Raw genomic sequence first — 57,671 nt, 5'->3', positions numbered from 1 at the left:
TGGAAATGTATCCACAAACTTGAAATGACGGGGCGTTTTGAAATGCGCGATACGTGACTTGCACCAGGTTTGCAACTCAAGCTCATTGGTGCTGTGGCCAGGATGAAACTTGATCCAGGCGACAATTTCTTCGCCATATTTTTCGTCGGGAATCCCCACGATCTGCACATCGGCCACCGCCGGATGGGTAAAAAAGAACTCCTCTAACTCACGCGGGTAAATATTTTCGCCGCCGCGAATAATCATGTCTTTGTTACGCCCGACGATGCGCACATACCCCTGTTCATTCATCTGGGCCAAGTCCCCGGTATGCATCCAGCCTTCACTGTCGATGGCCTCGCGGGTCGCCTGCGGGTTGTTCCAGTAGCCGAGCATCACGCTGTAACCACGGGTGCAGAGTTCACCCACTTCACCCCGCGCAACAAGGTTGCCTTGAGCGTCGATCAGCTTGTTCTCTAGCTGAGGCTGAGTGCGCCCTACAGTCGTTACGCGTAATTCAAGGTCATCATCAGGGCCGGTCTGCATTGAGACAGGGCTGGTTTCGGTCATGCCATAGGCAATTTGCACCTCGCCCATGTGCATCTCGCTGATAACGCGGCGCATCACTTCTATCGGGCACGTTGCGCCAGCCATGATCCCGGTGCGCAGGCTCGATAAATCAAACCCGGCGCGCTGTGGGTGGTCGAGCATGGCGATAAACATGGTTGGCACGCCGTAAAGTCCCGTAGCCCGCTCTTGAGCGACCGCTTGCAGAGTCAGGCCAGGGTCAAAGGCTTCACTCGGATAAATCATAGTGGTGCCGTGTGTCACGCACCCCAGGTTACCCATCACCATGCCAAAGCAGTGATACAGCGGCACCGGAATGACCAGCCGATCCCTGGCCGTAAGCCCCAGGCTTTCGCCGACCATATAGCCATTGTTGAGTATGTTGCGATGGCTGAGGGTTGCGCCCTTGGGAAAGCCTGTGGTGCCAGAGGTGTATTGAATATTCACCGGCTGGTCAAAATGAAGACTGACTTGTCGTGCGTCGAGTTGTCCAGACTCAACCTCATTGCCTAATACAGTCAGTTGCGACCATGGCAAGAACCCTGCGGGCGGCTGCGCATCCAGGCTGATAATCCCGCGCAAGGCATCAAAACGTTCACTCTTGAGTTGACCAACCGGCTGCTCGCTCAGTTGCGGAAGCAATTCCTGGAGCATGGCGTGATAGTTCGAGGTTTTGAACAGACTCGCGCTCACCAACCACTGACACGCGGACTGTTTGAGGACGTACTCAAGCTCGGACAAACGGTAAGCAGGGTTGATATTGACCAGGATCACACCAATTTTCGCGCTGGCAAACTGACAGATAAACCACTCGACACAGTTAGGCGCCCAGACCCCCAGTCGATCACCGGTTTGCAGCCCCAGCGCCAACAGCGCCTTGGCGTGCAGATCAACCGCCTGGGCCAATTGCGCCCAGGTGTACCGCTGGTGTTGATGACACACCACCAACGCTTCGCCTTCGGGGTAGCGGGCAGCCGTTTGATCAAAAGCCTGACCGATGGTCATCGCCAGTAACGGCTTGTCTAGCGCGCCCTGGCTGTAACTGGGGACGGATTGCGGCTTCATGACAACTCCTCTTGTGATTGTTTTGGGAGCATGAGGAATTCGCGCAACTGCGCCCTCACTTTGAAGAACAGCAATTACTCTGAACGAAGTTGACGTTAACGTAAAGGTCATTGACAGCTTTCGCGACCAAGCTTACGTTAACGTAAAGCTTACCCATGGCGATGCTGTAAACGCCTCCTAATAAGAACAACGATCAAGGTGCCTCATGAGCTACCCGACTTTGAACTTCGCCCTGGGCGAAACCATCGACATGCTGCGCGATCAGGTGCAAGCCTTCGTCGCCGCTGAACTCGCGCCACGCGCGGCGCAAATCGACAAAGACAACCTGTTTCCAGCCGATATGTGGCGCAAGTTGGGCGAAATGGGGTTGCTCGGCATTACCGTGCCAGAAGAATACGGCGGTACCGGCCTGAGCTATCTGGCCCATGTGGTGGCGATGGAAGAAATCAGTCGAGGCTCGGCCTCGGTCGCCCTTTCGTATGGCGCGCACTCCAACTTGTGCGTCAACCAGATCAACCGCAACGGCACCCACGCGCAAAAACTCAAATACCTGCCCAAGCTGATCAGCGGCGAACACGTCGGCGCCCTGGCCATGAGCGAACCGAACGCAGGTTCGGATGTGGTCTCGATGAAGCTGCGCGCCGACAAGCGCGGGGACCATTTTGTACTCAACGGCAGTAAAACCTGGATCACCAACGGCCCCGACGCCAGCACCTATGTGATCTACGCCAAGACGGATCTGGAAAAAGGCGCACACGGCATCAGCGCATTCATCGTCGAGCGGGACTGGAAAGGTTTCAGCCGCAGCACTCACTTCGACAAGCTCGGCATGCGCGGCTCAAACACCTGCGAGCTGTTTTTCGACGACGTTGAAGTGCCGGAAGAAAACTTGCTGGGCACTCTTGATGCGGGCGTGAAAGTCTTGATGAGCGGCCTCGATTACGAACGCGTGGTGCTCTCGGGCGGCCCGACCGGAATCATGCAAGCGTGCATGGACCTGGTGGTGCCGTATATCCATGACCGCAAACAGTTCGGCCAAAGCATCGGCGAGTTTCAGCTGATTCAGGGCAAGGTCGCGGACATGTACACCCAGCTCAACGCCAGCCGTGCCTACCTGTACGCCGTTGCGGCCGCCTGCGAGCGTGGCGAAACCACCCGCAAAGATGCCGCCGGGGTGATTTTGTACAGCGCCGAACGTGCTACGCAAATGGCACTCGACGCCATCCAGATTCTGGGCGGTAACGGTTACATCAATGAATTCCCTGCCGGACGACTGCTGCGTGACGCCAAGCTCTATGAAATCGGCGCAGGCACCAGCGAAATCCGCCGCATGCTGATCGGTCGCGAACTATTTAACGAAACCCGCTGAGGAGCGCACGTATGTCCATCTTGCATACGACCATCAACCCGCGCTCAGTGGAGTTCGCCACCAACCGCGACGCCATGCTCAAACAGGTCGATGCCCTGCATACCCTGCTTGAACAAGTGCAGCAAGGCGGCGGCGCCAAAGCGCAGGAGCGCCACACCTCGCGCGGCAAGTTACTGCCGCGCGAACGGATTGATCGCCTGCTCGACATCGGTTCGCCATTCCTGGAGCTCAGTCAGCTGGCAGCGTATGGCGTGTACGGGGAAGACGTTCCGGCAGCCGGAATCATCGCTGGCATTGGTCGGGTGGAGGGCGTGGAATGCATGATTGTGGCCAACGACGCCACAGTCAAAGGCGGCTCTTACTACCCGCTAACGGTCAAAAAACACCTGCGTGCACAGACCATTGCCGAGCAAAACCGCTTGCCGTGCATTTATCTGGTGGACTCGGGCGGCGCCAACCTGCCACGTCAGGATGAGGTGTTTCCGGACCGCGAACACTTCGGTCGGATCTTCTTCAACCAGGCCAACATGAGTGCTGCCGCAATTCCGCAAATCGCCGTAGTGATGGGCTCGTGCACCGCAGGCGGCGCCTATGTGCCGGCCATGGCCGATGAAGCGATCATGGTGCGTCAGCAAGCAACGATTTTCCTGGCCGGTCCGCCGCTGGTAAAAGCTGCCACCGGTGAAGTAGTCAGCGCCGAGGACTTGGGCGGTGCCGATGTGCACTGCAAGATCTCCGGGGTCGCCGACCATTACGCGGACAGTGACGAGCATGCTTTGGCGCTGGCCCGGCGCAGCGTGGCCAACCTCAACTGGCGCAAGCTGGGTCAGTTGCAACACCGCACGCCATTGCCGCCGCTCTACGCCAAGGACGAGTTGTACGGCATCGTCCCGGCTGATGCCAAACAGCCATTTGATGTCCGAGAAGTCATCGCGCGACTGGTGGACGGATCGGTATTCGATGAGTTCAAAGCCTTATTCGGCACCACGCTGGTCTGTGGTTTTGCGCATTTGCAGGGCTACCCGGTGGCGATTCTGGCCAACAACGGCATTTTGTTTGCCGAAGCCGCCCAAAAAGGGGCGCACTTTATCGAACTGGCCTGCCAACGCGGGATTCCGTTGGTGTTTTTGCAGAACATTACCGGTTTTATGGTCGGGCAAAAATACGAAGCGGGCGGCATCGCCAAGCATGGCGCCAAACTGGTGACCGCCGTGGCTTGCGCCAAAGTGCCTAAATTCACCGTGATCATTGGCGGCAGCTTTGGCGCAGGCAACTACGGTATGTGTGGCCGCGCCTACGACCCGCGTTTTCTGTGGATGTGGCCAAACGCCCGAATCGGTGTAATGGGCGCCGAACAGGCCGCCGGGGTGCTGGTGCAGGTCAAGCGCGAGCAGGCTGAGCGTAACGGTCTGGTGTTCAGCCATGAAGAAGAGGCGCACATCAAACAACCGATCCTCGATCAATACGAGCATCAGGGCCACCCCTACTACTCCAGCGCCCGCTTGTGGGATGACGGCGTGATTGATCCGGCGCAAACCCGCGAGATGTTGGCGCTAGGCTTGTCGGCGGCGTTGAACGCGCCCATCGAAGCCACGCGCTTCGGCGTGTATCGCATGTAAACGCGCTTTTGTAGCCGATTGCGAAGGCTGCGAACAGGGCCGCGAGACCTGCAACAACGGGGTCGCTACGCGATCCTTTGGCCTGCACAAACGGCTACAAACCTTCTACATGTACAGCCATTAAGGACTGACGCACATGAACGATTTCAACACCCTTGAACTGCATACCGACCCCCGGGGTTTTGCCACCCTGTGGTTGAGTCGCGAGCAGAAGAACAATGCCTTTAATGCCCAGATGATCCGCGAACTGATCCTTGCACTGGATGCGGTACAGAGCAATAGCAACCTGCGCTTTTTACTCGTGCGCGGGCGCGGCAAGCATTTCAGCGCCGGTGCAGACCTGGGCTGGATGCAGCAATCGGCCGAGCTCGACTACAACACCAATCTGGATGACGCGCGGCACTTGGCCGAGTTGATGTACAACCTGGCCAAGCTGAAAATCCCGACGCTGGCCGTGGTGCAAGGTGCCGCCTACGGCGGTGCACTGGGCCTGATCAGCGCTTGCGACATGGCAATCGGGGCCAAAGAGGCGCAGTTCTGTTTATCTGAAGTGCGCATTGGCCTGACCCCTGCCGTGATCAGCCCCTTTGTGGTTCAAGCCATCGGCGAGCGCGCCGCGCGCCGCTTTGCCTTGACCGCCGAACGTTTCAGCGGTGAACGCGCTCGCGAACTGGGGCTGCTGTCGGAGTGTTACCCCCTCGCCGAGCTTGAGCAGCAGATCGACCACTGGGTCGATAACCTGCTGCTCAACAGCCCGCAGGCCATGCGTGCCTGCAAGGACTTGCTGCGCGAAGTCAGCCACGGTGCACCGACTCCGGCCATTCGCCGCTATTGCGAAAATGCGATCGCCCGGATTCGGGTCAGTCCCGAAGGCCAGGAAGGCTTGCGGGCCTTTCTGCAAAAACGCGCCCCTAGCTGGCAAACAGAAACTTCGACCCAGGAGCCGCGTTCATGAACGCCCCACTCATTACGTCCGTATTGGTGGCCAATCGCGGCGAAATTGCCTGCCGGATAATGCGCACTGCCAAGGTTCTGGGCCTTACCACCGTTGCCGTACACAGCAGCACTGACCGCGATGCACGGCATTGCCGTGAAGCTGACATCTGCGTTGATCTGGGGGGCAGCAAAGCCGCCGACAGCTACCTGAAAATCGACAAGATTATCGCTGCCGCCCACGCCAGCGGCGCGCAGGCGATCCATCCGGGTTATGGCTTTTTGTCAGAAAATGCAGGCTTTGCGCGAGCCATTGACGCCGCCGGACTGATTTTTATCGGACCGCCCGCCTCCGCCATCGATGCCATGGGCAGCAAGTCTGCCGCCAAAGCGTTGATGGAAACCGCGGGCGTGCCATTGGTGCCGGGCTACCACGGCGAAGCGCAAGATGTAGAAACCTTTCGTGTCGCGGCTGAGCGTATCGGCTACCCGGTGTTGCTCAAGGCCACCGCGGGCGGCGGCGGCAAGGGCATGAAAGTGGTCGAGGATGTCAGCCAATTGGCCGAAGCCCTGGCGTCGGCTCAGCGTGAGGCGCTGTCATCGTTTGGCGATGCGCGGATGCTGGTTGAAAAATACGTGCTCAAGCCTCGGCATGTTGAAATCCAGGTATTTGCCGACCAGCACGGCAATTGCCTGTACCTCAATGAACGCGACTGCTCGATTCAACGGCGCCACCAGAAAGTCGTGGAAGAAGCCCCAGCGCCGGGTCTGAGCGCCGAGCAACGCCGAGCAATGGGCGAATCAGCCGTTCGCGCGGCACAAGCTATCGGCTATGTCGGTGCGGGCACCGTGGAATTCTTGCTCGATGCCCGGGGCGACTTCTTCTTTATGGAGATGAACACCCGCCTGCAAGTCGAACACCCGGTAACCGAAGCCATCACTGGACTGGACTTGGTAGATTGGCAAATCCGCGTCGCACGAGGCGAAGCCCTGCCGATCACTCAAGCGCAAGTACCACTGCGCGGCCACGCGATTGAAGTGCGCCTGTATGCCGAAGACCCGAGCAACGATTTTCTGCCACAAACCGGGACGCTCGAGGTGTACCGCGAGTCGGCGGCCGGGCCAGGGCGCCGGGTCGACAGTGGGGTCAGTGAGGGCGATAAGGTGTCACCGTTTTACGACCCGATGCTGGGCAAGCTGATTGCCTGGGGCGAAGACCGCGAGCAAGCTCGCCTGCGGTTGCTGGCCATGCTTGATGAGTTCGCCATTGGCGGTTTGAAGACCAACCTGAGCTTTGTTCGGCGAATTATCGGACACCCTGCCTTCGCATCAGCCGAGCTGGATACCGGATTCATTCCACGCTATCAGGCGCAGTTGCTTGCACCCGCTCAGCCGTTACCACCCGCATTTTGGGATGCAGCCGCTCAAGCGTTCCACCAAAGCCTGACACCAAAACAACGCATCGACGACCCGACATCGCCCTGGGCAACCCCCTCGGGTTTTCGCAGTGGCTTGCCAGCCAAGACCCTGGTCGTGCTGAACGCTAACGGCGAGCAGCACGCAGTCAGTCTCGCAGTGTCAGGAGCGACCTTGCACAACGAACAGCTGGTGATCGAAGACCACGGTGTTCGCCGTCAGCATCTGGCCATTCGTCGCGCTGACACCCTGTATCTGCGCTGGGACGGCGACCTGCACAGCGTCAGCCTCCACGACCCGATTGCCGCCGTTGGCGCCAGCCACGGACAACAGGGCGGCTTGACTGCGCCAATGAATGGCAGTGTTGTACGGGTGCTGGTGGCGGTCGGCCAGAACGTCGATGCCGGCACTCAATTGGTGGTACTCGAAGCCATGAAGATGGAACACAGCCTGCGAGCGCCCCACGCGGGTGTGGTCAAAGCCTTGTTCTGCGAAGAAGGTGAAATGGTCAGTGAGGGGACCGCCCTGATCGAAATGGAATAAAAAAGGCGGGTACCAATATCGGTACCCGCCTTTTTAGGAGTGTGTGCAGCGTTTTACTCAGAACTTTGTCGTGGCCTGCACCACCACACCAATAATCGAGCAGCGCTCATCAAACAGGATTTTCGGATAGGTCGGGTTCAATGGCTTGAGGTAAAGCTGCCCGCTCTCTTCGCTCAACTGCCTGAATGTCGCCTCGGCAGATTCAGGCGTACGGGCAATCACCATTTTGCCCGGCTCGGGTTCAATGTCCGGGTCTACCAAAATCATCATCCCTTGCGGAACACTTGCACCCACCGGCGACGTCATTGCATCGCCTGTTACTTGCAACCAGAACGCTGCGCCCTTGGCGTAATGATCACTGACCTCGAACACGGTGCCGGTCTCATAGCCTGCGAGCATTCTCTCGTTAACCTGACCCGCCATCGCCCAGTCACTGACCGGATAGCGAAAGGCTGACGTGATGTCGTAAGTGCAGTCGTCAATATCTGCATCATTCGCCGCGGCATTGCGTTCGCGTATCACCAAGGCAACTTCCAGGTGCTCAAGCCCCAAGGCATGCAGCACTTTGTTCATTGTTGGCAAGTCGGGCTGGCGGCGTTTATTGAGCCAATGCCCAACACCCCCCTGGGAAGCTCCAACGCGCTCGGCGAGTTTTTCCTGGGTGAGTTTTAGCTCACGCAATTTGGTTCTGACTAAAGCGATCCATTTATCCATCTGCGGAACAATACGGATTGAAATCGAGGCAACAATACACATTCCGTATTATTTATATCCTTACCTCAAATACCTATTGTACTAATCTGAGTGCGGCAGATCCGACTAATCTCAGAAACGCAGGTAAATCATGACTCCTATAACAAAAATTCCTCTCAGCACTGACCTCGACATTGAGCTTGAAGCCCTCAAAGACGACGCCGCCACCCAGCGCGCACTGGACTATTATTTGAAACCAGCTGTTTCCCAGCCCTCTCGCGAGAAGAAGTTGTTCCTGGTCAGTGATGACTTGAGCGAGGAAGAGGCGTTGGTCAATGCATCCGATTACCTGCGATGCGGCTTGTCCACGACACAAAATGCAGCCGAGAGCCATCAGGGTCAGCATCGAGATCAGTTTCTGGCAGTGGCGATCTTTATCGAGTCCGCCAAGCAACTGCTGGACAAGGCTCTGGATATGCGGCAGTTGCCTGCACGCAAAGATGCAAATAAGCATGATTGAGCACATTGCGACGCACGTGCAAAACCAGCGGGCTAGAGCTTTAGCGGGAGAAATGGAAAATAAATTTCCCAAACGGGGAGAAAATCATTTGACTTGCAAATGAGAATGATTAGTATTGCTTGCAGCTGGTCGCGAGATCAGCCGATAACTCAAAGGACCTTAGGTCGGTCTTTCGAATTATCTCCTCATCAGGCTAATCACGGTTATTTGACCCGGCTACTCGCCGGGTCTTTTTTTTGTGGCCAGTTTTCTGGCTCAGCGTGCTTCAGGCTAATGAAGTCTGGTGTGCGGCCGTTTTTTTTCAGTGGCCGCTACGATGCGGGCGATGATAGCAAAAGAACATCGACGAACGGAAGCCTGAAGCCCGGATCTATGGACGTAATGGCAATTTAGCACTTGGGAATCACTCTCAAATACGCTATTCTCGCCCAGCGTCAGGGATGACGCCCCCCCTCGCGCCCCCCTCCTTGTTTCACCCAGACATTCCTCCAAAATTCCGTATTGGCGCGTCGCAATTGCGATGTAAAGTAGCGACCACAATTATCTGATCGCAGGATTTGGACGATGACCGTGGCGCCCTCCGCACTTCATATCAGCAGCGACTTTGACAGTGGCAACATCCAAGTACTGGATGCCAGCAACCCACTGCACGTGCGACTGGCAATCAAACCAGACACCAAGAGCCCACATTTCCAGTGGTTCCACTTCAAGGTCGATGGCTTGAGCCCTGGCCAGACTCACCGCTTTGAATTGAGTAACGCCGGCCAGTCCTCGTACAACAAAGCCTGGGATGGCTACCAGGCTGTTGCGTCTTACGATCACGAAAACTGGTTTCGCGTGCCCACGCAATTCGACGGTACCGCACTGACCTTCAGCCTTGACCCCGAGCAACCGCAGGTCTGGTTTGCTTACTTCGAGCCTTACAGCCGCGAGCGCCACGATCGACTGATCAAGAACGCACTTCAGTGGTCCGGCTGCGAAGTGCTGGCGGTTGGTAAAAGCGTCGAGGGCCGCGACATCCCGTTGCTGCGCAAAGGCAACGGCGGCAGTCGCAAACACAAAATCTGGATCATTGCTCAACAGCATCCTGGCGAGCACATGGCCGAATGGTTTATGCAGGGCGTCCTGGAGCGCCTGGAGCAAGGCAGCGACCCGCACCTGCGTAAGTTGCTCGACTATGCAGACCTGTACCTGATCCCCAACATGAACCCGGATGGCGCCTTTCACGGGCATTTACGCACCAACGCCAACGGCCAGGATTTGAACCGTGCCTGGCAAAACACCGACCCGCAGGTCAGCCCCGAGGTGTTCTTCGCCCTGGAGCACATGCACACATACGGCGTCGACCTGTTTCTGGACATACACGGCGACGAAGAAATCCCCTATGTGTTCACCGCCGGCTGTGAAGGCAACCCTGGCTACACCGAACGCCTGGCCGCACTGGAAGAGCGCTTTCGCAGCCATCTGCGCAACCTGACCCGCGATTTCCAGACCGAGCATGGCTACACCCGCGACGAGCCCGGTCAAGCCAACATGACCTTGGCCTGCAACAGCGTCGGCCAACGTTTTGATTGCCTGGCGCTGACCCTTGAGATGCCTTTCAAGGACAACAACAATGCCCCCGACGCGATCACCGGCTGGTCGGGAAAACGTTCCATGCAGTTGGGTAAAGATGTGTTGAGCACGCTGTCGCACATGGTGCGCGAGCTGCGTTGACACCCATTCACCTGTGCACTTTCTACTACGGACACGAGTACTCAAAGCCTGCTTATGGATACCCTCGCTAAACTGCGCGCCGGTCAATTGATCGGCCACAAACGTCTGGATCTGTCATGCGGGCTGACTGAATTCCCACAAGAGATTTTCCAACTGGCTGACACCCTGGAAATCCTCAACCTGAGCGGTAACGCGCTCAGCCGTTTACCCGACGACCTGCATCGACTGACGCATTTGCGCATTCTGTTTTGCTCGGACAATCAGTTCACGGAGTTGCCCGCCTGTCTGGGGCAATGCGCGAAATTGAGCATGATCGGCTTCAAAGCCAATCAGATTGAAAGCGTGCCCGCAGCAGCGCTGCCGCCGTTGTTGCGCTGGTTAATCCTGACTGACAACCGCATCCAGCAACTGCCCGAAGAACTCGGCCAGCGGCCATTGCTGCAAAAACTGATGCTCGCGGGCAACCGTCTGCAACAGTTACCTGCAAGCATGGCCAACTGCGAGCGGCTGGAGCTGATCCGGCTGGCCGCCAATCAGTTCACCGAACTGCCTGAGGTCGTGCTGGCAATGCCTGCGCTGAGCTGGCTGGCTTACGCCGGGAATCCGTTGCGTGAAGACGCCAGTGCCCTGCGCGAAGCCGACAACACACCAGACATCGACTGGTCGCAGCTTGTGCTGGAGCAAAAACTGGGCGAAGGCGCTTCTGGGATCATTTATCAAGCACAGTGGAACGCTCCCGGCCAGCCTGCCCGGGCCGTGGCGGTCAAACTGTACAAAGGCGACATCACCAGCGATGGCTCGCCGCTCAATGAGATGAGCGCCTGCATCGCGGCTGGCCAGCATCCAAACCTGATCAGTGTGTTGGGCCGTGTGGCGGGCCATCCCGAACACCAGGCCGGGCTGGTCATGGAATTGATCGCCCCCTCGTTCATGAACCTTGCCGCCTTGCCCAGCTTCGCCACCTGCAGCCGTGATGTGTATACCGACAGCACGCGCTTTACCCGCGACAGCGCCTTGCGCATCGCCCGCGGCATTGCCTCGGCGGCTGGCCACTTGCATGCCCAAGGCATCTGCCACGCAGACTTGTACGCGCACAATATTTTGTTCAACGCCGAAGGTGACTGCCTACTCGGTGACTTTGGTGCAGCGTGCTTCCATGCCCTGAACGACAGCCCGCAGAGTCGTGCGCTACAGCGCATCGAAGTGCGTGCATTCGGGATTTTGCTGGGGGAGTTGCTGGAGCGGATCGACTCAGGCTTGAGTGATCAACAGAGAGCCTCGTGGGTGGACTTGCAGCAGCGCTGCACTCAACCGGACGTGTTGGCGCGGCCCGATTTTGCGCAGATAGCCCAGTTGCTGGGATAAACCCTTGATCGTGTAGCCGCTGGCGCAGGCTGCGATGGGCTGCGTAGCAGCCCCTTACCTCTAGAAGCGAAGGTCCTGTAGACCTTATCGCAGCCTTTGGCGACTACCCGTTTTAGATCGGAATCAAGCCAGCGCCACGAACATTTCCTGAACGTCATCCTGGTTGTCCAGGTTTTCAAGAAACGCTTCAACTTCGGCCATCTGCTCGTCAGTCAAGCCGCTGACCGGGTTTTTTGGCTGGTAGCCCAACTTGGCCGAGAGCACGATAAAACCCTGCTCTGGCAAGGCCTTTTGCACGGCGTCCAGATCGGTGGTTTCAGTGATGAACAGGGTGGTGCCTTCTTCTTCGCCCGGTTCAAAATCCTGGGCACCTGCTTCGATAGCGGCCATCTCCGGATCAGCGTCCAGCGTCTCAGGCTTGGCTTCGATCATGCCGACGTGGTTGAAGTCCCATGCCACCGAACCCGAAGCGCCCAATTGGCCCTTGCGGAACGCTACACGGATCTCGGCAACGGTACGGTTGACGTTGTCGGTCAGGCACTCAACGATCAACGGCACCTGATGCGGGGCAAAACCTTCGTAGGTTACGCGGTGGTATTGCACCGCTTCAGTGCCAATACCGGCACCTTTGTTGATCGCACGCTTAATGGTGTCTGCTGGCATCGAAGCTTTTTTGGCTTGCTCATAAACCAGGCGCAAATGCGAGTTCATGTCCGGGTCAGCGCCGTTACGTGCCGCTACTGTCAGCTCCTTGGCCAACTTGCCGAAAATTTTGCCGCGTGCATTGGCGGCGTCCGCTTTGTGTTTAACCTTCCACTGTGCGCCCATTACTCACTCTCTCAATCGGGTGTGTCGCGGCATTGATTGGCCGTCGAATGGGCGCAAGTTTATACGGCTGAAAGTCGTCAATCGACCAAAAAATCCAAATTACGCGGCCAAGTCCATAAACGCCTTGATCAACCGCAGCGGCGCGCGGCGCTCAATACAGCCCAGCATATGGCGGTTGGTCAAGCCCAAGCCGTTGATCGGCACCGCACCTACCCGCGGGTCGTGACTGACTTCAGCCGACGACACAATACCGATACCCAACTGCGCTGCCACCGCTTCGATGACGGCTTCGCGGCTATCCAGCTCCAGCAGCACCCGCGGACTGACCCCGGCGGTGTCACAGGCATGGTTAAAGGTGCGGCGGGTAATCGAACCAGGCTCGCGCAGCACCATGATCACAGCGTCGAGTTGCCTAATATCGACGCCATCCGCCAGCGCCAGCCACGGATGACCCGCGGGCACCAAGGCGCAAATCCGCGACTCACTCAATGGGCGCAGGGTCAGGCCTTTACGCGGCTCAACCTCGGTCAGCACAGCCACATCGACATGCTCGGCGAGCAGCGCGGCCAAGGTTTCCTGAGCATTGCCCAAACGCAAATTGACGGTAATGCCGGGATAGCGCTCGCGCAGGCTCGCCAGCATCGGCATCACCAGGTGCGGCCCGTCTGCGGCCACCTCAAGCCGGCCGCTGAGGAGTTGCCGATTGGCCTCCAGCAGCACCTGCGCCTCATCCACCAGGCCAAATATTGCGCGGGTAATGGCCGCCAGCTTGGTGCCCTCCTCAGTCAACTCAACACGCCGCGCGGTACGCCGCAGCAAGGTGATTTGGTAATGCTCCTCAAGGGCCTTGATATGCCCGGTAACCGCTGGCTGGCTGATGAACAGGCGCGCAGCTGCCCGCGTAAAGCTGCCTTCGCGGGCCACGGCATCAAACGCGCGCAGCTGAAATAAATTCATATGTATAAGTCTCACCGATGACTGGCATAACGACAAACAATTTGATTGATATAAGCCCGCCCTGCAACTTATGCCGGGTATTGAGTCGCCACCAACGCGTGTGAGGAACCCTAAATGCCCCCTGTAGTACCGATCCTGCTGACGCCGGGCCCACTGACTACCTCGCCACGCACCCGCCAGGCAATGATGGTCGATTGGGGTTCATGGGATGAACGCTTCAACCAACTGACCGCCAGCCTCTGCGAGCAACTGCTGGCGGTTATCAAGGGTGGCGACACACACCACTGCGTGCCACTGCAAGGCAGCGGCACCTTTGCGGTCGAGGCAGCGATTGGCACGCTGGTTCCACGAGACGGCCATGTACTGGTGCTGATCAACGGCGCCTACGGGAAACGCCTGGCGAAAATGTGTGAAGTCCTCGGTCGTCGCTTCACTCCCTTTGAAACCGCCGAAGACCAACCGAGCACCGCAGCCGACATCGACCGCCTGCTGCATGCCGACCCGAGCATCAGCCACGTGGCATTGATTCACTGCGAAACCAGTACCGGGATTCTGAATCCGCTGCCAGAGATAGCTGCAGTCGTTGCCCAACATGGCAAACGTCTGATCATCGACGCCATGAGCTCTTTCGGCGCGCTGCCTGTTGACGCACAAAAAGTGCCGTTCGATGCGCTGATCGCTGCGTCTGGCAAATGCCTGGAAGGTGTACCCGGCATGGGGTTTGTGTTTGCCCGCAAGCAGTCGCTGGCCAATGCCGCGGGCAACTCGCATTCGCTGGCGATGGACCTGCAAGACCAGCAGGCCTATATGGCCAAGACCGGCCAGTGGCGCTTCACTCCGCCGACCCATGTGGTCGCGGCACTGCATGAAGCGCTGCTGCAATACAACGAAGAAGGCGGTTTGCCTGCACGCCATCAGCGCTATGCCAACAACTGCCGGACATTGATCGATGGGATGGCAAAACTGGGGCTGCGCAGCTTCCTGCCCGACGCGATACAGGCGCCGATTATCGTCACCTTTCATGCCCCGAACGACCCGCGCTATGCGTTCAAAACATTCTATGAACGGGTTAAAGCCAAAGGTTTCATCCTGTATCCCGGCAAGTTGACCCAAGTCGAAACATTCCGCGTGGGCTGCATCGGACACGTCAATTCGCTCGACATGGAAGCTGCCGTGAATGCCGTCGCCGAGGCGTTGCGCGAAATGGAAGTGACCGACATCTGATTTCGCCATGCCTTCAAAACACTCCAAATTCTATCGTGCGGCCAAGACCGCTCACACAGGAATCACAGACATGAACTACACCACCCCAAGCAAACTTCAGGCGGCCATTCTCGACTGGGCAGGTACCGTGGTCGACTTCGGTTCGTTCGCCCCGACCCAGATTTTTGTCGAGGCGTTTGCCGAGTTCGGCGTGCAAGTGTCTATCGAAGAAGCCCGCGGCCCGATGGGTATGGGCAAGTGGGACCACATCCGCACCCTGTGCGACCAACCGCAGATCACCGAGCGCTACAAAAAAGTGTTTGGCCGTGCACCGACTGACAACGACGTCACGGCCATTTACCAACGCTTCATGCCGTTGCAGATCGAGAAAATCGCGGAGCACTCGGCGCTGATCCCCGGCGCACTGCACACCATCGCCGCGCTGCGCGAGCAAGGCATCAAGATAGGTTCGTGCTCAGGCTACCCGGCACAAGTGATGGGCAAGGTGGTTGAACTGGCCGCGAGCAATGGCTACGTCGCTGACCACGTCGTCGCCACCGACGACGTGCCCAACGGCCGCCCCTGGCCGGCTCAGGCGCTGGCCAATGTGATCGCCCTGGGGGTTGATGATGTGGGTGCCTGCGTAAAAATCGACGACACCGTACCCGGCATTCTCGAAGGGCGTCGTGCCGGCATGTGGACAGTCGCGCTGGTGTGCTCCGGCAACGCACTGGGCCTGACGTACGAGCAATACCGCGCGCTGGACGCGGACACGTTGAACGCAGAGCGCACACGTATTCGCGCGCTGTTCGAGGGCTCGCGCCCGCACTACTTGATCGACACCATCAGCGACCTGCCGCAGGTAATTGCCGATATCAACAAGCGCCTGGAAAATGGCCATATGCCACAAAGCAGCTAATCGGCCCCATCAAGAGCAAGCTTGCCTCGCCATCTTTTGATCTTTAAAAAATCGCGAGCAAGCTGGCTCCTGCATTTAACCGAGTACCGTTTGAATCAGGCTTTTTTCAGTAATTCGACCCAATGACTGTAAGCGTCGATAAAGCCCTGCAAGAAAGGACGGGTTTTTTCCGACAAAGCTCCCGATTCATCGAAGGCACTGCCCGCACCGCCCAAGTAAGCCTCCGGCTGTTGCAGGCATGGAACGTTCAGAAATACCAGCGATTGACGCAAGTGGTGGTTGGCGCCAAAGCCCCCGATCGCACCCGGCGAAACGCTGAACACGGCGCCAGGCTTGCCGCTCCAGACACTTTTCCCATACGGGCGCGAGCCTACATCGAGGGCATTTTTAAGAGCTCCCGGAACCGAACGGTTGTATTCAGGGGTCACAAACAGCACGGCGTCGGCCTGCTGCACCTGATCACGAAAAACACTGTAGGCCGCAGGTGGCGCAGAGACATCAATGTCTTCGTTATACAGCGGCAGATCGCCGATCTCGACAATGTTCAGTTTCAAATTTGCGGGGGCCAGTTCTGCCAGGGCATGAGCTACTTTTCGATTGAGCGAATCTTTCCTCAAACTGCCAACTAGCACTGCTACGTTGTAGACCTTGCTCATGGAAAACTCCGAGTCTGTGACGGTAGGAAGATTAGTTATAGATGATCGGGCGCCTTTCTTGCACCTCTGTTTACCCTATCGGCCTGCAAGCCTGTAAAGTAGCCGGACTATTTTTTCCAAATCGTTAAACTTCCCCTACTGATCAACGGTCTACAGAACCGAAAATTGGGTGTTTATCTCCAGAGGTTCTCTACAAATGGCTGCAGTTTTAGTTGGACAATTTCATGCAAGAGACGCGGAAGGCCGCGTTTATTCTGTGCATGAGTTTAAAAATTCCGATACCGCAGACGGTCAGCCCGTAATCACCTACAAACTGGCTATTGGCGATCGCGTAACAAAAATCAGCGAAACTGAGTTCAAACTGGTCCAGTCGGAAATTCAACTGATTCGCGAACCTGAAAACCCAGTGGTTAAAAAGCCTGACACGCTCGAAACATCGGTATAACTCTGTACTCCCGGCATACCGCTGAAGTCACAGGATGAGACTTGGGTCAGGCTTGGCAACGCTGAAACCTCATCCGTTGAACATGGACTTCACGCATGCGTTTACGTCACATCGAAGTGATCCAGGCTATTTTGCAAACAGGCAACCTCGACCATGCGGCCGAGTTGCTGCAATTGCCTGCGGCCACTCTCACTGCCACGCTGCATGAAGCCGAGCAACAGCTCGGCTTCATGCTGTTTGCCAGCGTTCGCGGGCGACTTCAGGCCACGCGTGAAACCCTCCTGCTACAACCTCTGGTCAATCAGCTGTATCTCGACATTGAGCCACTTCGCAGGCTTGGCGAAGCGCTGCGTCAGCACCAGGAACCGACCTTGCGCGTAGTGTGCAGTGAAACCCTCGCGCAGCCGTTGCTGCCCCACAGCATTGCGGCACTCAGAAGGCGTTTTCCCGAGACACCCGCCGCCTTGAGTTGCCAGCCGCGCGCCGAAATAGTGCGCAGTCTGTTAATGGGCGAAAACGACGTAGGGCTCAGCTTGCACCCTAGCGAACAGCCGGGCATTGACTGCCTGAAACTGGTTCAGGGCAAGGTGCAACTCCTGGCGCCCCATGGCTGGTTATCCCCCAGGCAAAAATACATCGCCCTGCACGACTTGGCCGGACAAGCCATGATTGGTCTGCGACAGCACGATCCGTTAAGCCGGATTCTGGACAGCAAGTTGCACACGTTGCACCCAACGCCGGTGGTGCACATTGAGGTTCAGAGCTATCAGATGATGCGCAGTATGGTTGAGGCGGGCGAAGGGCTGGCGTTGGTTGATCCGTTCACAGCGATTGGCGCCAAAGCCAGCGGGCTTGATGTGTGCCCCTTGTCACCTGCCGTCCCGGTGATGTTGTATGCGCTGACGCGCAAAGGCTCAGAGCCCGGCCCGGCGCTCAAGGCCTTGCTCGACATCGTGCGTGAAAAAGCCGAAGCCTTGCTGGCAGATCAGGGTGTTGTGTCGCTTTAAAGGTCAGAACGTGTAGCCGCGGCCGAAGGCTGCGATAAAGTCCGCAGGGCCTTCGCTTTTAATCCAGAATCCAAGGGCCGCTGTGCAGCCTGGAGCAGCGGTTACGCATTACAGACGGTTCTCAAACAGCAGATACCAAAAGATCGCCACTTCGCAAGTCTGCGGGTCGATCCCGCGATAGCGCAAATAGTCGATACCGCCTACCTGATAGCCACAACGTTCATACAAGCGGCAGGCGCCGATGTTGTTGTTTTGGGTTTCGAGCACAATGCCCGGCAGGTTTTTCTTGTGGCTCCAGAACTTGACCACGTCCAGCAGTGATTTAGCCACACCATGGCGACGGGCATAGGCCACGACGGCCAGTTCATCAACATGGGCGAAACCGTTCCAGTTAGTGCTGACCACCACATGCCCGACCGGCTGATCATCCAAATAGGCCATAAAAATGGCGCTGTCCGGCGCCCCGCGATAACTGGCAAATTCATCCGGGTCAATGCCATAGCATTTGCGATAGGGCGTGATCATGTCCAGGGGCCAGTGCTCGACCTTTTTGTGACGGTCGGCACGGGCATAGGCATTCACTTCAAAACTGAAATCATTGCCCCACACATAGGGGGCAAAACCTTCATCTGCCAAACGAACCGAGACAACAGGATCATTGGGGTTCATAACCAGACGCATGAAAATTCCCTCTTTCTTGCTGTGAGATGCCCCTGCGCAAGCCATCGCCGCCTGCCACAGCCAGAACACCCCCTCGCAGACTTACTGTAAGGTCTGGCCTTTGGCTTCCATGAGCTGCGCCCATAGAGACGGACCACCCGCCGATTTGGCAATGGCCTCAAGGCGCGCAGCATGCTCGGCCAAGTCGTTTTCACTTGCACGAATAATCCGACCAGTTTGACGATTCGCTGACAAACGGCGAATTTCGCTGGCCTGGTTGCCTGAACCTTCGCCAGAGCCATTGCCGTCTGAAGCATTGCCAGCCAGTGACAAGCTAGTCTGGCCGCCGGTCATGGCCAGATAGACATCGGCCAAAATCTCGGAGTCGAGCAACGCGCCGTGTAACTCACGACCCGAGTTGTCGACGCCATAGCGTTTGCACAAGGCGTCCAGGCTGTTGCGCTGCCCAGGGTGACGCGCACGCGCCATCATCAGGGTATCGAGGATCGTGCAGTGTTGGGTCAGGTCTGCGCGGTCCGACTGCCCGATCAGGGCAAATTCGTTATTCAGAAAGCCCACGTCAAACGCGGCGTTATGAATGATTAACTGCGCGCCTTTGATGAAGTCAAAAAACTCATCGGCCACTTCACCAAAACGTGGTTTGCCGACCAGAAATTCGTTGGTAATGCCATGGACGCCGATGGCGCCCTCGTCACTTTCACGATCAGGTTGCAGGTACACGTGAAAATGGCGGCCCGTCAGGCGACGCCCCATTAACTCCACGCAACCAATCTCGATCACCCGGTGGCCATCAGTGACAGGCATACCGGTGGTTTCGGTATCGAGTACCACACTACGCATGCTTGGCGCCTCTCATTTCTTCCACACCGCGATTGGCCAACTGATCGGCACGCTCATTGCCCGCATGGCCAATGTGCCCACGAACCCATTGCCATTTAACCGTGTGACGATTGACTTGCTCATCGAGCAACTTCCACAGGTCGGCGTTTTTCACCGGTTCTTTGGCGGCGGTTTTCCAGCCGCGCTTTTTCCAGTTGACCATCCACTCGGTGATGCCTTTCATCACGTATTGCGAGTCGGTGACCAACAGCACCTCACACGGACGCTTGAGTTCTTCAAGGCCGCGAATGGCCGCCATCAGTTCCATGCGATTGTTGGTGGTATTGGGTTCGCCACCCCAGAGTTCTTTCTCTACGCCTTGGCAGACCAGCAAAGCCCCCCAGCCACCCGGGCCAGGGTTGCCCTTGCAGGCACCATCGGTGAACATTTCAACGCTATCGCTCATTGCAAACTACCCAGAAAAGGCTGCTACGGCCTGTCAATCAAGTGATGATCGACAGCACCTGAGGCCGGGCTAACCCGACCCGATATTGAATTAGGGTTCTGTATGACGCCGATTGACCTTGGCCATCTGCAAGGGAATCAGCTTGCCCTGTGGCTCTCGGCGTAATGGTTTGACGGGACGCAAACCCACCACCATTTTGCGAGCAACCAAGACATAGAAGCCTCCACCGGCCAATTGCCAGCCACCCGCCTTACGCTCCCAACCTGACAAACGACCTTGCCACGCCTTGGAAGCAAGCGGCGGACGATAGCATCCGAAGCGGCGTTTCTCCAGCGCAAAGCCCAGCAGGTTCAGCCAGTCGGCGACGCGTGAAGGCGAAATGCAACGCGCCTTGCACAGCGCATCCTTGGTGAAAACATGCCGCAGCCCCCAACTGCTCCAGGGGTTGATGCCCACGATCAATAAATGACCGCCGGGGCGCACGCTACTGGCCGCTTCACGCAGCAAACCGTGGGGCGACAGGCAGAAATCCAGGCCATGCTGCAACACCACCACATCGGCAGCATGCTCGCATAACGGCCAGGACTGCTCTTCACAGATAATCTCGACACCCGGCAAGGGTGCGCCCAGACGCACATTGCGTTGCACTTGCGGTGCCTTGGGCGGAGTGTCGGCACCCGGTCCGTAATGCACCAGATAGCCGCCGAAATAGCGTCCGAGTTCCTCTTCAAGCACTCGTTGCTCGTCTTCCAGCAACAACTGGCCAAGGGGGCCAGACAGCCATTCGCGGGCCGAACTAATCAGTTCCAGCCACTCAGGATCCGCCTGAGCCAATGCTTTATCGGTCATTGCTCCTCCACCTCACCATCCACCTGTTACAAAACTTACGCGCGGCTGACGCTTTAATGCGGCTCGCAATAAAGCGCCAACAGCCCCTAAGATGCGCCATTGTTTCGCACTTGGGAATTGCACCATGTTACAGATCGACGCCCTGCCCGCCTTTAACGACAACTACATCTGGTTGTTACAGGATACGACTCAAAAGCGCTGTGCCGTGGTTGATCCGGGTGACGCCGCGCCAGTCCTGGCGTGGTTAAAGCAGCACCCGGACTGGGTACTGAGCGATATTCTGGTCACCCACCACCACTTCGACCACGTCGGGGGCGTTGAGCAATTGTGTAACATCACCGGCGCCAAAGTCTGGGGCCCGGCGCAGGAAAACATCCCGGCACGACAAGTGGCACTGAACGATAACGACCACATCACGGTGCTAGGCCTTGAGTTCGAGGTGTTCGTGCTGCCAGGCCACACACTGGGGCACATTGCTTATTACCACGCGGATGCTTCAACCCCGTTGCTGTTCAGCGGCGATACGTTGTTCGCTGCCGGCTGTGGCCGGTTATTTGAAGGCTCGCCCGAACAGATGTACCGCTCACTGAACCGACTGGCAGTACTGCCGGCGCAAACAGCCGTGTACTGTACGCACGAGTACACCCTGAGCAATTTGCGTTTTGCCCACGCCGTAGAACCGAACAACCCGGACATTGCCGCCAGAATTGCGCAAGTAACGGCCTGGCGCGCAGAAGGCACTATCAGTTTGCCCTCCAGCATGGCGCTCGAATTGCGCACGAATCCCTTTTTAAGGGTCAATGAAACATCCGTTAAAGAAAAAGCTGACGAATGGAACAAGCAGGACAATGACTCGCCCAGCGCGGTCTTTGCCAGCTTGCGCAGCTGGAAAGATAAGTTCTAATCAGGGTCGCGGTTGGCACAAAAATTCTGAACGGTTGACCGCGTCCCCCCTGCTTTCTAGAATCGCCCGACATTTTTGCCCGAAACTATTTTTCAGCCAATGTCGTCATTTATAGGTAACTCCATCAGTTCAGACGCATTGACGCGCTTGGCTAAAGCCATCGCGGTGGCTGTGGCCGCCACATTGGCGGGCTGCCAAAGCTTCGATCACTCGACGCAAACCGTCGAACGCCCCAACCTGAAACTGACCAAACGTATCCCGCAAGAGCCGCTCTGGCTCAAGGCAAAGCCTGGCCCCGCAGCCCCGCAAGATGTCTGGGAGCGGATGCGCCAGGGCTTCCAGTTGCAAGAAGGTCTGGGCGTCAACCCGCGAATCGAACAACAACGCTTGTGGTTTGCGAGCAACCCTTCATTTCTAGAAGGCGCCGGCGAACGCGGCAGCCTGTACATCCATTACATCGTCGAACGTCTTGAAGAACGCAACATGCCACTCGAACTGGCGTTGCTGCCAGTGATTGAAAGCGCCTACAACCCAATGGCGTATTCACACGCCAACGCGGTCGGGCTCTGGCAGTTCATTCCCTCGACCGGTCGTTATTTCAACCTGCGTCAAACCCGAGCCTACGATGGACGTCGCGACATTACCGCCTCGACATTGGCCGCCATGAACTACCTGACGCGTCTGCACGACATGTTCAACGGTGACTGGCTGCTGGCTCTGGCGGCCTACAACGCGGGTGAAGGTACGGTTAGCCGGGCGATTGAGCGCAACGAAAAGCTTGGCTTGCCGACCGACTACTGGAACCTGCCCCTGCCGCAGGAAACCAAAGATTACGTCCCCAAGTTGCTCGCGCTGTCGCAAGTGGTACTGGCCCCTGAAGCCTACGGTATCAACCTGAACCCGATCGCCAACGAACCTTACTTCGAAATGGTCGAAATCAAACAGTCCATGGACCTGTCACGCGTGGCAGCCCTGGCTGAGATCGACGAAGACGAAATGTTCCAGCTCAACCCGGCCTTCAAGCAGCGCGCCACGACTGATGGCCCGCAGAATTTGTTGGTCCCCACCTCTAAAGCACGGCTTCTGACAGCCAGCCTGTCGAACCTCAAGCCTGAAGAGCTGATCAGCATGCGCCCCAAAAAGGCGGTGTTCGATAATGTGGCCAGCAATCCACCTGCACGACCTAATCGCAAGTACCGGGTTAAAAGTGGCGACAACCTGACACTGATCGCCAAAGCTAATCGCGTCGATGTCAAAGACCTGCAACGCTGGAACAAACTCACCGGCAAAAACCTTAAGGCTGGCCAGACTCTGGTCATGCAAGACACACGCAAACCGATCGCCAAAAAAACCACCACTTACACGGTGAAAAAAGGTGATTCGCTGTACATCGTTGCCAAACGTTTCAACGTTGAGATGCAACACCTCAAACGCTGGAATCCAAGTTCGGCCAAGGCGCTCAAACCCGGCCAGGTCCTGACGGTCTACAAACCGCACTAAGCACGTCTGGCAGGTAAATGCGGGCAATCACACTCCTACAAAATGGCAGGAAGTGGATTGCCCGCAACGCTTTCTGGAGTGGCCTTTTTCCTACAGATACAAGCTGTTACTGTACGGAAACCTTTAGCCTAACCCCTGGATCGAATACCTGACTTGATGCGTCTCCTCCTGCTGATTTTGATCAATCTGGCTTTGAGCTTCCCTGCAAGCGCAACCCTGAGCGAAAGCCACGGTTATGCACAGTTCGGCACACTCAAATACCCGTCTACGTTTACCCATTTCGATTGGGTTAACCCCGACGCGCCTAAAGGCGGGACGCTGCGGATCATGGCATTCGGCACCTTTGATACGCTCAACCCCTACACCTTCAAAGGCACCAGCCCGGTATCGACTGGCAACTTCCTGCAATACGGGGTCAACGAACTCAACGAAACCCTGATGGCAGGTACTGGCCAATACGCCCCGTCAGGCGATGAGCCGACCTCTAGTTATGGCTTGATTGCACAATCGGTGGAATACAACGAAGACCGCAGTTGGGTGGTCTTTAACCTACGGCCAGAGGCGCGTTTTCACGATGGCACGCCGATCACCGCTTACGATGTAGCCTTTTCTTACAACTTGCTGCTCAAAGAAGGTCACCCCCAGTACCGAACCAATCTGCAAGAAGTCCAGCGCGTAGACATTCTGGGTCCCAAGCGCATCCGTTTTGTATTCAAGCGTGCGGGCAACCCGCTGTTGATTCTGCGCCTGGGCGAGTTGCCTGTTCTGCCACAGCACTACTGGGCCAAGCGCGACTTTAAGGCCACGACGTTTGAGCCGCCGCTGGGCAGCGGGCCCTATCGCATCACCCAGGTCACTCCCGGCCGCCAAGTGGTGTTCGAGCACGTCAAAAATTGGTGGGGAGCCAACCTGGCGGTCAATCGCGGCAAATACAATTTCGACCGGGTTGAAGTGGAGTTCTATCGGGACAGTGACGTCGCGTTTGAAGCCTTCAAAGCCGGAGAGTTCGACATTTATATCGAACATCAGGCCAAGAACTGGGCCACCAGTTACAACTTCCCGGCGGTACGCCGTGGGGATGTGATCAAGGCTGAAATCACGCACAAAATCCCGACCCAAACCCAGGGTCTATTTATGAACAGCCGCCGCAGCACCTTCGAGCAAGCCAAGGTTCGCGAAGCACTCGGGCAAATGTTCGACTTCGAGTGGACCAATCGCACCTTGTTCTACAGCGCTTACCAACGTGCCGCGAGCTTTTACCCCAACAGTGAGTTTTCGGCCAGCGGCATTGCCCAGGGCCAAGAATGGTTGCTGCTCTCGCCTTGGCGCAGTCAGTTGCCACCCGAACTGTTCACACAGGCTTTTAGCCTGCCCAGGACCGATGGCCGAGGCATCCCCCGCGAAACCATGCGCCATGCGCTGGAGCTATTGGCACAAGGTGGCTGGAAAATCTCCGGCCAACGCCTGCTCAACAGCGAGGGCAAACCGTTAAAGTTCGAAATATTGCTGGTCAATCCTAACCTTGAGCGCATATTGCAGCCCTACGTAGAGAACCTGGCCAGTATCGGAATCGAGGCCCGTCTACGTACCGTGGATCGCGCGCAGTACAAGCAGCGGCTGGACCAATTCGACTTTGACATGATTCTGATGACCCTCGACCAGACCCTGAGCCCCGGCCTTGAACAGTGGCAGTACTTCCACTCCTCCCAGGTCAACGTCAAGGGCAGCAAGAACTATGCGGGGGTTGCCAACCCGGTGGTCGATCAACTGCTTGAAAAACTGCTCGCCGCCCAAACCCGTGAAGAACAACTGGCTGCTGGCCGGGCACTGGACCGCGTCTTGCTATCGCAGCACTACATCATTCCCAATTGGTATCTGAACTACCACCGCCTGGCGTACCGCAACCGGTTCGCCTTTGTGACTACGCCGCCTTATACCTTGGGCCTTAGCGCGTGGTGGCTTAAGCCTACGGAGAAAACCCGATGATGCCTTTGCGTACGTGGCTAAAACCTCTGACCGGCCTCTTGTTGGCCAGCCTGACCAGCGTCGCGCTGGCAGCACCGCAGCATGCGTTGACACTCTACGATGAGCCGCCCAAATACCCGGCCAACTTCAAGCATGTCGACTACGTCAATCCGGATGCGCCCAAGGGCGGCACCTTTCGTAAATCTTCGGTCGGCAGTTTTGACAGTCTGAATCCGTTCATCAACAAAGGCGTGCCCGCCGAAGATATTGAACTGACTTTCGATACCCTGACCCGTCAGACACTGGACGAACCCTTCACCTCCTATGGTTTGATCGCCCAAAAAATCGAAAAGGCGCCCGACAATAGCTGGGTACGTTTTTACTTGCGACCTGAGGCCAAGTTCAGCGATGGCCACCCGATTCGCGCCGAAGACGTGGTGTTCACCTTCGATACGCTGATGAAAAACGGCTCACCGCTGTACAAGGGCTACTACAGCGATGTCGACCAAGCCATTGCGGAAAACCCACTGCAAGTGAAGTTCACCTTCAAGCACAACAAGAACCGCGAACTACCGCTGATTCTGGGCCAACTGCCGGTGCTGCCCAAACACTGGTGGGCAAGCCGGGATTTCGGCAAGGGCAACCTTGAAATCCCTGTAGGCAGCGGTCCCTACACCATCGCCGAGATCAAGCCTGGCCGTTCAATTCGCTATGAGCGCAACAAGAACTACTGGGGCAAAGACCTGCCCATCAACAAGGGCCTGTACAACTTCGACGCGATTACCATCGATTACTTTCGCGACAACAGCGTTGCATTTGAAGCGCTCAAAGCCGGGCAATTTGATTACTGGTTCGAGATCAGCGCCAAAAATTGGGCCAGCGCCTACAACGCCCCGGCGTTCACCCAGGGCCGCTTGAAAAAAGAAGAAATCCGCAACCACAACCCGACCGGCATGCAAGGGTTTGTATTTAACCTGCGCAAACCGATGTTTCAGGATGTGCGGGTTCGCGAAGCGCTGAGCCTGTTGTTCGACTTTGAATGGGCCAACAAACAGTTGTTCAGCGGCGCTTACGCCCGCACCGGCAGTTACTTTGAGAACTCGGAAATGGCCGCCAAGGCCCCGCCCACCGAGGCAGAACTGGCTATTTTAGAACCCCTGCGCGGCCAGATCCCGGACCAGGTGTTCACCGAGGTCTTCAAGCCAAATGTCACCGACGGTAGCGGCATGATCCGCGACCACCAACGCCGGGCCTACCAATTGCTGCAAGAAGCCGGCTGGCGTATCGTCGACGACAAGATGGTCGACACCCAAGGAAAACCGGTCAAAATTGAGTTTTTGCTAGCGCAATCAGAGTTCGAACGCATTCTGTTGCCCTACAAACGCAACCTCAGCGACCTGGGCATTGACTTGCAAATTCGCCGTGTCGACCCCTCCCAATACCTCAACCGCCTGCGCTCACGGGATTTCGACATGATTGTCGGCGGCTTCCCACAGTCCAACTCCCCAGGCAGCGAGCAACGCGAGTATTGGGAATCGCAGAGCTACGACAAGCCCGGCAGCCGCAATTTCATTGGCCTTAAAGACCCGGCCATCGACCACCTGACTGAAGGCCTGATCAATGCCGAAACCCGTCAAAGCCTGATCGACCACGCCCGAGCGCTGGATCGCGTGTTGCAATGGGGCTTCTATGTCATCCCTAACTGGCACATCAAGACCTGGCGCGTGGCCTACTCAAGCAACATCGGCCACCCGGCGGTCACCCCGCTGTACGACATCGGGACAGCGACATGGTGGGCAAAACCTGACGCTAAGCCTGTAACACCTACTAAACCCACAAGCGAAAGCCTGGAGCCTTAAATGCTGGCGTATATATTCAGGCGATTACTGCTGATTATTCCGACGCTATTCGGGATTCTGCTGATCAACTTCATCATCATCCAGGCCGCTCCCGGCGGCCCGGTCGAACAAATGATTGCCAAGCTCGAAGGCTTCGACGGCGCAACCAGCCGTATCGCCGGCGGTGGTTCCGAAGTCTCGGTGGCAGGCTCTAACTACCGAGGTGCGCAAGGCCTGGACCCGGCATTGATCCAGGAAATCGAAAAGATGTACGGGTTCGACAAGTCAGCCCCCGAACGCTTATGGATCATGATCAAGAACTACGCCCAACTGGACTTCGGCGAGAGCTTTTTCCGCGACGCCAAGGTCATCGACCTGATCAAGGAGAAAATGCCGGTATCCATCTCGCTGGGGCTGTGGAGCACGCTGATCATGTATTTGGTGTCGATCCCGCTGGGAATCGCCAAGGCGACGCGACACGGCAGCCACTTTGATGTCTGGACCAGCTCGGCAATCATTATCGGCTATGCAATTCCAGCCTTTTTGTTTGCGATTCTTCTGATTGTGGTGTTCGCCGGGGGCAGTTATCTGGACTGGTTTCCGCTCCGCGGCCTGACCTCCAACAATTTCGATCAGTTGAGTTGGGGCGGCAAGATCCTGGATTATTTCTGGCACTTGACGCTTCCCATCACCGCCCTGGTGATTGGCAATTTCGCCACCATGACCTTGCTGACCAAAAACAGCTTTCTGGATGAAATCAATAAACAGTACGTGGTGACCGCCAAGGCCAAAGGGCTGACCCATCATCGTGTGCTCTACGGGCACGTGTTTCGCAACGCCATGTTGCTGGTGATCGCGGGGTTCCCGTCAGCCTTTATCGGTATTTTCTTTACCGGCTCATTGCTGGTCGAGGTGATTTTCTCGCTGGACGGTCTGGGCCTGATGAGTTTCGAGGCGGCGATCAATCGCGATTACCCGGTGGTCTTTGGCACCTTGTTTATCTTTACGCTGGTCGGACTGGTGGTGAAATTGATCGGCGACCTCTCATACACCCTGGTTGATCCGCGCATCGACTTTGAAAGCCGAGAGCATTGAGATGAAACTTTCCCCTCTCAACCGACGACGTTTCGAACGCTTCAAAGCCAACAAGCGTGGCTGGTGGTCGCTTTGGATTTTCCTGGTGTTGTTCGGGCTCAGCTTGGGTGCCGAGCTGATCGCCAACGACAAACCCCTGGTGATTCATTACGACGGCGACTGGTACTTCCCGGCCCTCAAACGCTACCCCGAAACAGATTTCGGCGGAGAGTTCCCACTCGAAGCCAACTACAAAAGCCCTTACATCCGCGAATTGTTGGCCAAGAAAGACGCCTTGGTCGTGTGGCCACTTATCCCGTACAGCTATCAGAGCATTAACTACGACCTGAAAGTCCCGGCCCCGGCGCCACCCTCGGCCGAAAACTGGCTCGGCACCGATGATCAGGGGCGAGATGTGTTGGCCCGGGTCATTTATGGCTTTCGAATTTCGGTGCTGTTTGCTCTTACGCTGACTGTTTTGAGTTCGATCATTGGCGTGATTGCGGGCGCCCTTCAGGGCTTCTATGGCGGCTGGATCGACCTCGCAGGCCAACGCTTTCTGGAGATATGGTCTGGTTTGCCAGTGCTCTATCTGCTGATCATTTTGGCCAGCTTTGTACAGCCCAACTTCTGGTGGCTGCTGGGCATCATGCTGCTGTTTTCCTGGATGAGCTTGGTTGACGTAGTACGCGCCGAATTTCTGCGTGGGCGAAATCTGGAATATGTGCGTGCTGCCCGTGCACTGGGCATGCAAGACATGGCAATCATGTACCGCCATATCCTGCCCAATGCCATGGTTTCAACCATGACCTTCATGCCGTTTATTTTGACCGGTGCCATTGGCACGCTCACGGCGCTGGACTTCCTGGGCTTTGGCCTGCCTCCCGGCGCGCCCTCACTCGGCGAACTGGTCGCCCAAGGCAAATCCAACCTGCAAGCGCCGTGGCTGGGCATCAGTGCCTTTGCCGTGCTAGCCATCATGCTCAGCCTGCTGGTGTTTATCGGCGAGTCCGCTCGCGATGCCTTCGACCCGAGGAAATGAGATGACGCAGGACAACCTGATCGAAGTGCGCGATCTCGCCGTCGAGTTTTCCACGGGCGAGCAATCACATCGCGTGGTGCAAGGCATCAATTTCGACATCAAGCGCGGGGAAACTCTGGCTCTGGTGGGCGAAAGCGGCTCGGGCAAGTCAGTGACCGCACATTCCATTCTGCGACTGCTGCCCTACCCGATGGCGCGCCATCCGAGCGGCAACATCCAGTACGCCGGGCAGGACTTGCTGCATCTGGATGAGAAAAAACTCCGGCATATCCGTGGCAATAAGATTGCCATGATTTTCCAGGAGCCCATGACCTCGCTGAACCCCTTGCACTGCATTGAAAAGCAGATCAATGAAGTGCTGGGCATCCACAAGGGGTTGACCGGTAAAGCAGCCACACGACGCACCCTTGAGCTTCTGGAGTTGGTGGGCATCCCTGATCCCCATAAACGCCTTAAAGCGTTGCCACACGAGCTCTCAGGCGGGCAGCGGCAGCGGGTGATGATCGCAATGGCCCTGGCCAACGAGCCTGAACTGTTAATTGCTGACGAGCCGACCACCGCGCTGGACGTGACGGTGCAGCTGAAAATTCTGGATTTACTGAAGCAGTTACAGGCGCGCCTGGGGATGTCGCTGTTACTGATCAGTCACGATTTGAACCTTGTTCGACGAATTGCGCATCGAGTATGTGTCATGCAGCGCGGTTGCATCGTCGAACAAGCATCGTGCGAACAGTTGTTCCGTTCGCCACAGCATCCATACACCCGGGAACTGCTCAGTGCAGAGCCCAGCGGAAGCCCGGCCAACACGGTTGTGGGCAGGCCGCTGCTGGAAGTCGAGAACCTGAAGGTGTGGTTCCCGATCAAAAAAGGGTTGTTGCGCAAGACCGTTGATTACGTGAAAGCAGTCGACGGCATAAACTTCAGCCTGCCTCAGGGCCAGACCCTAGGCATTGTTGGAGAAAGCGGATCGGGTAAATCGACACTGGGTCTGGCGATTTTGCGTTTGATTGCCAGCAAAGGCGCGATCAGTTTTGAAGGCAAACGGCTAGACTATTTGTCGCGACAAGAAGTTAGACCCCTGCGACGGGAAATGCAGGTGGTGTTCCAGGACCCGTTTGGTAGCCTCAGCCCACGCATGAGCGTCAGTGAGATTGTCGGCGAAGGCTTGCGCATCCACCGCATGGGAACTCCCGAGGAGCAGGAAAAGGCAATTATTGAAGCCTTGAGAGAAGTAGGTCTGGATCCGGAAACCCGGCACCGCTACCCTCACGAGTTTTCTGGCGGGCAACGGCAGCGCATTGCCATTGCCCGGGCACTGGTATTGAAACCGGCGCTCATTGTGCTGGACGAGCCAACCTCTGCGTTGGACCGTACGGTACAGCGCCAGGTAGTCGAGTTGTTACGCTCGCTGCAAACCAAGTACAACCTGACATATTTGTTTATCAGCCATGACCTGGCGGTAGTCAAAGCGCTGAGCCACCAACTGATGGTGGTCAAGCACGGCCAAGTGGTCGAACAGGGTGATGCGCAAAGTATCTTTGCCTCACCGCAACATCCATATACACAACAGCTGCTGGAAGCCGCCTTTTTGGCACCAGTGGCTGTCGATTAACCTGATAGAGGAACAACACATGGGTTTTCTCGCCGGTAAGCGCGTCCTGATCGTCGGTGTCGCTAGCAAATTGTCCATCGCTTCTGGCATTGCTGCCGCCATGCACCGTGAAGGCGCTGAACTTGCTTTCACTTATCAGAACGAAAAGCTTAAAGGCCGCGTTGAAGAGTTCGCAGCAGGCTGGGGTTCCAACCCGGAACTGTGCTTCCCTTGCGACGTTGCCAGCGATGAAGAAATCGCCAAGGTTTTCGAGGAGCTGAGCAAGAAATGGGACGGCCTGGACTGCATCGTTCACTCCGTAGGTTTCGCCCCTGGCGACCAACTGGACGGCGACTTCACAGACGCTACCACCCGTGAAGGCTTCCGCATTGCTCACGACATTAGCGCCTACAGCTTCGTGGCCCTGGCCAAAGCTGGCCGCCCGATGATGAAAGGCCGCAATGGCAGCCTGCTGACCCTGTCCTACCTGGGCGCAGAACGCACCATGCCTAACTACAACGTGATGGGCATGGCCAAAGCCAGCCTGGAAGCGGGTGTACGTTACCTGGCAGGCAGCCTGGGCCCTGAAGGCACTCGCGTTAACTGCGTATCGGCTGGCCCGATCCGCACCCTGGCCGCTTCTGGCATCAAGAACTTCCGTAAAATGCTGGCGGCCAACGAAGCGCAAACTCCGCTGCGTCGCAACGTAACCATCGAAGAAGTCGGCAACGCCGGCGCCTTCCTGTGCTCCGATCTGGCATCGGGCATCAGCGGCGAAATCATGTACGTAGACGGCGGCTTCAACACCACCGCAATGGGTAGCCTCGAAGAGTAATCTCTTCGCTGTAGCCTCCACGTAAAACGCCCGGTGCAGTCAATGCACCGGGCGTTTTGCGTTTAGGGCCTGAAAATCTCCTCACGCAATGAGTAAGTCGACGCGCAATCCGTCAACGGCGGCAGCTCCCACGCATGCGTGGCGTCAGTGAAAATTTTCAGATCAAAAGCGATTTTTGGATTTTCTGTCGCGCAAAAAAAATGGCCGCTCCATGAGCGGCCATTTTTTGTGAAGCTATGGCGAACGCTTAGTAGCGATCAACCTTGGCTTCGTTTTCCAGCTGTTTGCGGTAGGCAGCAAAGTCTTGCTGGCCAACACGCGAAGCCAGGACGCGACGATACGACGCTTTCTCTTCTTCAGTCGGCTTCGCAGCATCGTTGACGCCGTTTAGGCGCAATACAATAACGGTGCCATCAGCCAAGGTCACGCTGCCAAATGTCGGCTTGTCCTTGGACGCAGGCTTAGGCATGCGGAATACAGCTTGCAACAAGGCAGGATCAATACCGTCCTGGCCCCGCGCAACCGCTTCCTGAACCTTCCACGACTGGCCATCAACTGGCTGGTTCAACGGCAACTTACCATCGCGCAAACCGGCAATGATTTGCTCAGCCTTGGTTTTAGCCGCCGCACTCGCGTGCTCTTTGACCAGTTGTGCACGAATGCTCGAGGCAACGGCTTCCAGAGGCAATTGCTCTGGCTTGCGATGCTCTTTAACACGCAATACGACAACGGTCTCAGGATCAAGCTCAAGCGCGGTGCTGTTGGCACCCTCGTCCATCACTTCAGTGCTGAATGCAGCTTGGACCACAGCACGGTTAGCAGCAATGCCCTCGCCACCTTCACGACCAAACGGCGCCGAGGTGTGCACGGTCAGCTTCAAGTCCTGAGCAGGCTGGGCCAGATCAGAGGCTTCAAACGCAGAGTCTTCGAGTTGCTTGGTTGCATCGACAAAGCTGCGCTCAACCTGTTGCGTTTTCAGATCACGCGTGAGTTTGCCTTTCAGGCTGGCGAAGGTCGGTACTTCCGGCGCTTCGACACCCAACAGCTTGATCAGGTGGTAACCAAAGCTGGTACGAACCGGCTCCGAAACCTGATCTTTTTTCAGCGCATACTCAGCGGCTTCAAAGACCGGATCATAGACACCCGGACCTGCGTAACCGAGGTCACCGCCATTGGCAGCCGAACCCGGATCTTGAGAGAACTCTTTGGCCAGAGCCTCAAAGCTTTCGCCCTTGGCCAGACGTTGTTGAATCTCCTCGATCTTGGCTTTGGCTTGCGCATCGCTGACTTTGTCGTTGACTTCAATCAGGATGTGCGCGGCGCGACGCTGTTCAGCCAGGTTGGCGATTTCTTTCTGATAAAGCGCCTGTAACTCGTCATCTTTGACCGCCACCTGATCAAAGAAGGAAGACTTCTTCAATTCGATGTAATCAATCACGACTTGATCAGGCGTCATGAATTCTTTGGCGTGCTTGTCGTAGTAAGCCTTGATTTCTTCTTCGCTGATTTTCACCGCAGCAGGATCTGCCTTGATGTTCAGGGTAGCGAAATCACGGGTTTGCTTTTCAAGACGGGCAAAAGCGTTCACTTGTTCATCAGTCACAAAACCACTGCCTGCCAAACCGGCACGCAGCTGACCAATCAACATTTCCTGGCCTAGCATTTCGCGAAACTGCAGACGGCCGTAACCCAGTTGACGAATCACCTGATCGAAACGCTCAGGGCTGAATTGGCCATTGTCCTGAAACTCAGGTGTCTGCAGGATGACTTGATCCAAAGCGGCTTCAGAGAAGGAGAACTTCGCGTTATTGGCGCCTTGCAGCAACAGCTTGCGATCGATCAACCCTTTCAGCGCAGCTTCGCGCAGCATTTTTTCGTCCAGCAACGAAGCGTCGAAATCCTTGCCCAGCTGTTGCATCAACTGACGACGTTGCATGTCGACAGCCTGGCTTAGCTCAACTTGAGTGATTTCCTCACCATTAACCTTGGCCGCATCCTTGCTGGTAGAGGTGGCTTGAAAAATCGCATCGAAACCGGTCAACGCCATGAGCGCGACAATGACACCGATGATGGTCTTGGCAATCCAGCCTTGTGAATTGTCCCTGATATTTTGCAGCATGCTTCCCCCAGAAACGGTCTTGCACAATGAGCAACCGTGGAGCGTGGGTAGAGTCCGGATAGAAGAAAGGCGCATCCGAGGATGCGCCTTCTCGTAACTGGCGGAGCGGACCGGGCTCGAACCCGCGACCCCCGGCGTAACACATCAATGCATGCATTGAGCGTACAACCGCTCCGCTGCCAAGCCTGGCGTGCGCCTGACCCGGTTGTTGGGTAAAAGTATTACAGAAACTTAGTTAACCGCTTCTTTCAGCGCTTTACCGGCTTTGAAGCCTGGTTTTTTAGCAGCAGGAATTTCCAGCGTTTTACCAGTCTGTGGGTTACGACCCGTGCGAGCAGGACGATCGGTTACAGAAAAAGTACCAAAGCCAACCAGTACCACAGAGTCGCCGGCCTTAAGAGCGCCAGTGACGGATTCGATTACTGCGTCCAGCGCACGGCCAGCTGCAGCTTTCGGGATATCAGCAGATGCAGCGATAGCATCAATCAGTTCCGACTTGTTCACTCTAAGTCCCCTTATATCTATCTGAGTATGTTTCTAAAGTTTTTTGGTAAAACCTGAACGTTTGCCTGAGTATTACGGACACTTATAGAGCCGCTTTATAACAAGGGCTCTAAACAGCGTCAAGAAAGCCCCTCAGGCAAATTAGTATTAATGCGTGCTGATTCTTTCCTTAGCGTCAGGCTCTCGCTTCTCATCCTTGGCAACAATCTCAGGAGCCACATCTGGCAAGGGCTCCGGGGCGTATTGCAGCGCAATTTGCAGGACCTCGTCAATCCATTTAACCGGTTTAATCTGAAGATCCTGTTTGATGTTGTCAGGGATTTCCTTCAGATCGCGGACATTTTCTTCAGGAATAATTACGGTTTTGATTCCACCACGGTGGGCCGCAAGCAGTTTTTCCTTCAGGCCACCGATGGCCAGTACCTGACCCCGCAAGGTAATTTCACCGGTCATTGCAACATCTGCACGCACAGGAATCAGCGTAAGTGCTGACACCAAAGCGGTACACATGCCTACACCAGCACTCGGCCCGTCTTTAGGCGTAGCACCTTCTGGCATGTGGATGTGAATGTCACGTTTCTCGTGAAAATCCAATGGGATACCGAGGCTCTTGGCACGACTGCGCACGACCGTCAAAGCCGCGGTAATGGACTCAACCATTACATCGCCGAGCGAACCGGTTTTGATCAACTGACCTTTGCCAGGCACAACAGCGGCTTCAATGGTAAGCAATTCGCCACCGACTTGAGTCCAGGCCAGACCTGTCACTTGGCCGATCTGATCTTGCTGTTCCGCCAGACCATAACTGAATTTTCTTACGCCCAGGAAGTGCTCCAGTAGCTCAGAAGTCACAGTGACGGAGAAACGTTTTTCCATCGCATGTTCTTTGACTGCCTTGCGGCAAACCTTCGCAATCTGACGCTCAAGACCCCGGACACCCGCTTCACGCGTGTAGTAACGAATGATGTCGCGGATAGCTTCGTTGTCGAATGCCAGCTCGCCTTTCTTCAAACCATTCGCTTCAATTTGTTTCGGCGCGAGGTATTTGATCGCAATGTTGATTTTTTCGTCTTCTGTGTAGCCCGGCAGACGAATCACCTCCATCCGGTCCAGCAACGCTGGCGGGATGTTCATGGAGTTCGAAGTGCACAGGAACATCACATCGGACAGGTCGTAATCGACCTCAAGGTAATGGTCATTGAAATTGTGGTTCTGCTCAGGGTCCAGCACTTCCAGCAAAGCAGATGCCGGATCGCCGCGCATGTCGCTGCCCATCTTGTCGATTTCATCGAGCAAGAACAGCGGGTTACGGACCCCCACTTTTGTCATCTTTTGAATCAATCTACCCGGCATGGAACCGATGTAGGTACGACGGTGACCACGAATTTCCGCTTCATCGCGTACACCTCCCAAGGCCATGCGCACGAATTTACGGTTTGTCGCGCTGGCAATGGACTCCGCAAGAGAGGTTTTACCTACACCAGGAGGACCTACCAGGCACAAAACGGGCCCACGAATTTTCTTCACGCGCTTTTGCACGGCGAGATATTCGAGAATACGTTCTTTGACTTCGTCCAGACCATAATGGTCGGCGTCCAGAATGTCTTCAGCGCGCTTAAGGTCCAGGCGCACCTTGCTCTGGGCTTTCCACGGCACCTGCACCAACCAGTCGATATAGGAGCGCACGACGGTCGCTTCTGCGGACATTGGCGACATTTGCTTGAGTTTGTTCAGCTCAGCCTGAGCCTTGGCCATTGCATCTTTAGGCAGGCCAGCCTCATCAATGCGCTTTTTCAGCTCTTCGATTTCGTTGTGACCTTCGTCACCGTCACCCAGCTCTTTCTGAATGGCCTTCATCTGCTCATTCAGGTAGTACTCGCGCTGGCTGCGCTCCATCTGCTTTTTGACACGGCCACGGATGCGCTTTTCAACTTGCAGCAAGTCGATCTCGGCATCCAGCAACGCCAAAACGTGCTCTACCCGCGCTTGCAGGTCGATGATTTCAAGAATTTCCTGCTTCTGCTCGATCTTTAGCGCCATGTGGGCAGCCATGGTATCGACCAGACGGCTTGGCTCATCAATGCTGTTAAGCGATGACAACACCTCTGCAGGCACCTTCTTGCCCAACTGCACATACTGCTCGAACTGCGAGAGCAGGCTACGTACAAAGACTTCGGATTCGCGCTCCGGAGCTGCCACTTCGTCAATCAAAGAGACTTCAGCGCTCAAGTAGCCGTCAGCCTGACCGAAATACTCCACAGCACCGCGCTGCTCGCCCTCAACCAGCACTTTAACGGTGCCATCCGGGAGCTTGAGCAGTTGCAGGACTGTCGCAATAGTACCCACACGATAGAGAGCGTCTTCGCTCGGATCATCGTCAGCAGGATTTTTTTGAGCCAACAGCAGAATCTGCTTGTCGCCCGTCATCGCAGCCTCAAGGGCCTCGATTGATTTCTCGCGTCCCACGAACAGTGGGATAACCATGTGCGGATAAACCACAACATCGCGCAATGGCAGGAGAGGCAATTCGATGGTTGTCTTCATGATTTCGCCTCTACGGCGGCCATAAGGCCGTAATCAGATGGATGTAAGCTTGAAGCCAAGATGGGGGCTGTCTGGAAAAAAAACAAGCGCTGACCGACAGGAAAAACAAAGGGGCCCGAAGGCCCCTTCTTTAACACGCAAAATGTAATACCCAGCAATACACTTACGCGTCGGGTGCCGCCTTGGAAGTCGCTTCGCTGTTTTCATAAATCAACAGCGGCTTGGACTTCCCTTCAATAACGCTTTCGTCGATCACCACTTTACTCACCTCGGACTGCGAGGGGATTTCGTACATGGTGTCGAGCAATACGCTTTCAAGAATCGAACGAAGACCACGAGCACCCGTCTTGCGCTCCAGCGCACGCTTAGCGACTGCCTTGAGGGCATCCGCACGGAACTCGAGGTCAACGCCTTCCATCTCGAACAACTTGCCGTATTGCTTGGTCAGCGCGTTCTTCGGTTCGGTCAGAATCTGCATCAGCGCGGCTTCGTCCAGCTCATCGAGCGTTGCAAGAACAGGCAAACGACCTACGAACTCAGGGATCAGGCCGAACTTGACCAAATCATCAGGCTCGACTTCACGCAGGGATTCGCCAACTTTCTTCCCCTCTTCCTTGCTGCGTACTTCGGCGCTAAAGCCGATGCCGCCGCGAGTAGAGCGTGCCTGGACAACCTTCTCAAGGCCTGAGAATGCACCACCGCAGATAAACAGAATGTTGCGGGTATCAACCTGCAGGAACTCTTGCTGAGGATGCTTGCGACCACCTTGAGGCGGCACGGAAGCCACAGTGCCTTCGATCAATTTCAGCAACGCTTGCTGTACACCTTCGCCGGAAACATCTCGGGTAATCGAAGGGTTGTCAGATTTGCGCGAAATCTTGTCGATTTCATCGATGTAGACGATGCCCATTTGGGCTTTCTCTACGTCGTAATCGCATTTCTGAAGCAGTTTCTGAATGATATTTTCAACATCCTCGCCCACATAACCGGCTTCGGTCAGTGTGGTGGCATCAGCAATGGTGAAAGGTACGTTCAGCAGACGAGCCAGGGTTTCGGCCAGCAGGGTTTTACCCGAGCCGGTAGGTCCTATCAGCAGGATGTTGCTCTTGCCGAGTTCGACGTCGTCATTTTTTTTGTCACGCTGGTTAAGGCGCTTGTAGTGGTTGTACACCGCTACAGCCAAAACCTTTTTGGCACGTTCCTGACCAATCACGTATTGATCAAGGATGCCGCTGATTTCTTTTGGCGAAGGTAGTTTATGCGCGCTGCTTTCAGCTTGGGCTTCCTGCACCTCCTCACGGATGATGTCGTTGCACAAGTCGACGCATTCGTCGCAGATAAACACCGAGGGGCCGGCAATCAATTTACGCACTTCATGCTGGCTTTTGCCACAGAAGGAGCAATAGAGCAATTTGCCGTTGTCCTCGCCGTTGCGGGTGTCAGTCATTCGATCGATCCAAATCCGATAGGCTTGCAACACAAGATGAAGGCAACTGCGGGCTTTTTCAAGCCCGCAGGTGGTCGGTTAACCCAACCACCTACATTTGGGCTACTTAAGCGGGCATTTGACGCTTGCTGAACACAGAGTCGATCAAACCGTACTCGGCCGCACGCTCAGCGCTCATGAAGTTGTCACGCTCAGTGTCACGCTCGATGGTCTCGAGAGTCTGGCCCGTGTGGTGAGCCAGCAGCGAGTTCAAACGATGACGAATGTTGAGGATTTCCTTGGCATGAATGTCGATATCCGACGCCTGCCCCTGGAAACCGCCCAATGGCTGGTGAATCATCATGCGCGAATTCGGCAGGCAGTGACGCTTGCCCGGTGCGCCGCCAGCCAACAGGAAAGCACCCATGCTGCAGGCCTGACCAATACAGATGGTCGAGACATCCGGCTTGATGAACTGCATGGTGTCATAGATCGACATGCCTGCAGTAACCGAGCCGCCAGGGGAGTTGATGTAAAGATGGATGTCCTTGTCCGGGTTTTCCGCTTCAAGGAAAAGCAGCTGCGCAGCAACCAGATTGGCCATGTAGTCTTCGACAGGGCCCACCAGGAAGATGATTCGCTCCTTCAAAAGGCGCGAATAGATGTCGTAGGCGCGTTCGCCACGAGCAGACTGCTCAACAACCATCGGGACCAGGCCGCCAGCGGCCTGGATGTCAGAGTTCTGCTGAATATAAGAATTGCGGGACATGTCCGGCAGTCACTCCCAAAAAGTCTTGTCTGGAATACGCATAAGCCAGCTCGAGGCTGGCTTATGGTTGTGTTTTCTAACGAGTCAGAATCAGTCGGCTTGTGGCGCTTCCACCGGCTTGACAGCTTCTTCGTAAGAGACCGCTTTATCGGTCACCTTAGCCTTCTGCAGAACAGTATCCACAACTTGCTCTTCCAGCACAACCGAACGAACCTCGTTCAATTGCTGGTCATTTTTGTAGTACCAAGCTACAACCTGCTCTGGCTCCTGATAAGCGGAAGCCATTTCCTGAATCATTTCGCGAACGCGATCTTCGTCAGGCTTCAGGTCGAATTGCTTGACCACTTCAGCAACGATCAGACCAAGCACAACGCGGCGCTTGGCTTGCTCTTCGAACAGCTCAGCCGGCAGCTGGTCAGGCTTGATGTTGCCACCGAACTGCTGAACAGCCTGAACGCGCAGACGATCAACTTCGTTGGACAGCAACGCTTTAGGCACTTCAATCGGGTTGGCAGCCAGCAGGCCGTCCATTACCTGGTTCTTGACCTTGGATTTGATTGCCTGACGCAGCTCACGCTCCATGTTCTTACGAACCTCGGCGCGGAAACCTTCGATACCTGTCTCCTTGATACCGAACTGGGCGAAGAACTCTTCGTTCAGTTCTGGCAGCTTAGGCTCAGATACAGTGTTGACAGTCACAGTGAACTCAGCAGCTTTGCCTGCCAGATCCAGATTTTGGTAGTCCTCAGGGAAAGTCAGGGTCAGAACGCGCTCTTCACCTGCCTTAGCACCAACCAGACCGTCTTCGAAGCCAGGAATCATGCGGCCCGAACCCAGAACCAGCTGAGTACCCTTGGCGGAACCGCCAGCGAATACTTCGCCATCAACCTTGCCAACGAAATCGATGTTCAGTTGGTCTTCGTTCTGAGCAGCACGCTCAGTCACTTCAAAACGGGTGTTTTGCTTGCGCAGCACGTCCAGCATTTTGTCCAGGTCAGCATCAGCCACTTCGGCGCTCAGGCGCTCGACGGCGATAGTGTCCAGACCGGTCACTTCGAATTCTGGGAATACTTCGAAAGTGGCAATGTACTCAAGATCCTTGCCTTTCTCGAAGACTTTTGGCTCAACCGATGGTGCGCCAGCCGGGTTCAGCTTTTGCTCAACCACTGCTTCGTAGAAAGAAGCCTGGATCACGTTGCCCAGCGCTTCTTGACGCGCATCAGCTTCGTAACGCTGACGGATCACGCTCATTGGCACTTTGCCTGGACGGAAGCCCGGGATTTTGGCCTTTTGGGCAGTCTGTTGCAGACGCTTGTTGACTTCAGCCTCAATACGCTCAGCTGGCACGCCAATGGTCATGCGACGCTCAAGAGCGGAAGTATTTTCAACAGAAACTTGCATGGATATTCCTCGTTGCACAGACATTAGCCGGCCGTTTCCGACCCCATAATCAAGGGCATGCATTCTAGAGGGTCAAACTCAAGAAGTCACCCTACCGAAATCGCGCACAGAAACAGCAGGTACATTATTAAGCGCAAGCAATGATTTGCTTAACCACCTGAAAACACATAAATCTTTACACAAGGGCCCCAGTTCAGAGCCTTCTATATATAGAAGAAAGCACCAGGCAAACGCTTGGCAGCACCCCTGCAGGGCAAGAAGACGAAAGACGTGCATTATTCAGCAACATAATGCAACCCAGCGTCCGCCCCCCAAAAAACAGTCCAAACCAAAAAAAAGCGCATCCCTTTGCAGGCACTGCGCTTTTTTGGGGCTTTGAGCAAATCTCGCAACCCGAAACGACACTCCGGCTCACAAAGCCACTTCATTGGCGATGGAATCCGGGCCTGCCTCTCGACTGCACCTGCAACCTAAACTTTTAAAACAAAAACGCCAGACTATTAATCTGGCGTTTTTTTAAATATGGGGTGGACGAAGGGGATCGAACCCTCGACAACGGGAGTCACAATCCCGTGCTCTACCAACTGAGCTACGCCCACCATATTGCCTGTATCACCCTACTTGCACCCAAGCGGCCAAAGGCGCGCCGAACAAGTCAGAGCATCAGCACACCTGCCACCCCTCGAATTAACGACGAACCGCCAGATGCACTAAAAACTTGCAACAAATCGCTTATAAAGCGCACTGCTGCAAAATAAAAAAGCCGCCTTAGGCGGCTTTTCAACGGTTTCGCAAAAACCAGCGAAGCATTGCGAAACCTAAGTTGGTGCGGACGGAGAGACTCGAACTCTCACACCTTTCGGCGCTGGAACCTAAATCCAGTGTGTCTACCAATTCCACCACATCCGCAGTTCAAACTTTTGAAGCAAAGACGCCAGATCATTAATCTGGCGTCTTTCTAAATATGGGGTGGACGAAGGGGATCGAACCCTCGACAACGGGAGTCACAATCCCGTGCTCTACCAACTGAGCTACGCCCACCATATTGCCTGTACTGCCTTTACTTGTGCCAAAGCTGCCTAATGGCGCACCCGGCAGGACTCGAACCTGCGACCATCCGCTTAGAAGGCGGATGCTCTATCCAGCTGAGCTACGGGCGCCTTATTAATCTGTACTCTGTGATGATTACAAACTAATTGCTTTCAGTATCACCAAGCTGGACAACAACTTCGCTCTACCTTCTTAACCAGTGCTAGGCTGTGCCCGACAAGTGCGACGAATGTTATAGGCGAGCTGGAAAGTCGTCAACTCTTTTTTCTAAAAAGTTTAGAAATATAAAGGAGTTAGGGGAATAAGCAGACCAAGCGCCTTTGCCCCTACGCGCCGACATGCGAGAATGCACGTCCTTTTTCCACCCTTTACGATGGTTAATCACGCGTAATGACTGCACAACTAATCGACGGCAAAGCGATCGCCGCCAGCCTGCGCCAGCAGATTGCCAAACGTGTCGCCGAGCGTCACGAGCAAGGCCTGCGCACTCCCGGCCTGGCAGTGATTCTGGTCGGCAGCGATCCTGCCTCCCAGGTTTATGTTTCGCACAAGCGTAAAGACTGCGAAGAGGTAGGCTTTCTTTCACAAGCCTATGACCTACCAAGCGATACGACTCAACAAGCATTGACCGACTTGATCGACAGTCTTAATGAAGACCCGAACATCGACGGCATCCTGCTTCAACTGCCTTTGCCAGAGCATCTGGACGCCTCCAAATTGCTGGAGCGCATCCGCCCAGACAAAGACGTAGACGGTTTCCACCCTTACAACGTTGGCCGCCTGGCGCAACGCATTCCGTTGCTGCGCCCTTGCACCCCCAAAGGCATCATGACCCTGCTGGAAAGCACAGGTCAGGACCTGTACGGGATGGACGCCGTTATTGTCGGCGCCTCCAACATTGTGGGTCGCCCAATGGCCATGGAACTGCTGCTGGCTGGTTGCACCGTGACGGTTACCCACCGCTTCACCAAGGATCTGGCTGGCCACGTTGGTCGTGCTGACCTGGTGGTCGTGGCCGCAGGCAAACCTGGCCTGGTCAAAGGCGAGTGGATCAAGGAAGGCGCCATCGTGATCGACGTTGGCATTAACCGCCAGGCTGATGGCAAGCTGGTGGGCGACGTGGTCTACGAGACCGCCCTGCCCCGCGCCGGCTGGATCACGCCAGTCCCAGGCGGCGTTGGCCCAATGACGCGCGCCTGCCTGCTGGAAAACACGCTGTACGCGGCCGAAACACTGCACGACTAACGGTTGGTGCCGCGCGCACAACGGCACCTTCGGGTGCCGTTTTTTATTGCAAAAAAAGAACAAAAGCTCGCCACAACAGAGAAATCTCGCCCCCCATACAAACAAAAACCCGCACAAGGCGGGTTTTTGTTTAAGCAGTAAACAACCTAGTCAGCCAAGCGCCAGGTTGTACCGCCTTTACCGTCTTCCAGCACAACCCCCATTGCTGCAAGCTGATCGCGGATACGGTCGGACTCTGCCCAGTCTTTGCCCGCACGCGCAGCCAAACGAGCTGCAATCAAGGCATCAACTTCTGCCGCATCCACTCGCCCTTCAGCGCCAGCCTGCAAAAAGTCATCGGCTTCAAGCTGCAATACACCCAGCACATCGGCCAACTCTTTGAGACGTGCCGCCAAACCTGCCGCCGCCAACTCATCGACCTCACGCAAACGGTTGATCTCGCGAACCATCTCGAACAACACCGCGCAAGCTTCAGGCGTACCGAAGTCATCGTTCATCACTTGCGTAAAGCGCTCAACAAACGCCTCACCACCGGCAGGCGCCACTTTCGGCAAACCTTTAAGTGCGTGATAGAACCGCTCAAGGGCAGCTTTCGCATCCTTGAGGTTGTCTTCGGAGTAGTTGATCGCACTCCGATAATGACTGGACACCAACAAGTAACGCACCACTTCTGGGTGATATTTCTCCAGAACGTCGCGAATAGTGAAGAAGTTGTTCAAGGATTTGGACATCTTCTCGCCATTGATACGAATCATCCCGCAATGCATCCAGGCATTGGCGTAGGTTTTACCCGTCGCCGCTTCGCTTTGGGCGATTTCGTTTTCATGGTGCGGGAACTCAAGATCACTGCCCCCACCATGAATATCGAACGTCTCACCCAGGCAGCAGGTCGACATCACCGAGCACTCAATGTGCCAGCCCGGACGCCCTGGACCCCACGGTGATTCCCAGCTTGGCTCGCCCGGCTTGACGCCTTTCCACAGCACGAAGTCCAGCGGATCGTCTTTCGCCTCGTCGACTTCGATGCGAGCACCGATACGCAAGTCTTCGATCTTCTTGCGCGAGAGTTTTCCGTACCCCATGAACCTGGCAACGCGGTAGTACACGTCGCCATTGCCGGGTGCGTAGGCGTAGCCCTTGTCGATCAAGGTCTGAATCATCGCATGCATACCGGCGATATGGTCGGTGGCACGCGGCTCCATGTCCGGTTTTTTGATGTTCAGCCGGGCTTCGTCTTCGTGCATCGCGACGATCATGCGCTCAGTCAGCCCCCCAAACGCTTCACCGTTCTTATTCGCACGATTGATGATCTTGTCGTCGATATCAGTAATGTTGCGCACATAAGTCAAATTGTAACCGCTGAAACGCAGCCAGCGCGTCACCAGATCGAAGGCAACCATGCTGCGACCGTGGCCGAGGTGGCAGTAGTCGTACACAGTCATGCCGCACACATACATGCGCACATTATTGCCGTCCAGCGGCTTGAAAACTTCTTTGCTCTTGGTGAGCGTGTTGTAGATCGTTAGCACGACTTATTCCTTAAAACTTGATCACTGGCCCCACGAGTCACGCAGGGTCACGGTACGGTTAAATACCGGCTGGCCGGGTTTCGAGTCCTTGATATCCGCGCAGAAGTAACCTTCGCGCTCGAACTGGAAACGGTCTTCCGGTTGCGCATTGCCCAACGAAGGTTCGGCACGACAACCCGTAAGAATCTGCAGCGAGTCAGGGTTAATGTTTTCCAGGAAGCCTGCGCCATCCTCTGCCTTTTCAGGGTTCGGCGAACGGAACAGACGGTCATACAGACGAACTTCACACTCGACGCTGGCAGCCGCCGGCACCCAGTGCACAACCCCTTTGACCTTTCGGCCTTCCGGGTTTTTGCCCAGGGTTTCAGGGTCGTACGAGCAGTGCAGCTCAACGATGTTGCCATCGGCATCTTTAATAGCTTCATCAGCGCGGATCACATAGCTGCCGCGCAGACGCACTTCGCCCGCAGGCTCAAGGCGCTTGTAACCCTTTGGCGGCTCTTCCATGAAATCGTCGCGATCGATGTAAATTTCACGCGCAAACGGTAGCACCCGAACACCCATGTCTTCTTTAGGGTGGCAAGGCAGCTCAAGGTTCTCGACCTTGTCCTCGGGGTAGTTGGTGATAATCACCTTCAACGGACGCAGCACGCACATCGCACGCGGAGCACTGTGGTCCAGGTCGTCACGGATGCTGAATTCCAACATCCCAAAGTCCACTACGCCGTCTGAACGGTTGGTACCGACCATGTCGCAAAAGTTGCGAATCGATTTAGGCGTGTAACCGCGACGACGGAAACCCGACAGGGTCGACATGCGTGGGTCATCCCAGCCATTCACGTGCTTTTCGTCCACCAGTTGCTTGAGCTTGCGCTTGCTGGTGATGGTGTAGTTCAGGTTCAGGCGCGAGAACTCATACTGACGCGGCTTGCTCGGCACTGGCAGGCTGTCGAGGAACCACTCATACAGAGGACGATGGCCTTCGAACTCCAGGGTGCAGATCGAATGGGTAATGCCTTCGATGGCATCCGACTGACCATGGGTGAAGTCATAGTTCGGGTAGATGCACCACTTATCACCGGTCTGATGGTGATGTGCATGACGAATACGGTACATGATCGGGTCACGCAGGTTCATGTTCGGCGAAGACATGTCGATCTTGGCACGCAGTACGCGCTTGCCATCTTCGAACTCGCCCGCCTTCATGCGTGCAAACAGATCCAGGTTTTCTTCAACGCTGCGATCACGGAACGGGCTGTTCTTGCCCGGCTCGGTCAGGTTGCCACGGTATTCCTTGGCTTGCTCCGGTGTCAGGTCGCAGACATAGGCCTTGCCTTCCTTGATCAGATAGACAGCCCAGTCATGCAGTTGATCGAAGTACTGCGACGCGTAGCGCACTTCGCCAGACCATTCAAAGCCCAGCCATTTCACGTCGCTTTCAATGGCGTCGATGTATTCCTGGTCTTCTTTGGCCGGGTTGGTGTCGTCAAAACGCAGGTGCGTTACGCCGCCAAATTCTTCTGCCAGCCCAAAGTTCACGCAAATGGACTTGGCGTGGCCGATATGCAGGTAGCCGTTTGGCTCAGGCGGAAAACGGGTCACGATCTGTTTGCATTTACCCGATTCAAGGTCCGCCTGCACGATAGGACGCAGAAAATTGGCCGGTACAGCTGGGCCAGCCTTTGGATTCAGAGTGGGGTCGACAGTGGGCTTGCTCATAGGATCCTTGAACGTAACGGGTGCGCGGCCTGAAGCGGCCGACTAAATCAAAGCGCCTATCATAGCCGATGCCGTCAAGTCACTGACAGAGCAGGTGATCAATCAAAGCATTTGAAATGCTGGCTTTTAGTCCCCATATCGCAAAAACACCATCGAAATGCTGTGCGGGCACGCTAAACTCCGCCTCGCGGCTGTATCTACCCAGCCCGCCTGGGGCGCAAGGTGTAATCCGCATCTCCCAAGCCCAACGAATTCTCTGATAGAGCGATAACGACCATGTCAAAAGTAAAACTGACCACCAACCACGGCGACATCGTGATTGAGCTGAACGCTGAAAAGGCGCCAATCACTGTCGCCAACTTCATCGAATACGTAAAAGCCGGCCACTACGAAAACACCGTTTTCCACCGTGTCATCGGCAACTTCATGATTCAGGGCGGTGGTTTTGAACCGGGCATGAAAGAAAAGAAAGACAAGCGCCCAAGCATCCAGAACGAGGCTGACAACGGCCTGTCGAACAACAAGTACACCGTCGCCATGGCTCGCACCATGGAGCCGCATTCGGCTTCCGCACAGTTCTTCATCAACGTGGCTGACAACAGCTTCCTGAACCACAGCGGCAAAAACGTTCAGGGCTGGGGCTACGCGGTATTTGGCGCAGTGACCGAAGGCCAGGACGTTGTCGACAAGATCAAAGGTGTTTCGACCACATCCAAAGCCGGCCACCAAGATGTCCCAGCAGAAGACGTGATCATCGAGAAAGCCGAGATCATTGAGTGATATTGCTGATTTCAGATTTGCATCTGGAAGAGGAGCGCCCGGATATAACCCGGGCGTTTCTGGATTTCCTGTCCGGGCGCGCGCGCTCGGCACAGGCGTTGTACATTTTGGGCGATTTTTTTGAAGCCTGGATTGGCGACGATGCAATGACACCCTACCAGCGCTCGATCTGCGACGCGCTGCGCGAATTGAGTGACAGCGGTACACACGTATTTCTGATGCACGGCAATCGCGACTTCCTGCTGGGCCAGGCCTTTTGCAAAGCGGCTGGCTGCACCCTACTCAAAGACCCAAGCGTTGTAGATTTGTACGGCGAGCCGGTCTTACTGATGCATGGCGATAGCCTGTGCACGCGCGACGAAGCCTACATGCGCATGCGCCGCTACTTGCGCAACCCGGTGACATTATGGATTTTGCGCCACTTGCCTCTGAGCACTCGGCACAAACTCGCGCGCAAGCTACGCAGCGAAAGCCGCGCCCAAACCCGCATGAAAGCTAATGACATTGTCGATGTAACGCCCGAAGAAGTGCCACGAATCATGGAGCACTTTGGCGTGCACACGCTGGTTCATGGCCACACTCACCGCCCGGCAATTCACAAGCTGCAAATCGGCGAACACGCGGCCAAGCGCATCGTGCTCGGTGATTGGGACAAGCAAGGCTGGGCACTGCAAGTGGATGAGCACGGCATGCATCTGGCGGCGTTCGACTTCGTTACCCCGCAACTGGCGCTGCCTCACGCCACCCAATAAATACCCGCCCCTGTAGAAGCGAGCTTTCCTCGCGATCTTTTGACCTTTAACAGATCGCGAGCAAGCTCGCCCCTACACGCCATCAGGCTTTAATGCCCGCTCGCCGCCGGTCCTGCCTTGGCGGCAAACGGTGGCTTGGCCAGCCACACCAGCAAGATCAAGCCCATGAACATCCAGCCCAACAGCGTGAAGTAGTCCACGGTGGACAGCATGTAGGCCTGACTGGTCAACACCTGATCGAGCTGGGCATAGGCTTGCGTGCTCGCCCCGCCGAGATTATCCAGTGCATGCCGAGTGGCCGGATCGAAGGTACTGATGCTTTCACTCATGTAGGCATGATGCTGATTCGCCCGACGAATCCAGATCCATGTGGTCAGGGATGCGGCAAAACTCCCCCCCAGCGTCCGCAAGAACGTGGCCAGACCCGCCCCGTCGGCGATTTGATGCGGCGGCAAATCCGACATCAAAATGCTCAAGGTCGGCATAAAGAACAGCGCCACGCCGATTCCCATAAACAGCTGAACCATGGCAACGTGCTGGAAGTCCACTTCACTGGTGAAGTCTGCGCGCATAAAGCAGCTCAAACCAATCGCCAAAAAGGCCAGCCCGGCCAATAAGCGCAAGTCGAATTTGTGCGCGTACTTGCCCACAAAAGGCGACATCAGCACCGGCAAAATACCAATCGGCGCCACAGCCAGCCCCGCCCACGTGGCGGTATAGCCCATCTGGGTTTGCAGCCATTGCGGCAAGATCAGGTTAATACCAAAGAAACCGGCATAACCAAACACCAGCACGATGGTGCCAATGCGGAAGTTGCGATAAGCAAACAAACGCAAGTTCACGATCGGGTGTTTGTCGGTCATCTCCCAAATAATAAACGCCGCCAACGCTACCACAGACAAGGCCGTCCCCATCAGGATGAAGTTGGACTCAAACCAGTCCAGATCATTGCCCTTGTCGAGCACAATTTGTAGCGCGCCAACACCAATGATCAGGGTGATAAGCCCCACATAATCCATCGGCTGACGGGTTATCACCACCGGGCGCGCCTTGAGTTGCTGGCGAACCACCATCACCGCAAAAATGCCGATCGGGATGTTTATAAAGAAGATCCACGGCCAACTGTAACTGTCGGTGATCCAGCCTCCCAAAATCGGCCCGGCAATGGGTGCGACCACCGTAACCATCGCCAGCAATGCCAATGCCATCCCCCGTTTCGCAGGGGGATACACCGCAATCAGCAGGGTTTGGGTCATGGGATACAGCGGTCCGGCCACCAGCCCCTGTAGCACCCGAAAGCCCACCAGCTCAGGCATCGAGGTCGAAATACCGCACAAAAATGAAGCCAGCACGAACAGAACCGTGGCCCACAGAAATAGCTTGACCTCACCAAAGCGTCGGCTCAACCAGCCGGTCAATGGCAAGGCAATCGCGTTACTTACCGCAAAAGAGGTAATCACCCACGTGCCCTGCTCCGAACTCACCCCCAGATTGCCGGAGATGGTAGGCAGTGCAACGTTGGCGATGGTGGTATCGAGCACCTGCATAAAGGTCGCCAGCGACAGGCCAATGGTGGCGAACAGTAAGCTGGGCGGGGTAAAAGACGCGTTTGTACTCATCGCAAATCCTTTAAAACCGGGAGTGCAGCCCCGCCAATGCAGCAGGGCTTATGGATTGGCGGATCAGCGTTGTGCGGCGGCGCCCGTCACAGCGCTGTTGCTGTCAATCAAACGCGTAATCAGGGATTCGGCTTCAGCCAACTGCTGCTCGTAGACATTGGTGGTGAACATCGCCTTTTGCGGCGGCTGTTGCGCCAAAACCGGGCCACTTTGGTCGTGCAGGTTCACCTCGACTGTGGTCGACAACCCTACACGCAGTGGGTGAGTAGCCAATTCATCTGCATTGATATGAATACGGACCGGCACACGCTGAACGATCTTGATCCAGTTGCCGGTAGCATTTTGCGCTGGCAACAGGGCAAACGCGCTACCCGTGCCCGCACCAATGCTGTCGACAGTGCCGCTGTACTTCACACTGCTGCCATAGATGTCCGACTCAATGTCCACCGGCTGACCGATGCGCATTTTGTGCAACTGGGTTTCCTTGAAGTTGGCGTCAATCCACAGCTGATCAAGCGGGATAACCGCCATCAACGCGGTACCCGGCTGAACACGCTGCCCCAACTGCACTGTACGCTTGGCCACATAACCGGTCACCGGTGCAATCAGCGTGGTACGGGCGTGCTCCAGATAGGCCTGGCGCAACTGCGCAGCCGCCGCCAGCACATCCGGGTGGTTAGCCACCGCCGTGTTGTCTACCAGCGCGCTGGTGGTGTCGAGTTGTTGCTCGTTGTTACGCAAGGCACTTTGCGCAGACGCAAGATCATCCCGCGCATGAGACAGTTCTTCCTGAGAAATTGCCCCGCCCGCCGCCAGATTTTTCCGGCGGTTGTAGTTGTCCTGAGCTTTTTGCACAGCGATTTTTTGTGCCGCCACTTGTGCCTTGGTACCGTTCACATTGCTAAACAGACCGCGAACCTGACGCACCGTCCGGGCCAGATTGGCTTCGGCGCTCTGCAAGCCCACCAACGAATCACTCGGGTCGAAATTGAGCAGCACCTGCCCTTCATGGACCAGATCGCCATCATCGGCACCGATGCTTACCACGGTGCCCGTGACCAGTGGCGTGATTTCAACCACGTTACCGTTGACATAGGCGTCGTCAGTGCTTTCGCTCCAACGACCATACATTTCATGCCAGCCCCAGATACCCAGGCCAACCAAAATAACCAAGATAGCCAACCCACTCAGCCAGAGCTTGCGTTTGCGCTGGTTCCCAGCGTCTTGATCGTGTTGCGCTTGATTCGGTGTTTGCACAGTGGCCATGACGAGTACCTGAAATTATTCTGCCAGGGAGGCTTGAGTAGGAACGGCCGAAGCCGTGTTGCCGGGCTCAAAGCCACCGCCCAGGGCTTGCATCAATTGAATCGAAAGATCGATCTGCTCAGCATTCAGGTCAGCCAGCTGGCGCTGGGCCTGAAGCAATTGCTGTTCAATGCTGAGTACATCCAAGTAGTTGCCCACGCCAGATTCGTAGCGCTGCAATCCACTGTTATACGAATCCTGGGCAATCTCTGCTGCGCGCTTTTGAGTGCTTATTTGCTGGCTCATGGCGTTCAACTGCTCAAGGGTGTCGCTGACATCGCCCAGCGCTGCTACCAGGGTTTTGTTGTATTGCGCGACCGCCAAGTCGTAATTAGCGTCTTCAGCGTCAAGTCCGGCACGCAAGCGACCGCCATCAAAAATCGGCAGCGAAATCGCCGGCGCAATATTCATAAAACGACTGGCCGAACCAAACAATGCATCCCCCAGCAACGACTGAGTGCCCGCCGCGGCCGTCAGGTTAAGGTTGGGGTAAAAACGGGTTTTGGCAGCGGCAATATTTTTGCTGGCCGCCTCGACTCGCCAGCGGGCCGCGACAATATCGGGACGACGCCCCAGCAGCTCGGCGGGCAACGTACTCGGTAACGCCACTGCGGCGGGCGACAAAATCTTCGGCCTGGCGATCTGAAAACCGCGATCCGGCCCTTTGCCTAACAACACTGCCAGCGCGATGTGCGCACTTTTGAGTTGTTTCTCAGCATTAATCAGTTGCTCTTGGGAGCTGGCTTCCAGGCTTTCGGTTTGCTGGTACTGATACTGACTGTCGATGCCCGCTTGCAGACGCTGCTTGCTCAGGTCAAGCATTTTGCGGGTGCGCTGCAGGTCATCGTTCGACAGGTCTCGAACGCTGTAGGCGTGGCCAAGGTTGCTGTAAGCCCGTGCCACATCAGCCGCCAGGGTCAAACTCGCGGCCTGACCGTCTACTTCAGCAGCACGCGCCTCGCCCAATGCGGCTTCCCACGCATCACGCTGGCCGCCCCACAGGTCGAAGGTGTAATTAAAGGTCAGACCTATATCGCGCAACGTGTCGTAACGGCCGCCCTGACCTGTCGGATCCTGGGAGCGTGACAAGCGGGAGCGTGTGACGTCGGCTTCTGCGTTCAACGTCGGCATGCGCGCCGCATTCGCGGCACCGGCTGCTGCTGTCGCCTGATGCGCACGGGCGCTGGCTATTTGCATATCCGGGCTGTCGCGCAAGGCTTCGTCAATCAACCCGTTCAGTTGTCCATCCCCCAGGCGTTTCCACCAGCTCTTTTCAGGCCAGGCCGCAGGGCTCACATTAACGCCGCTCAGGGCTTGGGCAGCTTTGAGGTCTTTGGCGTGCAGGCTTGTGCCATCTGTCACCAAGCCGCTATAGCTGGCACAACCGGCCAACGCAAGGGACACACACATCAGGCTTAAGCCTGTTCGCAGCGTTCTGTTGCTCATTTTTCACCCAAGCGCTGGAGAGTGATCGGATCACCGGCCGCCAGCAGTATTTTTTTGAGGATATGTTCCAGGTGTTGCAGCTCTTGCGGGGTAATAGCACCGGCCAACTGATTCATGGCTTCAGCCCCAATCTTCGGCAACAGGGCTACCAGCCCCTGCCCTTCTTGCGTCAAGACCAGACGCACCTGGCGCCTGTCAGCCTCGGAGCGCTGGCGAATCAGCAAGTTTTTTTGTTCAAGACGATCGAGCATGCGGGTCATCGAACCGCTGTCTACAGACAAATGCCGGCAGAGCTCAGCCGGCGTATCGACATCAAACTGCTCCATGATGATCAACACTTTGAACTGCGCCGCCGTGATGCCGTAAGGCTCCATATGGCTGTCGATGATGCGGTCTTTCAGTATGGCTGCACGCCCCAGGAGCAGGCCCAGAATGCAGTTTTGGAAATCATCGGGTCGAAAGTGTTTCATCAGGCCACCTGAAAGCTGCCTAGGCAGTAATGTTTCCAAATGTTACTGCTTAGGCAGCTAATGTCAAGGCGATTATTAGCTTGCTATCTATTGGCGCGTTTTTAGTGGGGATATGCCTCGCTCGCAGGCTGCGATCTTGAGCATTGATCGAGCAAAAGATCGCAGTCTGCGCCAGCTCCTACGAGCCTATTGGCATCTTAAGAAAGGGACGGTACACCGCTGTGAAAGCGGAATTCAACATCGGGAGATTCGATCAGTTCTTGCTCGGCAGCTCGCACGCGCTCGATGACCTGGGCTATGTCCTTGGCGTCCCCATATTGGTAAGCCAGCTTCAGGTAACCCTGAAAGTGTCGTGCTTCGCTCTTGAGCAGGCCGAAGTAAAATTTCCCGAGCTCTTCGTCTAAATGCGGCACCAACGCTTCGAAACGCTCACAACTGCGCGCCTCAATAAATGCACCGACCACCAGCGTATCCACCAGCTTGACCGGCTCATGATTGCGTACCACTTTGCGCAAACCCGAGGCGTAACGACCCGCCGACAACTGACGCAACTCGATCTTGCGTTTTTTCATCAGGCGCATGACCTGCTCGTGATGCACCAATTCTTCACGCGCCAGACGCGACATCATGTTGATCAGGTCAACATGGGAGTAGTACTTGGCGATCAAACTCAGGGCCGTGCTGGCTGCCTTGAATTCGCAGTTTTTGTGGTCGATCAGCAAGGTTTCCTGATCAGCCAACGCGGCCGCAATCCAGCCATCCGGCGTGCGACAGCCCAGAAACTCATGAATTTCAGGAAGGTTCATGCACACACTCCCCAGGACTGGAGATTGCACAACGGACCGAACGTGTTTTGAAAAATCGCTGACATGAGGCTCACAAAGGCTGGACGAGGCGAAAGTATCGATTATACGGACCGCGTGCCGCAGCACCAACCGCACAGCTTGATATGCATCAACACAGGTACAACCAACGAGCAACTATAGTGACTGCACTTGCCTTTATTACTCGTGGAGTCAACGGACATGCAAACCATACGTAGCCTTTTGGTCGTCATCGAACCCGAACGGATGGAAAGCTTCGCCCTCAAACGCGCCAAGGAAATCGCCAAAAGCACCAAAGCGCATTTGCACCTGTTGATTTGCGACAAAGAGCATGACCACTCAGCCTTGCTCAGCGTGCTTGAAAGCAGCCTGGGAGACGAGGCGTTCAGCGTGAGCTCACGTCAGACCTGGCACGAGAATCTGCACACCACCATCATTCGCGAGCAACAAGCCAAGGGCTGCGAACTGGTGATCAAACAGCACGTGAGTGAATCCATTCTGAAAAGGCTGCTGCTCACCCCCGAAGACTGGAAGCTGCTGCGTGATTGTCCGTGCCCGGTATTGCTGGTCAAAACCACCCGCGCCTGGAGCAATGGCGTGGTGCTGGCCGCGGTTGACGTCGGCAACAGTGACGAGGAGCACATGGTCTTGCACAAAAGCATCATTGATCAGGGGTTCCGCATCGCCAGCCTGACCCACGGGCAACTGCACGTGGTCAGCGCCCACCCTGCACCGACACTGGCCGTAATGGATGCGACCTACCCGATCGATACCGAATACGAAGCCAGCTACCGGGCAGCCTGCAAAGAATTCCAGCAGCAGTTCGAAATTGACGACAACCGCCTGCACATACAAGAAGGACCGGCCGACATCATCATTCAACACGTCGCTAAAAAGCTCGACGCCGTGGTGACCGTGATAGGCACCGTCGCACGTACCGGATTGTCGGGAGCGCTGATTGGCAACACCGCAGAAATCGTGATCGACAAGCTCGACAGCGACATCCTGGTGCTCAAACCGGATGACATCATTGAGCAGTTGGAACAAAAAGCGGGAAACGCCTAATCAGACGGCTGGCACAGGCTGCGAAAAGGGCCAAAGGACCTTCGCTTATCTTTAGAAGCGGGTTCGCGAGGCAACCCATCGCTGCCTGCGCCAGCGGCTACAGGACGTTATTGCCCCATCACATCCTTGAGGAAACCCGGCGCAATGTAGCGTTCGTAGTGAGCTTCGGACAAAAGGAAGAATTCCCGATCAATGGCGTCGCGCAACTCGGGCAGGCCCCAATCGCGAAATTCAGGCAACAACACCATGCCATACATCTCCAACTGATTGATGACCCGCGCGCCACGGGCAATCAACTGGTAAGCCCAGCAATATTCAGATTGATGCGGCACAAAACGAATTTGGCGCGCCACCAATTGGCCGCGCAGCGCGGCCACATCAAACACTTCTACCTTGCCGACCATGACCTGCACCAAAAGCTGCTCAAGTCGCAGCCACACGGCACGTTTTTCGTCGTCGTTGTAGCCGTTCCAATTAATCACTTCATGGTGAAAACGCTTGCAACCACGGCACACGAGGTCGCCATAGACCGTTGAGCAAAGGCCGATGCAGGGAGTCTTGATGGTTTGATTGGACATGGCGAAATAGAGCACTGCAGAACGAAACAGACGCCCATGTTAGCCCTTTGTCTAACGCAGATCACCCCTCAACCTTCAGGGCCTAACTTACCTTTAACAATTTTTTACCGTAGAATCAGCCTGCCTTTTAAGGCGCCAATGTCCGTTAGAAGCTGTTTTCAAAGCGTCACGAGCACAGTTGATCCTGAAGAACGGTGTTGGTGTGGGGTGTTTGCACTGCAAATACCCGCATCAACATGCACCACCCTCCCCGTTCAGAAGGCGTAAAACTTTGAAAACAGCTTCTGTTGGGAATCCTTGCAACTCTGGCTAAGCGGCCCAAAAAGCCCCGCAGCGCATGAGTGTCTGGCATTCCTGGATGAGCGTCCCGGACACCCATTTGGGACCAATGATGAGGGTAATAACTGTGCTTGAAGCCTACCGCAAACATATCGAAGAGCGCGCAGCCCTGGGTATCGTTCCCCAGCCGCTAAACGCCGAACAAACCGCAGGCCTGGTTGAGCTGCTGAAAAACCCGCCGGCCGGCGAAGAAGAATTCCTGGTTGACCTGATCACCAACCGCATTCCGCCTGGTGTTGACGAAGCAGCCTACGTAAAAGCCGGCTTCTTGGCCGCCATCGCGAAAGGCGAAGCCACCTCCCCCCTGATCAGCAAAAAACGCGCTGTGGAACTGCTTGGCACCATGCAAGGCGGCTACAACATCGTGACCCTGGTTGACCTGCTCGACGACGCAGAGCTGGCACCGGTTGCCGCAGCTCAACTCAAGCACACCCTGCTGATGTTTGACGCCTTCCACGACGTCGCCGAAAAAGCCAAAAACGGCAATGTTCACGCCAAGGCCGTGATTGAGTCCTGGGCTGAAGGTGAGTGGTTCAAGAACCGCCCAACCCTGGCTGACAAAATCAGCCTGCGCGTATTCAAGGTGACCGGCGAAACCAACACCGACGACCTGTCACCGGCTCCAGATGCCTGGTCGCGCCCTGACATCCCGCTGCACGCCCTGGCCATGCTGAAAATGGCCCGTGATGGCATCGTACCGGACGTTCAAGGCTCCATCGGTCCGATGAAGCAAATCGAAGAAATGCGCGGTCAAGGCTTCCCTATCGCTTACGTCGGTGACGTAGTCGGTACCGGTTCGTCGCGTAAATCGGCCACCAACTCCGTACTGTGGTTCTTCGGCGACGACGTGCCTTACGTACCGAACAAGCGTGCCGGTGGCTTCTGCTTCGGCAGCAAAATCGCTCCAATCTTCTACAACACCATGGAAGATGCTGGCGCACTGCCAATCGAATTCGACGTCAGCAACATCAACATGGGCGACGTGATCGACCTGTACCCGCACGCTGGCAAAGTCTGCAAGCACGGTACTGACGAAGTCATCACCACCTTCGAACTGAAAACTCCAGTGCTGTTGGATGAAGTTCGCGCTGGCGGCCGTATCCCTCTGATCATCGGCCGTGGCCTGACCGAGAAGGCGCGCGCCGAACTGGGCCTGGGCCCTACCGACCTGTTCAAAAAGCCTGAAGCACCCGTTGAAAGCACCAAGGGTTTCACCCTGGCGCAAAAGATGGTCGGCAAGGCTTGCGGCGTGACTGGCGTTCGTCCAGGCACTTACTGCGAACCGAAGATGACCACCGTAGGTTCTCAGGACACCACCGGTCCAATGACCCGTGACGAACTGAAAGACCTGGCGTGCCTGGGCTTCTCGGCTGACCTGGTAATGCAGTCGTTCTGCCACACCGCGGCTTACCCAAAGCCGATCGATGTGACCACGCACCACACCCTGCCAGACTTCATCATGACCCGCGGCGGCGTTTCCCTGCGTCCGGGCGACGGCATCATCCACAGCTGGCTGAACCGCATGCTGCTGCCGGACACCGTCGGTACTGGTGGTGACTCCCACACTCGTTTCCCAATGGGCATTTCCTTCCCTGCCGGTTCGGGTCTGGTCGCATTCGCCGCAGCCACTGGCGTGATGCCACTGGATATGCCGGAATCGGTTCTGGTTCGCTTCAAAGGCGAAATGCAGCCGGGCATCACCCTGCGCGATCTGGTTCACGCCATTCCTTACGTCGCTATCCAGAAAGGCCTGCTGACCGTTGAGAAGAAAGGCAAGATCAACGAATTCTCGGGTCGCATCCTGGAAATCGAAGGTCTGGACAACCTGAGCATCGAGCAAGCGTTCGAACTGTCCGACGCCTCGGCAGAACGTTCGGCGGCTGGCTGCACCATCAAGCTGTCCAAAGAATCGATCACCGAATACCTGAACTCCAACATCACCCTGCTGCGCTGGATGATTGCTGAAGGTTACGGCGACGTTCGTACCCTTGAGCGTCGTGCTCAAGCCATGGAAGCCTGGGTTGCCAACCCTGAGCTGATGGAAGCCGATGCTGACGCCGAATACGCACACATCATCGAAATCGATCTGGCCGACATCAAAGAGCCTGTGCTCTGCGCGCCAAACGACCCGGATGACGCTCGTCTGCTGTCCAGCGTTGCCGGCGAGAAGATCGACGAAGTGTTCATCGGTTCGTGCATGACCAACATCGGCCACTTCCGTGCTGCGGGCAAGTTGCTGGACAAGGTCAAAGGCCAGTTGCCAACCCGTCTGTGGCTGTCCCCTCCGACCAAAATGGACGCTCACCAACTGACCGAAGAAGGCTACTACGGCATCTACGGCAAAGCGGGCGCACGTATGGAAATGCCAGGCTGCTCGCTGTGCATGGGTAACCAGGCACGCGTTGAGCCTAACTCCACCGTCGTGTCGACCTCGACGCGTAACTTCCCGAACCGTCTGGGTGACGGTGCGAACGTTTACCTGGCTTCGGCTGAGTTGGCGTCGGTTGCGTCGATCCTGGGTCGTCTGCCTTCCGTTGAGGAATACATGGCCTACGCGGCAGAGATCAACACCATGGCAGCGGACGTATACCGCTACCTGAGCTTTGATCAGATCGCCGAATTCCGTGAGTCGGCAGCCAATGCCAACATCCCGGTTATTCAAGCGTAAGCTGATGGCGTAACGAAAAAGCCCCGACTCTTCCAAGAGCCGGGGCTTTTTTATGGCTGCTGTCCCGTCCTGAATAGGGTTTACACCTTCTGACCTATCTTCAGGAGGACTCAATGGATTCGGGAAAAAGGCGCAGTCAGCGTGATTACACGCTG

47 protein-coding genes and 4 tRNA genes (1 of these 51 running past the window's edge) are annotated in these 57,671 nt (G+C 56.0%); 24 read left to right on the top strand and 27 right to left on the bottom strand.

The window, feature by feature from the left end; genetic code table 11:
* Positions 1-1,611, bottom strand: partial view of an AMP-binding protein gene (locus tag ACIQYF_RS18425; protein ID WP_402864685.1) — the 5' portion only. It extends 72 nt beyond the left edge of the window; the window shows 1,611 of its 1,683 coding nt (coding positions 1-1,611); the start codon lies at positions 1,609-1,611; its stop codon lies off the left edge, out of view.
* 205 nt (positions 1,612-1,816) lie between these two features.
* Between ACIQYF_RS18425 and ACIQYF_RS18420 the strand changes: the two genes are divergently transcribed.
* From ACIQYF_RS18420 to ACIQYF_RS18405, 4 genes are all read left to right on the top strand, one after another.
* On the top strand, positions 1,817-2,980 hold the full coding sequence (locus ACIQYF_RS18420; RefSeq protein WP_402864683.1) for an isovaleryl-CoA dehydrogenase: 1,164 nt from the start codon (positions 1,817-1,819) through the stop codon (positions 2,978-2,980).
* Positions 2,981-2,991: 11 nt separating this feature from the next.
* On the top strand, positions 2,992-4,599 hold the full coding sequence (locus ACIQYF_RS18415) for a carboxyl transferase domain-containing protein (protein ID WP_402864681.1): 1,608 nt from the start codon (positions 2,992-2,994) through the stop codon (positions 4,597-4,599).
* Between the two features lie 136 nt (positions 4,600-4,735).
* The gene (locus ACIQYF_RS18410; protein ID WP_402864679.1) at positions 4,736-5,554 is read left to right on the top strand and encodes a gamma-carboxygeranoyl-CoA hydratase; all 819 of its coding nucleotides are present in this window, start codon (positions 4,736-4,738) and stop codon (positions 5,552-5,554) included.
* Positions 5,551-7,491: an acetyl-CoA carboxylase biotin carboxylase subunit gene (locus ACIQYF_RS18405; RefSeq protein ID WP_402864677.1), complete on the top strand. Its 1,941-nt coding sequence runs from the start codon at positions 5,551-5,553 to the stop codon at positions 7,489-7,491. The genes ACIQYF_RS18410 and ACIQYF_RS18405 overlap by 4 nt, the downstream gene beginning before the upstream one ends.
* Positions 7,492-7,548: 57 nt before the next feature.
* Here ACIQYF_RS18405 and ACIQYF_RS18400 read toward each other — a convergent pair whose 3' ends face one another.
* Positions 7,549-8,205: a LexA family protein gene (locus ACIQYF_RS18400; protein ID WP_402864675.1), complete on the bottom strand. Its 657-nt coding sequence runs from the start codon at positions 8,203-8,205 to the stop codon at positions 7,549-7,551.
* Positions 8,206-8,335: 130 nt separating this feature from the next.
* Between ACIQYF_RS18400 and ACIQYF_RS18395 the strand changes: the two genes are divergently transcribed.
* The 3 genes from ACIQYF_RS18395 (at position 8,336) to ACIQYF_RS18385 (ending at position 11,785) form a co-directional block, all read left to right on the top strand.
* Complete coding sequence (locus ACIQYF_RS18395; protein WP_402864673.1) at positions 8,336-8,704, top strand: DUF6124 family protein; 369 nt, start codon at positions 8,336-8,338, stop codon at positions 8,702-8,704.
* A 564-nt stretch (positions 8,705-9,268) separates the two neighbouring features.
* A complete protein-coding gene (locus tag ACIQYF_RS18390) occupies positions 9,269-10,420 on the top strand; it encodes a M14-type cytosolic carboxypeptidase (protein ID WP_402864671.1) in 1,152 nt (383 codons plus the stop codon).
* Positions 10,421-10,474: 54 nt separating this feature from the next.
* The gene (locus ACIQYF_RS18385; RefSeq protein ID WP_402864669.1) at positions 10,475-11,785 is read left to right on the top strand and encodes a protein kinase; all 1,311 of its coding nucleotides are present in this window, start codon (positions 10,475-10,477) and stop codon (positions 11,783-11,785) included.
* A gap of 123 nt (positions 11,786-11,908) precedes the next feature.
* Here the strand turns inward: ACIQYF_RS18385 and ACIQYF_RS18380 are convergent, their stop codons facing one another.
* Complete coding sequence (locus ACIQYF_RS18380; protein ID WP_402864667.1) at positions 11,909-12,613, bottom strand: YebC/PmpR family DNA-binding transcriptional regulator; 705 nt, start codon at positions 12,611-12,613, stop codon at positions 11,909-11,911.
* Between the two features lie 99 nt (positions 12,614-12,712).
* A complete protein-coding gene (locus ACIQYF_RS18375) occupies positions 12,713-13,570 on the bottom strand; it encodes a LysR substrate-binding domain-containing protein (protein ID WP_402864665.1) in 858 nt (285 codons plus the stop codon).
* Between the two features lie 114 nt (positions 13,571-13,684).
* Here ACIQYF_RS18375 and ACIQYF_RS18370 point away from each other — a divergent pair, with 114 nt between their 5' ends.
* Positions 13,685-14,794, top strand: coding sequence for a 2-aminoethylphosphonate--pyruvate transaminase (locus ACIQYF_RS18370; RefSeq protein WP_402864663.1), 1,110 nt, complete (start codon positions 13,685-13,687; stop codon positions 14,792-14,794).
* 70 nt (positions 14,795-14,864) lie between these two features.
* Positions 14,865-15,692: a phosphonoacetaldehyde hydrolase gene (gene phnX / locus ACIQYF_RS18365; RefSeq protein ID WP_402864661.1), complete on the top strand. Its 828-nt coding sequence runs from the start codon at positions 14,865-14,867 to the stop codon at positions 15,690-15,692.
* 95 nt (positions 15,693-15,787) lie between these two features.
* Here phnX and ACIQYF_RS18360 read toward each other — a convergent pair whose 3' ends face one another.
* Positions 15,788-16,348: an NADPH-dependent FMN reductase gene (locus ACIQYF_RS18360; protein WP_402864659.1), complete on the bottom strand. Its 561-nt coding sequence runs from the start codon at positions 16,346-16,348 to the stop codon at positions 15,788-15,790.
* A 196-nt stretch (positions 16,349-16,544) separates the two neighbouring features.
* Here ACIQYF_RS18360 and ACIQYF_RS18355 point away from each other — a divergent pair, with 196 nt between their 5' ends.
* Both ACIQYF_RS18355 and ACIQYF_RS18350 read left to right on the top strand, forming a co-directional pair.
* Complete coding sequence (locus ACIQYF_RS18355; protein WP_402864657.1) at positions 16,545-16,793, top strand: hypothetical protein; 249 nt, start codon at positions 16,545-16,547, stop codon at positions 16,791-16,793.
* Positions 16,794-16,888: 95 nt separating this feature from the next.
* Positions 16,889-17,800, top strand: coding sequence for a LysR substrate-binding domain-containing protein (locus tag ACIQYF_RS18350; protein ID WP_402864655.1), 912 nt, complete (start codon positions 16,889-16,891; stop codon positions 17,798-17,800).
* Between the two features lie 108 nt (positions 17,801-17,908).
* Here ACIQYF_RS18350 and ACIQYF_RS18345 read toward each other — a convergent pair whose 3' ends face one another.
* The 4 genes from ACIQYF_RS18345 to ACIQYF_RS18330 form a co-directional block, all read right to left on the bottom strand.
* The gene (locus ACIQYF_RS18345; protein ID WP_402864653.1) at positions 17,909-18,481 is read right to left on the bottom strand and encodes a GNAT family N-acetyltransferase; all 573 of its coding nucleotides are present in this window, start codon (positions 18,479-18,481) and stop codon (positions 17,909-17,911) included.
* A gap of 81 nt (positions 18,482-18,562) precedes the next feature.
* Complete coding sequence (dnaQ, locus tag ACIQYF_RS18340; protein WP_402864651.1) at positions 18,563-19,321, bottom strand: DNA polymerase III subunit epsilon; 759 nt, start codon at positions 19,319-19,321, stop codon at positions 18,563-18,565.
* Positions 19,314-19,766 carry a ribonuclease HI gene (gene rnhA, locus ACIQYF_RS18335; protein WP_402864649.1) on the bottom strand — a complete coding sequence of 151 codons (453 nt, stop codon included), beginning with the start codon at positions 19,764-19,766 and terminating at the stop codon, positions 19,314-19,316. Before rnhA ends, dnaQ begins: the two co-directional genes overlap by 8 nt.
* 90 nt (positions 19,767-19,856) lie before the next feature.
* Complete coding sequence (locus ACIQYF_RS18330) at positions 19,857-20,615, bottom strand: methyltransferase domain-containing protein (RefSeq protein ID WP_402864647.1); 759 nt, start codon at positions 20,613-20,615, stop codon at positions 19,857-19,859.
* A gap of 124 nt (positions 20,616-20,739) precedes the next feature.
* Here ACIQYF_RS18330 and gloB point away from each other — a divergent pair, with 124 nt between their 5' ends.
* The 8 genes from gloB (at position 20,740) to fabI (ending at position 31,364) form a co-directional block, all read left to right on the top strand.
* Positions 20,740-21,519: a hydroxyacylglutathione hydrolase gene (gloB, locus tag ACIQYF_RS18325; protein WP_402864645.1), complete on the top strand. Its 780-nt coding sequence runs from the start codon at positions 20,740-20,742 to the stop codon at positions 21,517-21,519.
* Positions 21,520-21,618: 99 nt separating this feature from the next.
* The gene (locus ACIQYF_RS18320) at positions 21,619-23,019 is read left to right on the top strand and encodes a transglycosylase SLT domain-containing protein (protein WP_402864643.1); all 1,401 of its coding nucleotides are present in this window, start codon (positions 21,619-21,621) and stop codon (positions 23,017-23,019) included.
* A gap of 156 nt (positions 23,020-23,175) precedes the next feature.
* The gene (locus ACIQYF_RS18315; RefSeq protein ID WP_402864641.1) at positions 23,176-25,005 is read left to right on the top strand and encodes an extracellular solute-binding protein; all 1,830 of its coding nucleotides are present in this window, start codon (positions 23,176-23,178) and stop codon (positions 25,003-25,005) included.
* Positions 25,002-26,843 carry an extracellular solute-binding protein gene (locus tag ACIQYF_RS18310; RefSeq protein WP_402864639.1) on the top strand — a complete coding sequence of 614 codons (1,842 nt, stop codon included), beginning with the start codon at positions 25,002-25,004 and terminating at the stop codon, positions 26,841-26,843. The genes ACIQYF_RS18315 and ACIQYF_RS18310 overlap by 4 nt, the downstream gene beginning before the upstream one ends.
* Positions 26,844-27,917 carry a microcin C ABC transporter permease YejB gene (locus ACIQYF_RS18305; RefSeq protein ID WP_402864637.1) on the top strand — a complete coding sequence of 358 codons (1,074 nt, stop codon included), beginning with the start codon at positions 26,844-26,846 and terminating at the stop codon, positions 27,915-27,917.
* 1 nt (position 27,918) lies between these two features.
* Positions 27,919-28,938, top strand: coding sequence for an ABC transporter permease (locus tag ACIQYF_RS18300; protein ID WP_402864635.1), 1,020 nt, complete (start codon positions 27,919-27,921; stop codon positions 28,936-28,938).
* 1 nt (position 28,939) lies between these two features.
* Positions 28,940-30,550 carry an ABC transporter ATP-binding protein gene (locus ACIQYF_RS18295; protein ID WP_402864633.1) on the top strand — a complete coding sequence of 537 codons (1,611 nt, stop codon included), beginning with the start codon at positions 28,940-28,942 and terminating at the stop codon, positions 30,548-30,550.
* 19 nt (positions 30,551-30,569) lie between these two features.
* On the top strand, positions 30,570-31,364 hold the full coding sequence (gene fabI / locus ACIQYF_RS18290; RefSeq protein WP_019408046.1) for an enoyl-ACP reductase FabI: 795 nt from the start codon (positions 30,570-30,572) through the stop codon (positions 31,362-31,364).
* Positions 31,365-31,611: 247 nt separating this feature from the next.
* Here the strand turns inward: fabI and ACIQYF_RS18285 are convergent, their stop codons facing one another.
* From ACIQYF_RS18285 to ACIQYF_RS18240, 10 genes are all read right to left on the bottom strand, one after another.
* Positions 31,612-33,483 carry a SurA N-terminal domain-containing protein gene (locus ACIQYF_RS18285; protein ID WP_402864630.1) on the bottom strand — a complete coding sequence of 624 codons (1,872 nt, stop codon included), beginning with the start codon at positions 33,481-33,483 and terminating at the stop codon, positions 31,612-31,614.
* 231 nt (positions 33,484-33,714) lie between these two features.
* The gene (locus tag ACIQYF_RS18280; protein WP_003183171.1) at positions 33,715-33,987 is read right to left on the bottom strand and encodes an HU family DNA-binding protein; all 273 of its coding nucleotides are present in this window, start codon (positions 33,985-33,987) and stop codon (positions 33,715-33,717) included.
* A gap of 147 nt (positions 33,988-34,134) precedes the next feature.
* On the bottom strand, positions 34,135-36,531 hold the full coding sequence (gene lon / locus ACIQYF_RS18275) for an endopeptidase La (RefSeq protein WP_402864628.1): 2,397 nt from the start codon (positions 36,529-36,531) through the stop codon (positions 34,135-34,137).
* 163 nt (positions 36,532-36,694) lie between these two features.
* On the bottom strand, positions 36,695-37,978 hold the full coding sequence (gene clpX, locus ACIQYF_RS18270) for an ATP-dependent Clp protease ATP-binding subunit ClpX (protein WP_402864626.1): 1,284 nt from the start codon (positions 37,976-37,978) through the stop codon (positions 36,695-36,697).
* Positions 37,979-38,084: 106 nt separating this feature from the next.
* Positions 38,085-38,726 (bottom strand): ATP-dependent Clp endopeptidase proteolytic subunit ClpP, encoded by a 642-nt coding sequence (clpP, locus tag ACIQYF_RS18265; RefSeq protein WP_019408040.1) that lies wholly within the window; start codon positions 38,724-38,726, stop codon positions 38,085-38,087.
* A gap of 90 nt (positions 38,727-38,816) precedes the next feature.
* Positions 38,817-40,127, bottom strand: coding sequence for a trigger factor (gene tig, locus ACIQYF_RS18260; RefSeq protein ID WP_402864623.1), 1,311 nt, complete (start codon positions 40,125-40,127; stop codon positions 38,817-38,819).
* Positions 40,128-40,650: 523 nt separating this feature from the next.
* Positions 40,651-40,726, bottom strand: a tRNA-His gene (locus ACIQYF_RS18255).
* Between the two features lie 225 nt (positions 40,727-40,951).
* A tRNA-Leu gene (locus ACIQYF_RS18250) sits at positions 40,952-41,036 on the bottom strand.
* Positions 41,037-41,092: 56 nt separating this feature from the next.
* Positions 41,093-41,168, bottom strand: a tRNA-His gene (locus tag ACIQYF_RS18245).
* Between the two features lie 42 nt (positions 41,169-41,210).
* Positions 41,211-41,287: transfer RNA gene (locus ACIQYF_RS18240), tRNA-Arg, on the bottom strand.
* A 280-nt stretch (positions 41,288-41,567) separates the two neighbouring features.
* Between ACIQYF_RS18240 and folD the strand changes: the two genes are divergently transcribed.
* Positions 41,568-42,422, top strand: coding sequence for a bifunctional methylenetetrahydrofolate dehydrogenase/methenyltetrahydrofolate cyclohydrolase FolD (gene folD / locus ACIQYF_RS18235; RefSeq protein ID WP_019408037.1), 855 nt, complete (start codon positions 41,568-41,570; stop codon positions 42,420-42,422).
* A 146-nt stretch (positions 42,423-42,568) separates the two neighbouring features.
* On the opposite strand, the gene cysS is transcribed toward folD, so the two are convergent.
* Together cysS and ACIQYF_RS18225 are read right to left on the bottom strand one after the other, a co-directional pair.
* On the bottom strand, positions 42,569-43,951 hold the full coding sequence (gene cysS / locus ACIQYF_RS18230) for a cysteine--tRNA ligase (protein ID WP_402864621.1): 1,383 nt from the start codon (positions 43,949-43,951) through the stop codon (positions 42,569-42,571).
* 21 nt (positions 43,952-43,972) lie between these two features.
* A complete protein-coding gene (locus tag ACIQYF_RS18225) occupies positions 43,973-45,670 on the bottom strand; it encodes a glutamine--tRNA ligase/YqeY domain fusion protein (RefSeq protein ID WP_402864619.1) in 1,698 nt (565 codons plus the stop codon).
* A gap of 276 nt (positions 45,671-45,946) precedes the next feature.
* Between ACIQYF_RS18225 and ACIQYF_RS18220 the strand changes: the two genes are divergently transcribed.
* Complete coding sequence (locus tag ACIQYF_RS18220) at positions 45,947-46,450, top strand: peptidylprolyl isomerase (RefSeq protein ID WP_402864617.1); 504 nt, start codon at positions 45,947-45,949, stop codon at positions 46,448-46,450.
* Complete coding sequence (lpxH, locus tag ACIQYF_RS18215) at positions 46,447-47,202, top strand: UDP-2,3-diacylglucosamine diphosphatase (RefSeq protein ID WP_402864615.1); 756 nt, start codon at positions 46,447-46,449, stop codon at positions 47,200-47,202. Before ACIQYF_RS18220 ends, lpxH begins: the two co-directional genes overlap by 4 nt.
* Positions 47,203-47,291: 89 nt before the next feature.
* On the opposite strand, the gene ACIQYF_RS18210 is transcribed toward lpxH, so the two are convergent.
* From ACIQYF_RS18210 to ACIQYF_RS18190, 5 genes are all read right to left on the bottom strand, one after another.
* Entirely contained in the window at positions 47,292-48,821 is a 1,530-nt protein-coding gene (locus tag ACIQYF_RS18210; RefSeq protein ID WP_402864613.1) for a DHA2 family efflux MFS transporter permease subunit, read from the bottom strand.
* A 63-nt stretch (positions 48,822-48,884) separates the two neighbouring features.
* Entirely contained in the window at positions 48,885-50,087 is a 1,203-nt protein-coding gene (locus ACIQYF_RS18205) for an efflux RND transporter periplasmic adaptor subunit (protein WP_402864611.1), read from the bottom strand.
* 15 nt (positions 50,088-50,102) lie between these two features.
* Positions 50,103-51,572 (bottom strand): efflux transporter outer membrane subunit, encoded by a 1,470-nt coding sequence (locus tag ACIQYF_RS18200; protein ID WP_402864609.1) that lies wholly within the window; start codon positions 51,570-51,572, stop codon positions 50,103-50,105.
* Positions 51,569-52,042, bottom strand: coding sequence for a MarR family winged helix-turn-helix transcriptional regulator (locus ACIQYF_RS18195; protein ID WP_402864607.1), 474 nt, complete (start codon positions 52,040-52,042; stop codon positions 51,569-51,571). Before ACIQYF_RS18195 ends, ACIQYF_RS18200 begins: the two co-directional genes overlap by 4 nt.
* A 197-nt stretch (positions 52,043-52,239) precedes the next feature.
* Positions 52,240-52,848 (bottom strand): tRNA-(ms[2]io[6]A)-hydroxylase, encoded by a 609-nt coding sequence (locus tag ACIQYF_RS18190; RefSeq protein ID WP_402864605.1) that lies wholly within the window; start codon positions 52,846-52,848, stop codon positions 52,240-52,242.
* Positions 52,849-53,067: 219 nt separating this feature from the next.
* Here ACIQYF_RS18190 and ACIQYF_RS18185 point away from each other — a divergent pair, with 219 nt between their 5' ends.
* Positions 53,068-53,931 carry a universal stress protein gene (locus ACIQYF_RS18185; RefSeq protein WP_402864603.1) on the top strand — a complete coding sequence of 288 codons (864 nt, stop codon included), beginning with the start codon at positions 53,068-53,070 and terminating at the stop codon, positions 53,929-53,931.
* A gap of 107 nt (positions 53,932-54,038) precedes the next feature.
* Here the strand turns inward: ACIQYF_RS18185 and ACIQYF_RS18180 are convergent, their stop codons facing one another.
* On the bottom strand, positions 54,039-54,509 hold the full coding sequence (locus ACIQYF_RS18180; RefSeq protein ID WP_402864601.1) for a DUF1289 domain-containing protein: 471 nt from the start codon (positions 54,507-54,509) through the stop codon (positions 54,039-54,041).
* Positions 54,510-54,915: 406 nt separating this feature from the next.
* Here ACIQYF_RS18180 and acnB point away from each other — a divergent pair, with 406 nt between their 5' ends.
* The gene (gene acnB / locus ACIQYF_RS18175) at positions 54,916-57,516 is read left to right on the top strand and encodes a bifunctional aconitate hydratase 2/2-methylisocitrate dehydratase (protein WP_402864779.1); all 2,601 of its coding nucleotides are present in this window, start codon (positions 54,916-54,918) and stop codon (positions 57,514-57,516) included.
* The last annotated feature ends 155 nt before the right edge of the window (positions 57,517-57,671 follow it).

This window comes from Pseudomonas sp. NPDC096917 (assembly GCF_044762555.1).
GTDB lineage: Bacteria > Pseudomonadota > Gammaproteobacteria > Pseudomonadales > Pseudomonadaceae > Aquipseudomonas.
The sequence above is the reverse complement of the archived record's forward strand: the minus strand, read 5'-3'. Positions and strand labels throughout refer to the sequence as shown.

Coding starts and splice junctions, on each gene's coding strand:
- ACIQYF_RS18315 (WP_402864641.1), top strand. CDS start 23,176: ATGCGTCTCCTCCTGCTGATTTTGATCAATCTGGCTTTGAGCTTCCCT.
- ACIQYF_RS18405 (WP_402864677.1), top strand. CDS start 5,551: ATGAACGCCCCACTCATTACGTCCGTATTGGTGGCCAATCGCGGCGAA.
- ACIQYF_RS18330 (WP_402864647.1), bottom strand. CDS start 20,615: ATGACCGATAAAGCATTGGCTCAGGCGGATCCTGAGTGGCTGGAACTG.
- ACIQYF_RS18360 (WP_402864659.1), bottom strand. CDS start 16,348: ATGAGCAAGGTCTACAACGTAGCAGTGCTAGTTGGCAGTTTGAGGAAA.
- ACIQYF_RS18375 (WP_402864665.1), bottom strand. CDS start 13,570: ATGAATTTATTTCAGCTGCGCGCGTTTGATGCCGTGGCCCGCGAAGGC.
- phnX (WP_402864661.1), top strand. CDS start 14,865: ATGAACTACACCACCCCAAGCAAACTTCAGGCGGCCATTCTCGACTGG.
- lon (WP_402864628.1), bottom strand. CDS start 36,531: ATGAAGACAACCATCGAATTGCCTCTCCTGCCATTGCGCGATGTTGTG.
- ACIQYF_RS18350 (WP_402864655.1), top strand. CDS start 16,889: ATGCGTTTACGTCACATCGAAGTGATCCAGGCTATTTTGCAAACAGGC.
- ACIQYF_RS18410 (WP_402864679.1), top strand. CDS start 4,736: ATGAACGATTTCAACACCCTTGAACTGCATACCGACCCCCGGGGTTTT.
- clpP (WP_019408040.1), bottom strand. CDS start 38,726: ATGTCCCGCAATTCTTATATTCAGCAGAACTCTGACATCCAGGCCGCT.
- clpX (WP_402864626.1), bottom strand. CDS start 37,978: ATGACTGACACCCGCAACGGCGAGGACAACGGCAAATTGCTCTATTGC.
- ACIQYF_RS18395 (WP_402864673.1), top strand. CDS start 8,336: ATGACTCCTATAACAAAAATTCCTCTCAGCACTGACCTCGACATTGAG.
- ACIQYF_RS18210 (WP_402864613.1), bottom strand. CDS start 48,821: ATGAGTACAAACGCGTCTTTTACCCCGCCCAGCTTACTGTTCGCCACC.
- folD (WP_019408037.1), top strand. CDS start 41,568: ATGACTGCACAACTAATCGACGGCAAAGCGATCGCCGCCAGCCTGCGC.
- ACIQYF_RS18205 (WP_402864611.1), bottom strand. CDS start 50,087: ATGGCCACTGTGCAAACACCGAATCAAGCGCAACACGATCAAGACGCT.
- ACIQYF_RS18415 (WP_402864681.1), top strand. CDS start 2,992: ATGTCCATCTTGCATACGACCATCAACCCGCGCTCAGTGGAGTTCGCC.
- ACIQYF_RS18200 (WP_402864609.1), bottom strand. CDS start 51,572: ATGAGCAACAGAACGCTGCGAACAGGCTTAAGCCTGATGTGTGTGTCC.
- ACIQYF_RS18380 (WP_402864667.1), bottom strand. CDS start 12,613: ATGGGCGCACAGTGGAAGGTTAAACACAAAGCGGACGCCGCCAATGCA.
- ACIQYF_RS18385 (WP_402864669.1), top strand. CDS start 10,475: ATGGATACCCTCGCTAAACTGCGCGCCGGTCAATTGATCGGCCACAAA.
- ACIQYF_RS18345 (WP_402864653.1), bottom strand. CDS start 18,481: ATGCGTCTGGTTATGAACCCCAATGATCCTGTTGTCTCGGTTCGTTTG.
- rnhA (WP_402864649.1), bottom strand. CDS start 19,766: ATGAGCGATAGCGTTGAAATGTTCACCGATGGTGCCTGCAAGGGCAAC.
- ACIQYF_RS18295 (WP_402864633.1), top strand. CDS start 28,940: ATGACGCAGGACAACCTGATCGAAGTGCGCGATCTCGCCGTCGAGTTT.
- ACIQYF_RS18400 (WP_402864675.1), bottom strand. CDS start 8,205: ATGGATAAATGGATCGCTTTAGTCAGAACCAAATTGCGTGAGCTAAAA.
- ACIQYF_RS18390 (WP_402864671.1), top strand. CDS start 9,269: ATGACCGTGGCGCCCTCCGCACTTCATATCAGCAGCGACTTTGACAGT.
- ACIQYF_RS18190 (WP_402864605.1), bottom strand. CDS start 52,848: ATGAACCTTCCTGAAATTCATGAGTTTCTGGGCTGTCGCACGCCGGAT.
- ACIQYF_RS18180 (WP_402864601.1), bottom strand. CDS start 54,509: ATGTCCAATCAAACCATCAAGACTCCCTGCATCGGCCTTTGCTCAACG.
- ACIQYF_RS18220 (WP_402864617.1), top strand. CDS start 45,947: ATGTCAAAAGTAAAACTGACCACCAACCACGGCGACATCGTGATTGAG.
- ACIQYF_RS18305 (WP_402864637.1), top strand. CDS start 26,844: ATGCTGGCGTATATATTCAGGCGATTACTGCTGATTATTCCGACGCTA.
- ACIQYF_RS18310 (WP_402864639.1), top strand. CDS start 25,002: ATGATGCCTTTGCGTACGTGGCTAAAACCTCTGACCGGCCTCTTGTTG.
- ACIQYF_RS18300 (WP_402864635.1), top strand. CDS start 27,919: ATGAAACTTTCCCCTCTCAACCGACGACGTTTCGAACGCTTCAAAGCC.
- tig (WP_402864623.1), bottom strand. CDS start 40,127: ATGCAAGTTTCTGTTGAAAATACTTCCGCTCTTGAGCGTCGCATGACC.
- ACIQYF_RS18285 (WP_402864630.1), bottom strand. CDS start 33,483: ATGCTGCAAAATATCAGGGACAATTCACAAGGCTGGATTGCCAAGACC.
- fabI (WP_019408046.1), top strand. CDS start 30,570: ATGGGTTTTCTCGCCGGTAAGCGCGTCCTGATCGTCGGTGTCGCTAGC.
- ACIQYF_RS18370 (WP_402864663.1), top strand. CDS start 13,685: ATGCCCCCTGTAGTACCGATCCTGCTGACGCCGGGCCCACTGACTACC.
- ACIQYF_RS18320 (WP_402864643.1), top strand. CDS start 21,619: ATGTCGTCATTTATAGGTAACTCCATCAGTTCAGACGCATTGACGCGC.
- gloB (WP_402864645.1), top strand. CDS start 20,740: ATGTTACAGATCGACGCCCTGCCCGCCTTTAACGACAACTACATCTGG.
- ACIQYF_RS18420 (WP_402864683.1), top strand. CDS start 1,817: ATGAGCTACCCGACTTTGAACTTCGCCCTGGGCGAAACCATCGACATG.
- ACIQYF_RS18225 (WP_402864619.1), bottom strand. CDS start 45,670: ATGAGCAAGCCCACTGTCGACCCCACTCTGAATCCAAAGGCTGGCCCA.
- ACIQYF_RS18355 (WP_402864657.1), top strand. CDS start 16,545: ATGGCTGCAGTTTTAGTTGGACAATTTCATGCAAGAGACGCGGAAGGC.
- dnaQ (WP_402864651.1), bottom strand. CDS start 19,321: ATGCGTAGTGTGGTACTCGATACCGAAACCACCGGTATGCCTGTCACT.
- ACIQYF_RS18185 (WP_402864603.1), top strand. CDS start 53,068: ATGCAAACCATACGTAGCCTTTTGGTCGTCATCGAACCCGAACGGATG.
- ACIQYF_RS18195 (WP_402864607.1), bottom strand. CDS start 52,042: ATGAAACACTTTCGACCCGATGATTTCCAAAACTGCATTCTGGGCCTG.